This window comes from Microcoleus sp. D3_18a_C4 (assembly GCF_036702415.1).
GTDB lineage: Bacteria > Cyanobacteriota > Cyanobacteriia > Cyanobacteriales > Microcoleaceae > Microcoleus.
The window spans coordinates 13,961-68,249 of the sequence record NZ_JAUBTI010000032.1 but is presented as its reverse complement, the minus strand read 5'-3'; the positions used below and the strand labels follow the sequence as shown (position 1 = coordinate 68,249).

49 protein-coding genes and 2 pseudogenes are annotated in these 54,289 nt (G+C 45.2%); 22 read left to right on the top strand and 29 right to left on the bottom strand.

What is annotated here, in order from left to right:
* Window positions 1-100: 100 nt before the first annotated feature.
* Window positions 101-733 (bottom strand): hypothetical protein, encoded by a 633-nt coding sequence (locus QUB16_RS16370; RefSeq protein ID WP_333317619.1) that lies wholly within the window; start codon window positions 731-733, stop codon window positions 101-103.
* A 129-nt stretch (window positions 734-862) separates the two neighbouring features.
* On the opposite strand from QUB16_RS16370, the gene QUB16_RS16365 reads away from it, so the two are divergent.
* Together QUB16_RS16365 and QUB16_RS16360 are read left to right on the top strand one after the other, a co-directional pair.
* Window positions 863-1,888, top strand: coding sequence for a YihY/virulence factor BrkB family protein (locus QUB16_RS16365; RefSeq protein WP_333317617.1), 1,026 nt, complete (start codon window positions 863-865; stop codon window positions 1,886-1,888).
* 238 nt (window positions 1,889-2,126) lie between these two features.
* A complete protein-coding gene (locus QUB16_RS16360) occupies window positions 2,127-2,789 on the top strand; it encodes a hypothetical protein (RefSeq protein WP_333317615.1) in 663 nt (220 codons plus the stop codon).
* Window positions 2,790-2,996: 207 nt separating this feature from the next.
* Here QUB16_RS16360 and QUB16_RS16355 read toward each other — a convergent pair whose 3' ends face one another.
* Entirely contained in the window at window positions 2,997-8,312 is a 5,316-nt protein-coding gene (locus tag QUB16_RS16355) for an AAA family ATPase (RefSeq protein WP_333317612.1), read from the bottom strand.
* A gap of 172 nt (window positions 8,313-8,484) precedes the next feature.
* Window positions 8,485-8,646 (bottom strand): hypothetical protein, encoded by a 162-nt coding sequence (locus tag QUB16_RS16350; RefSeq protein ID WP_333317609.1) that lies wholly within the window; start codon window positions 8,644-8,646, stop codon window positions 8,485-8,487.
* 179 nt (window positions 8,647-8,825) lie between these two features.
* Between QUB16_RS16350 and QUB16_RS16345 the strand changes: the two genes are divergently transcribed.
* The gene (locus QUB16_RS16345) at window positions 8,826-9,119 is read left to right on the top strand and encodes a hypothetical protein (protein WP_333317607.1); all 294 of its coding nucleotides are present in this window, start codon (window positions 8,826-8,828) and stop codon (window positions 9,117-9,119) included.
* Between the two features lie 82 nt (window positions 9,120-9,201).
* Here the strand turns inward: QUB16_RS16345 and QUB16_RS16340 are convergent, their stop codons facing one another.
* Window positions 9,202-9,435 (bottom strand): hypothetical protein, encoded by a 234-nt coding sequence (locus QUB16_RS16340; protein ID WP_333317605.1) that lies wholly within the window; start codon window positions 9,433-9,435, stop codon window positions 9,202-9,204.
* A gap of 205 nt (window positions 9,436-9,640) precedes the next feature.
* On the opposite strand from QUB16_RS16340, the gene QUB16_RS16335 reads away from it, so the two are divergent.
* On the top strand, window positions 9,641-9,817 hold the full coding sequence (locus QUB16_RS16335) for a ribbon-helix-helix domain-containing protein (RefSeq protein ID WP_333029546.1): 177 nt from the start codon (window positions 9,641-9,643) through the stop codon (window positions 9,815-9,817).
* A 53-nt stretch (window positions 9,818-9,870) separates the two neighbouring features.
* The gene (locus QUB16_RS16330) at window positions 9,871-10,047 is read left to right on the top strand and encodes a ribbon-helix-helix domain-containing protein (protein WP_096829277.1); all 177 of its coding nucleotides are present in this window, start codon (window positions 9,871-9,873) and stop codon (window positions 10,045-10,047) included.
* A gap of 117 nt (window positions 10,048-10,164) precedes the next feature.
* Here QUB16_RS16330 and clpB read toward each other — a convergent pair whose 3' ends face one another.
* Window positions 10,165-12,780 (bottom strand): ATP-dependent chaperone ClpB, encoded by a 2,616-nt coding sequence (gene clpB, locus QUB16_RS16325; RefSeq protein WP_333317604.1) that lies wholly within the window; start codon window positions 12,778-12,780, stop codon window positions 10,165-10,167.
* Entirely contained in the window at window positions 12,767-13,027 is a 261-nt protein-coding gene (locus tag QUB16_RS16320; protein WP_333317602.1) for a hypothetical protein, read from the bottom strand. The genes clpB and QUB16_RS16320 overlap by 14 nt, the downstream gene beginning before the upstream one ends.
* Before the next feature lie 294 nt (window positions 13,028-13,321).
* Here QUB16_RS16320 and QUB16_RS16315 point away from each other — a divergent pair, with 294 nt between their 5' ends.
* Window positions 13,322-14,014 (top strand): DUF2259 domain-containing protein, encoded by a 693-nt coding sequence (locus QUB16_RS16315; RefSeq protein ID WP_333317600.1) that lies wholly within the window; start codon window positions 13,322-13,324, stop codon window positions 14,012-14,014.
* A 494-nt stretch (window positions 14,015-14,508) separates the two neighbouring features.
* Here the strand turns inward: QUB16_RS16315 and QUB16_RS16310 are convergent, their stop codons facing one another.
* From QUB16_RS16310 to polA, 5 genes are all read right to left on the bottom strand, one after another.
* Window positions 14,509-16,224 (bottom strand): ATP-binding protein, encoded by a 1,716-nt coding sequence (locus QUB16_RS16310; RefSeq protein ID WP_333317598.1) that lies wholly within the window; start codon window positions 16,222-16,224, stop codon window positions 14,509-14,511.
* A gap of 598 nt (window positions 16,225-16,822) precedes the next feature.
* Window positions 16,823-17,344: a hypothetical protein gene (locus QUB16_RS16305; RefSeq protein WP_333317596.1), complete on the bottom strand. Its 522-nt coding sequence runs from the start codon at window positions 17,342-17,344 to the stop codon at window positions 16,823-16,825.
* 188 nt (window positions 17,345-17,532) lie between these two features.
* Complete coding sequence (locus QUB16_RS16300) at window positions 17,533-18,531, bottom strand: hypothetical protein (RefSeq protein ID WP_333317594.1); 999 nt, start codon at window positions 18,529-18,531, stop codon at window positions 17,533-17,535.
* 46 nt (window positions 18,532-18,577) lie between these two features.
* Entirely contained in the window at window positions 18,578-19,150 is a 573-nt protein-coding gene (locus tag QUB16_RS16295) for a thermonuclease family protein (protein ID WP_333317591.1), read from the bottom strand.
* An 11-nt stretch (window positions 19,151-19,161) separates the two neighbouring features.
* Window positions 19,162-22,248 (bottom strand): DNA polymerase I, encoded by a 3,087-nt coding sequence (gene polA / locus QUB16_RS16290; protein WP_333317589.1) that lies wholly within the window; start codon window positions 22,246-22,248, stop codon window positions 19,162-19,164.
* A gap of 676 nt (window positions 22,249-22,924) precedes the next feature.
* Here polA and QUB16_RS16285 point away from each other — a divergent pair.
* A complete protein-coding gene (locus QUB16_RS16285; protein ID WP_333317587.1) occupies window positions 22,925-24,247 on the top strand; it encodes a J domain-containing protein in 1,323 nt (440 codons plus the stop codon).
* 138 nt (window positions 24,248-24,385) lie between these two features.
* Here QUB16_RS16285 and QUB16_RS16280 read toward each other — a convergent pair whose 3' ends face one another.
* From QUB16_RS16280 to QUB16_RS16270, 3 genes are all read right to left on the bottom strand, one after another.
* Window positions 24,386-26,071: an EAL domain-containing protein gene (locus QUB16_RS16280; protein ID WP_333317585.1), complete on the bottom strand. Its 1,686-nt coding sequence runs from the start codon at window positions 26,069-26,071 to the stop codon at window positions 24,386-24,388.
* Window positions 26,071-28,443, bottom strand: coding sequence for a PAS domain S-box protein (locus tag QUB16_RS16275; protein ID WP_333317583.1), 2,373 nt, complete (start codon window positions 28,441-28,443; stop codon window positions 26,071-26,073). The genes QUB16_RS16280 and QUB16_RS16275 overlap by 1 nt, the downstream gene beginning before the upstream one ends.
* Window positions 28,444-28,953: 510 nt before the next feature.
* Complete coding sequence (locus QUB16_RS16270) at window positions 28,954-30,144, bottom strand: WD40 repeat domain-containing protein (protein ID WP_333317581.1); 1,191 nt, start codon at window positions 30,142-30,144, stop codon at window positions 28,954-28,956.
* A 262-nt stretch (window positions 30,145-30,406) separates the two neighbouring features.
* On the opposite strand from QUB16_RS16270, the gene QUB16_RS16265 reads away from it, so the two are divergent.
* From QUB16_RS16265 to QUB16_RS16255, 3 genes are all read left to right on the top strand, one after another.
* Entirely contained in the window at window positions 30,407-30,781 is a 375-nt protein-coding gene (locus QUB16_RS16265) for a DUF1257 domain-containing protein (protein ID WP_333317579.1), read from the top strand.
* A gap of 46 nt (window positions 30,782-30,827) precedes the next feature.
* Entirely contained in the window at window positions 30,828-31,688 is an 861-nt protein-coding gene (locus QUB16_RS16260; protein WP_333317577.1) for a DUF6920 family protein, read from the top strand.
* A 112-nt stretch (window positions 31,689-31,800) separates the two neighbouring features.
* A complete protein-coding gene (locus QUB16_RS16255; RefSeq protein ID WP_333317576.1) occupies window positions 31,801-32,025 on the top strand; it encodes a hypothetical protein in 225 nt (74 codons plus the stop codon).
* A gap of 44 nt (window positions 32,026-32,069) precedes the next feature.
* Here the strand turns inward: QUB16_RS16255 and QUB16_RS16250 are convergent, their stop codons facing one another.
* The 3 genes from QUB16_RS16250 to QUB16_RS16240 all read right to left on the bottom strand — a co-directional run bounded on the left by QUB16_RS16250 (window position 32,070) and on the right by QUB16_RS16240 (window position 33,115).
* On the bottom strand, window positions 32,070-32,237 hold the full coding sequence (locus tag QUB16_RS16250; RefSeq protein WP_333317574.1) for a hypothetical protein: 168 nt from the start codon (window positions 32,235-32,237) through the stop codon (window positions 32,070-32,072).
* Between the two features lie 165 nt (window positions 32,238-32,402).
* Window positions 32,403-32,558 carry a type II toxin-antitoxin system HicB family antitoxin gene (locus tag QUB16_RS16245; protein WP_333391067.1) on the bottom strand — a complete coding sequence of 52 codons (156 nt, stop codon included), beginning with the start codon at window positions 32,556-32,558 and terminating at the stop codon, window positions 32,403-32,405.
* A gap of 53 nt (window positions 32,559-32,611) precedes the next feature.
* Window positions 32,612-33,115, bottom strand: coding sequence for a hypothetical protein (locus QUB16_RS16240; protein WP_333317572.1), 504 nt, complete (start codon window positions 33,113-33,115; stop codon window positions 32,612-32,614).
* Between the two features lie 278 nt (window positions 33,116-33,393).
* Between QUB16_RS16240 and QUB16_RS16235 the strand changes: the two genes are divergently transcribed.
* Entirely contained in the window at window positions 33,394-33,969 is a 576-nt protein-coding gene (locus QUB16_RS16235; RefSeq protein ID WP_333317571.1) for a hypothetical protein, read from the top strand.
* A gap of 152 nt (window positions 33,970-34,121) precedes the next feature.
* A pseudogene (locus QUB16_RS33605) lies at window positions 34,122-34,226 on the top strand (Rpn family recombination-promoting nuclease/putative transposase); the annotation flags it as partial.
* Window positions 34,227-34,233: 7 nt separating this feature from the next.
* On the opposite strand, the gene QUB16_RS16225 reads toward QUB16_RS33605, so the two are convergent.
* Together QUB16_RS16225 and QUB16_RS16220 are read right to left on the bottom strand one after the other, a co-directional pair.
* Window positions 34,234-34,842 (bottom strand): Uma2 family endonuclease, encoded by a 609-nt coding sequence (locus QUB16_RS16225; RefSeq protein WP_333247200.1) that lies wholly within the window; start codon window positions 34,840-34,842, stop codon window positions 34,234-34,236.
* 5 nt (window positions 34,843-34,847) lie between these two features.
* Complete coding sequence (locus tag QUB16_RS16220) at window positions 34,848-35,120, bottom strand: helix-turn-helix transcriptional regulator (protein ID WP_333243632.1); 273 nt, start codon at window positions 35,118-35,120, stop codon at window positions 34,848-34,850.
* Window positions 35,121-35,359: 239 nt separating this feature from the next.
* Here QUB16_RS16220 and QUB16_RS16215 point away from each other — a divergent pair, with 239 nt between their 5' ends.
* Window positions 35,360-36,241, top strand: coding sequence for an Rpn family recombination-promoting nuclease/putative transposase (locus QUB16_RS16215; protein ID WP_333317567.1), 882 nt, complete (start codon window positions 35,360-35,362; stop codon window positions 36,239-36,241).
* Window positions 36,242-36,354: 113 nt separating this feature from the next.
* Window positions 36,355-37,179: an Rpn family recombination-promoting nuclease/putative transposase gene (locus tag QUB16_RS16210; RefSeq protein WP_333317565.1), complete on the top strand. Its 825-nt coding sequence runs from the start codon at window positions 36,355-36,357 to the stop codon at window positions 37,177-37,179.
* A 102-nt stretch (window positions 37,180-37,281) separates the two neighbouring features.
* Here the strand turns inward: QUB16_RS16210 and ilvA are convergent, their stop codons facing one another.
* The gene (ilvA, locus tag QUB16_RS16205) at window positions 37,282-38,814 is read right to left on the bottom strand and encodes a threonine ammonia-lyase, biosynthetic (protein WP_333317622.1); all 1,533 of its coding nucleotides are present in this window, start codon (window positions 38,812-38,814) and stop codon (window positions 37,282-37,284) included.
* A gap of 366 nt (window positions 38,815-39,180) precedes the next feature.
* Between ilvA and QUB16_RS16200 the strand changes: the two genes are divergently transcribed.
* Complete coding sequence (locus QUB16_RS16200) at window positions 39,181-39,732, top strand: GNAT family N-acetyltransferase (protein WP_333317563.1); 552 nt, start codon at window positions 39,181-39,183, stop codon at window positions 39,730-39,732.
* Window positions 39,733-39,823: 91 nt separating this feature from the next.
* Here the strand turns inward: QUB16_RS16200 and QUB16_RS16195 are convergent, their stop codons facing one another.
* From QUB16_RS16195 to QUB16_RS16175, 5 genes are all read right to left on the bottom strand, one after another.
* Window positions 39,824-40,393, bottom strand: a complete 570-nt coding sequence (locus QUB16_RS16195; protein WP_333317561.1) for a hypothetical protein — start codon at window positions 40,391-40,393, stop codon at window positions 39,824-39,826.
* A 188-nt stretch (window positions 40,394-40,581) separates the two neighbouring features.
* Window positions 40,582-41,439, bottom strand: a complete 858-nt coding sequence (locus tag QUB16_RS16190; RefSeq protein WP_333317559.1) for a bifunctional class I SAM-dependent methyltransferase/HIT family protein — start codon at window positions 41,437-41,439, stop codon at window positions 40,582-40,584.
* Between the two features lie 109 nt (window positions 41,440-41,548).
* Window positions 41,549-43,147, bottom strand: coding sequence for an Hsp70 family protein (locus QUB16_RS16185; RefSeq protein ID WP_333317557.1), 1,599 nt, complete (start codon window positions 43,145-43,147; stop codon window positions 41,549-41,551).
* Window positions 43,148-43,160: 13 nt separating this feature from the next.
* The gene (locus tag QUB16_RS16180; protein WP_333317556.1) at window positions 43,161-43,943 is read right to left on the bottom strand and encodes an XRE family transcriptional regulator; all 783 of its coding nucleotides are present in this window, start codon (window positions 43,941-43,943) and stop codon (window positions 43,161-43,163) included.
* A gap of 11 nt (window positions 43,944-43,954) precedes the next feature.
* Window positions 43,955-44,167 (bottom strand): DUF2997 domain-containing protein, encoded by a 213-nt coding sequence (locus QUB16_RS16175; RefSeq protein ID WP_333317554.1) that lies wholly within the window; start codon window positions 44,165-44,167, stop codon window positions 43,955-43,957.
* An 82-nt stretch (window positions 44,168-44,249) separates the two neighbouring features.
* On the opposite strand from QUB16_RS16175, the gene QUB16_RS16170 reads away from it, so the two are divergent.
* Window positions 44,250-45,272 (top strand): low specificity L-threonine aldolase, encoded by a 1,023-nt coding sequence (locus QUB16_RS16170; protein ID WP_333317552.1) that lies wholly within the window; start codon window positions 44,250-44,252, stop codon window positions 45,270-45,272.
* A 304-nt stretch (window positions 45,273-45,576) separates the two neighbouring features.
* On the opposite strand, the gene QUB16_RS16165 is transcribed toward QUB16_RS16170, so the two are convergent.
* Together QUB16_RS16165 and QUB16_RS16160 are read right to left on the bottom strand one after the other, a co-directional pair.
* A complete protein-coding gene (locus QUB16_RS16165; protein WP_172187875.1) occupies window positions 45,577-45,975 on the bottom strand; it encodes a DUF4112 domain-containing protein in 399 nt (132 codons plus the stop codon).
* Window positions 45,976-46,046: 71 nt separating this feature from the next.
* Window positions 46,047-46,385: a winged helix-turn-helix transcriptional regulator gene (locus QUB16_RS16160; RefSeq protein WP_006633569.1), complete on the bottom strand. Its 339-nt coding sequence runs from the start codon at window positions 46,383-46,385 to the stop codon at window positions 46,047-46,049.
* A 116-nt stretch (window positions 46,386-46,501) separates the two neighbouring features.
* Here QUB16_RS16160 and QUB16_RS16155 point away from each other — a divergent pair, with 116 nt between their 5' ends.
* The gene (locus QUB16_RS16155) at window positions 46,502-47,200 is read left to right on the top strand and encodes a pirin family protein (protein ID WP_333317551.1); all 699 of its coding nucleotides are present in this window, start codon (window positions 46,502-46,504) and stop codon (window positions 47,198-47,200) included.
* A 239-nt stretch (window positions 47,201-47,439) separates the two neighbouring features.
* Here QUB16_RS16155 and QUB16_RS16150 read toward each other — a convergent pair whose 3' ends face one another.
* A complete protein-coding gene (locus QUB16_RS16150; protein ID WP_333317549.1) occupies window positions 47,440-47,787 on the bottom strand; it encodes a DUF2442 domain-containing protein in 348 nt (115 codons plus the stop codon).
* A gap of 189 nt (window positions 47,788-47,976) precedes the next feature.
* Here QUB16_RS16150 and QUB16_RS16145 point away from each other — a divergent pair, with 189 nt between their 5' ends.
* From QUB16_RS16145 to QUB16_RS16135, 3 genes are all read left to right on the top strand, one after another.
* Window positions 47,977-48,183 (top strand): hypothetical protein, encoded by a 207-nt coding sequence (locus QUB16_RS16145; protein ID WP_333317547.1) that lies wholly within the window; start codon window positions 47,977-47,979, stop codon window positions 48,181-48,183.
* A gap of 154 nt (window positions 48,184-48,337) precedes the next feature.
* Entirely contained in the window at window positions 48,338-49,981 is a 1,644-nt protein-coding gene (locus QUB16_RS16140) for a trypsin-like peptidase domain-containing protein (protein WP_333317546.1), read from the top strand.
* A 113-nt stretch (window positions 49,982-50,094) separates the two neighbouring features.
* Complete coding sequence (locus QUB16_RS16135; protein WP_333317544.1) at window positions 50,095-50,742, top strand: Uma2 family endonuclease; 648 nt, start codon at window positions 50,095-50,097, stop codon at window positions 50,740-50,742.
* Window positions 50,743-50,815: 73 nt separating this feature from the next.
* Here the strand turns inward: QUB16_RS16135 and QUB16_RS16130 are convergent, their stop codons facing one another.
* A complete protein-coding gene (locus QUB16_RS16130; protein WP_333317621.1) occupies window positions 50,816-51,007 on the bottom strand; it encodes a helix-turn-helix transcriptional regulator in 192 nt (63 codons plus the stop codon).
* 684 nt (window positions 51,008-51,691) lie between these two features.
* Between QUB16_RS16130 and QUB16_RS16125 the strand changes: the two genes are divergently transcribed.
* Both QUB16_RS16125 and QUB16_RS16120 read left to right on the top strand, forming a co-directional pair.
* Complete coding sequence (locus QUB16_RS16125; protein WP_332999805.1) at window positions 51,692-51,901, top strand: hypothetical protein; 210 nt, start codon at window positions 51,692-51,694, stop codon at window positions 51,899-51,901.
* Between the two features lie 440 nt (window positions 51,902-52,341).
* Window positions 52,342-53,418 (top strand): annotated as a pseudogene (locus QUB16_RS16120) (ABC transporter ATP-binding protein); the annotation flags it as partial.
* Window positions 53,419-54,289: the final 871 nt, after the last annotated feature.

Below are 54,289 nucleotides of genomic sequence, written 5' to 3'. Positions count from 1 at the left end.
GGCGGGACGCCCATCCCACAATAACAATTAAAATTGTAAGTTATTTAATTCGCGATCATAAGGGGACTCGCCATGCCGACAATTCCTGAATTTTTAACTCCTAATTCCCAAAGGGCGGTAGATCGAGTAACTGATTTTTAGAAGGTGGAAGCTGGGCGGGATTTTTGCCTGGGGCGGAAGTTTGGCGGATTTCCAGAGCAGTTTCGCCAGGATTTGCAGTGCGAGTAGGTACTATTTCTAAAGAATAGACTGTCTCCGTTTTTGCAGGGGCAGGATTTTGGGCTTTCGTGAGCAAGTCAACCGCATCTCCGAGGGCGCTAGTTAAATTTTTGCTAGTTTCGGCGTGACGGGCTTCTTCTTGTTTGAGGGCTTGAGTGAGTTGTTTCACTTGTTCGATCGCCCGATCGCGCTCTTGAAGAACTTCTGTTAACTTAGCTTTAAGTTCGCCTACAGTTTGCAGTTGTTCGACTTCCTGCTGGCGAGCAACCCCAGCATCGTCGCCTTCGGGCATAATGGGGGAAAAATTTTGTAATTGCTCTATTTGTGCTTCCAGAGAAGCGATGCTTTGCTGAGTTAATTTAGCATCATTCCGCCGCTGCTCGGCTTCAGTATTGTAGAGTTGGCGCCACTGAGCGGCACTTTCACCGGCGTCATCGCGATCGCGCGAAACTTCTGTTAACTGCTGTTGCAGCCGCTTGATTTCATCTAACCACTGTCTGACATCCTGAGCCATAATATTGATTTTAGATTTTAGATTTTAGATTTTAGATTGGGGAATTGGGAATTGGCAATTGCGAGTTGATAATGGCTTAATTAATTAACGACTTGTGTACCTCATCTTTCGCCCCGTTGCCTGTGCGCTATGAACATTTTTTACTGGTTGCGCTACCTGATTTTAGCTTTGTTTCAGGCATTTTTGAGGCTGCTTCGAGCTCTCAAACGGAAATTTGGGGGGTTTTGGCTGTTTTGTCGGTGTTTGACTTGGGGCACGCTCAAGGAAGTCGGCGCGAAGGCGGGAGAACAGCGCTTGCCGGGGCTGTCTGCGGAAATGGCCTACAATTCTATGCTGGCGCTGTTTCCGGGGCTGTTGGCTATCTTATCTGCGATCGCCCTCTTTGAACCTTTGCAGTCAACACTGTATCAAATCGCCCGTCTTTTGGGCGAAGTTATACCCGATGACGTGCGGAAGTTGATTGGTGGCTTAATCAAAGAAATTCTGTTAACTCGCAGTAAAGGGCTGTTTTCGGTGAGCTTTCTTGGGGCGATTTGGGCATTTTCTGGAGTAATGAGCGCGGCGATGGCTGCACTCGATCGCATCCATGACATCCCGATCGCTCGAACTCGACCATTTTGGAAAGCAAAACTTATTTCTCTGGCGCTGAGTATCGGCACAATTATACTATTAATTCTGGCATCGGGAGTAGTATTTGTCAGCGACTTAATTGTGCAAGCTATTGCCCGCCAGAGTTGCCTGCTGGAGTCCCTCGCCACTTGCGATTTAAAAGATGTTAAAAATTGCTTGCCGATCGCCGACAATTGCCCTTTGGAGTCGCAACTCTTAGGTGTTTGGCGGCTGTGGCGGTGGCCGATTTCTTTGGGAATTGTATCACTTGCCTTTGCCTTTGTTTACCGCTACGGGCCTAGCCGCCGTCAACCAGATATTCCTATTTTGTCGGGAGCTGTTTTTGCTGCTATTTTGTGGGCGCTATTTTCAGCTTTATTTCGGTTTTATGTTTTGCACTTGGGCAATTACAGTTGGACTTACGGCACGATCGGAACTTTTATTGTGTTGCTGCTGTGGCTCGATCTTTCTTCTTTGGTGATGCTGATCGGCGCTCAGTTAAATGTGACAGTGGGAAAGGCAATGAAACAATCACAATTAAAATAATTTGTTAAGTTTTAATTGTTAATTCTTATTTGTTATTTGCCGGATGCTGGCTTACCGACGGAGTAAAGTGCTGAGGATACCCGCAACAAAAGACAACAAAATCAGTATCCAGATCACACCACCGGGAATGAATGTCAATATCCCAACACCTCTCAGAATCCAAATTAGGAGGGTGAGGCCCAGGATAGTCAAAAAGATGCGGGTAGATAGTCGCATTTGAAATCTAGGAGAATTAGTCATGTTGAATGTTAAAGTTTTGTCTGGATCAATGATAGCTGTTTTGTTGGCGATCGGCAGTTACCTCACTTTAATTTCGGTTCCGGGTTCCGCTGTTGCGCCTGGGGGTGCAAATAAGCTGGGGGAAACGGCAAATGCTGCTCAAAAAACACCTTCTGCAAGTTTAACAATTTCCGATCGCACAATTGGAGCGGCGAAGGTGGGGATGACTTTCGGACAATTGAAAAAGGCTCTGGGCTCTACGGCGCAGTTTAAGGTAGAGTCTCCTTTTATGGTAGACTTTGATGCTGTGGCAGTTAGTCGATCGGGAAAAGTGCAATATCGGATTATCTACGCTGCGGGTACAAAGCTAAAAGATACCGATGTCATTGAACTTTTGATGACTGAGAATTCTAGTTATAAAACAGTTCAGGGCGTCGGGCCGGGAATGACTCTGAAACAAGCTGAGGCCATTTACGGCAAGGCTACTTTATCTTATAACGTGGATAATGAGATGAGAGAAGGGGTTGTATTTGCCAAGCAACCCACTAGAAACATTATGTTTGTTCCCAAGGCTGAAGGCAAACAATTTGCGGGAGTTTATGGCGCTGGTCAAGGGGGGTTTTATCAGACTAATAAGTATCAGCCGAATGCTGTAATTAAGTCTGTGATGGTGCGGAATTGAATTAGCAGGAGTTACGCAGGCACGCTATATGCAGCGTGCCTGCGTAACTGCCGTAGTAGCGGTTTAAACCGCCGACCTAGGGGTAATAAACCAGAATTTGCTGTAAATTCCCAGCAATAAATACAACTAACAGAAGTGGATATTGTCAGAATTTTTACCTATAGATATTCCTCGTAAAAACAGAAAATGAACTATTTTAAAAAAACCTCAGTTTTGTTTAATCACCACCAAAGTAATATCATCAAAAACCTTCTGAGCGCCAATATACTGCCGCACATCCTCAATCACAGCTTCCCGAATTTCTTGGGCAGACCGCTGACGATTTTCAACCACCACTTGCCACAACCTTTCTAATCCGTACAGCGCTTTATTAATATCTATAGCTTCCGGAATTCCATCAGTATAAAGCACCACCACATCCCCAGGATTTAACTGCACTTCTGTTTGAGCAATAAAGTCGCCAATCTCTTCTACTAAGCCAATGGGAAAGCCTAAATCTATTGTATCTATGCACTCCAATTTTCCATCAGCGCGCACCACAATCATTTCCTCATGTTGTCCGCTTAATTTCAGGACACCTCCGGCATAGTCTAAGATAGCTAGAGACATATTTTTAGAGGAGTCCATGCGCTGGAGATTGCCATACAGAGTCTGGTTGAGGACATCCAAAAACTTCACTGGATCTGTTTCGTTCATTTTCTGAAGCGTCCTGACCGCCGTTTGTGCCATAATCATCAACACGCCACTTTCTAAACCATGTCCCGTGACATCGCCAATGGTAATTTTTACTTGGCCATCTTGTTGCAATACGTCGTAGTAATCGCCGCCAACTTCGTCAGCAGCTTCCATGAAACCAGCTATTTCTAAGCCTTCAATTGCCTCTAATTCTGACGGTTTTGGCAACACCATTTGTTGCAGTTGTTTGACAATATCGAGTTCTGCACTCATGCGAACATTGTCTGCTTTTAATTTCTGATTGAGGGTGCTAATTTTTTGATTCGCTTCAGCTAGTTGAGCCGTGCGTTCTTGAACTTTATCTTCTAAAGTGCGATATAGCAGGGCATTTTCAATGGAAATCGCAGCTTGAGAAGAGAGGACTTTGAGAATTTCTAGGCGATCGCGCGTAAAAGCTCCCGTAGTCAGATTGTTTTCTAAATACAGAATGCCGATCAGTTTACCTTGATTAATAATAGGAGCGCATAAGACTGACTTAGGCTGATTTTTTATAATATAGGGTTCGCTAGTAAAGACACCCTCTTTCGTAGCTTCTGATAGCACTACATCTTCCTGAGTTCTCGCTACATATTTTATCATCCCCACAGGAAGATTATCGCTACCTTCCATCGAAATACTTTGCCCAACTTCTACTTGTTCTTTATCAACTTCACCTCTAGCTTCAATGGTTAACTGATCCTTATTTGATAAGATAATAAAGCCTTTTTGTGCTCCGCCATTTTCCAGTAAAAGTGTCATTAACTTCTCTAACAATTTGTTGCTCGCAATTTCACCAGCCAGAACTTGGGAAGCTTTGAGCACTGTGGACAAGTCTATATTTGAACTTCCTCCAGTTGTTGAAGAATCTATGCCAATAGCAGTAGTCTGCACATCAATTTGTTTCGGGGCAGATACCTTGGGGATTAACTGCGGATATTTCTGCTCCAAATCCTCTACTTTACGCTTAGCCCCCCAAAGTTGGTAGCCATAATGCGCTTTTTTCATATAAAGTTGGGCAATTTCCTCTTTGCCTTTCCCTAACCAGAATTGGGCTGCTAGTTCATTGCCTAAAGCTTCATTCTGAATATACTCATTTTCATGAGCTGAAGCTATGGCGCGATCGTACAAGTCCCATATTAATTCTATTTCTTTACCAGTAATGCGAGCAACTTCCGCTTCTACCAGTAGATATTTGTGCAGGAAGTTTTCAGGACAGTTATCTGCCCAATTTTTCATCTTCTGTTGATTGAGTTTTAAGATTTCCTCATATTCCTGCTGTTGCGAGTTGGTAGCAGTTGGGTAAAGAGCCGTTAAAATTAAAGAATAGTACATATAATGGTCGGCTTGACTGGGTATACCTGAAATAAAAACGAGAATTTCATCGCTTTTTTTGGCGGTTTTCAGAGCATTTTTGTAATCCCCATATAGGAAGAAAATTTGTGTTTTAAATAGGTTATACGGCACTATTCCCGTCATAAAATTTTTCTTCTCCCACATTTGCAGGCACTGATATTCATCAAAATCCTCATCGCTCAAAGAAAATTTGTCCCTGGTTAATCCCTGTAAATTTAAGATAAAATACTGATATAATTGCTGACTTCCAACCAAAGCAGAATTTTTGATTTGCTTGTTAAACTCAAGATATTTCTTAGACTCATCAAGAATACTGTCAAAGTTTTCCCCAGCTATAATTCTTTGGAGAACCAAATGGTAAGAAGTATAAGCCGCCCAAATATCTCCAATTTCTGCACCTATTTGGTAGCTATTTCTAAGAATAGGAATACCTTTTTTAAGATGGCTTCGCCAGGGATTAATATGACCACCGAACATCTCGAGAACTTTGCAAGATAAACTAGCATTATTAAACTGCTCGGCCAGCTTCATGCCTAATTGACCAAATTCATAACCAACCTCATAATCAACTAATCTTGGATCTCCCAAAACTCCCCAGTAAGTATATCCATGAGCCGAGTGCTCGGAGTTGCCGTGTGCAATAGAAAGATTGACCATTTTGAGTGCACCCAAAGCACACAAGTCTTGGTTAGTAAAATAAGTAGGTCCACTAAGATTTTCTAAAAGCTTCATACAGGCTATTATTTCTGAGTTAATCATCTTTGGTGCATCAATTAGCTCGGCTATCTTGATTCTTTCGAGACTAACTCTGTATAACTGTAACTCTAATTCAAATTCTGACCAAATTTCTGCTTTATTAGCGATGGGCAAACTGACTCCCAAAGTTTTTAAGGCGTCTGAACCTATTTGTATAGCTTCTAAATATTGGCCTGTATTATCATATAAAATGACGCGCATATTCTGAATTTCGGCTCGTTCTAAATTAGAGTGAGCCTGAGTTAATATCAAATCAAATAACTCTTCTGCATTGTCAAAATTACCGCAGAGATATTCACATTCAGACCGTTCTCGATATAAACTAAAAGTCAAATCATAATGCTCTTGCCAAGCATCTCCCGGCAACATCTCTATTCCCCTAGTAAAATATTGCTCTAAAGCAGCGGCATAAGCCGTTGAAGCTTTGGCTTTTCTCCCCGCTTCCAAGTTCAATCGTGCTAATTCCACCCGTTCCGATTCATCAGTTATCAATGGCCCAGCTAAGTTTAAATTATCGACTATTTCAAATATTTTTTCCGGTAGTTGCTCATCAGATACATTCGCTAGCAACAGCCGCCCAATTTGAAGATGAACCGCTTTTTTCTGATTGTCATCAATCAGAGCATAAGCCGCTTGTTGTACCCGGTCATGCAGAAATTTATAATCTTGAATTAATAGGTTTTCATCTAACTCTGATGTCGGCAAGATGAATCCGGTCTGAATGGCTACAAGTAGATCAGAAAAAATCACTTCAGGCGGTTTTTCACAAACAATCGACAGGATATTTAAGGAAAAAGATGCGCCGATACAAGATGCTAAACGTAAAACATGTTGGGTGAGAGGAGGCAGTTTTTGTAACTTGCCTACCATCAATTCTACCACATTATCTGTGATATTTTGTGCTTCAATTTGGGCAATATTCCACTGCCACTGATGAGATTCCAAATCAAACGTTATTAGCTTTTCCGCGTCCAGAGTTTTCAGAAATTGATTAACAAAAAACGGATTACCTCCTGTTTTCTTCATTACCAGTTCTGCCAAGGATTTTACCGTCTCCGTGTCGCTATATAATGTATCGCCAATCAGTTGGCTAATATTTTCTGGGGCTAAAGCTGATAAAGTAATATAATTGATAGTGGCTCCTTCTTTGCGTAATCCATCCAGCGTCATCATCAAGGGGTGCGTTGGGCTAACTTCGTTATCCCGATAAGCTCCAATCAAAAACAGATATTGCAGATGTCTATCGGTCATCATCAATTCAATTAACTTGAGTGTCGCGGAGTCAGCCCACTGCAAATCATCCAAAAATATGACTAAGGGATGCTCTTTTGTGCAAAAGGCTCGAATGAAGTTACTGAAGACAATATTAAACCGATTTTGCGAATCGCTTGCCCCTAATTCTGGCACGGGTGGCTGTGCGCCGACAATCAGTTCTACTTCGGGAATTACATCAATAATCACCTGACCATTAACACTAAAAGCATCTCTAAGTTTTTCTCGCCATTGTTCAAGCTGAATTTCACTTTCAGTTAATAGTTGCCGCACTAATCCCTTAAAGGCGCTAACTACAGCGGAGTAAGGAATACTCTTTTGAAATTGGTCAAATTTGCCTGCGGTGAAATAGCCGTGCAGTCGGGTATTTGGTTTGTGAATTTCGGCTACTAGGGATGATTTGCCAATGCCAGAATAACCCGCTACTAACATCATTTCTATTTGGGATTGGGAATTGTCCGCTACTCGCTCAAAAGCTGTCAGTAATGCTTCAAGTTCCGCCTCGCGCCCGTAGAGCTTTTGGGGAATTTGAAACTGGTCGGAAATGTCTTGAGCCCCTAAAGATAAATCAGATATATTTCCTTTTGTTTGTAACTGGTGCAAACATTCTGCTAAATCAATTGTGATGGCAAAAGCACTTTGGTATCGATCCTCAGCGGTTTTTGCCATCAGTTTCATCACGATATCTGACACGGCTTTGGGAATTTCTGGATTAATTATATCGGTTGCTACGGGTACTTTGGCGATATGACAATGCACTAATTCTAGGGCATCATTTGTGGGAAAAGGGAGTTGTCCCGTTAGTAACTCATAAAAAGTGACGCCGAGGGAGTAAAAGTCGGTGCGGTAATCTAGGGAACGATTCATTCTTCCCGTTTGCTCTGGTGAAATATAAGCTAAAGTACCTTCTAAAACCTTGGGATTTTTCAGGGTGGGGTTTTCGCGAGTTAAGGCTGTAGAAATACCAAAATCAATAATTTTGAGTTGCCCGGTTTCGGGGTTTAAAATAATATTCGTGGGGTTAATATCTTTATGGACAATATTTTGGGCATGAATACTGCCTAAAATCTCAGCCGTTTTAATAGCAATGCTAAGAAATTCCTGTAGGGGCAATGCCTGCGTGCCTGCTTCCCTACGCTCATTCATCAACTGTTTTAAAGATGACGCGCCAAAATCCTCAAGGATAATGACTAAAGTCCGCTGATAGGGTTTTAATTCATAAGCCTTAATCACCCCATCGAGATTCAAATTGCGAGTAATTTCATATTCTTGTTTATAGCGAACCAGTTCCGAAGGTGTAGGATAGTCTTCTTTGAGGAATTTGAGGATAACGGGTTGGTTATCGTGTTGTCGCACAGCCCGATAAACCGTGGAGTTGATACTGTCGTAAATTTGAGTGAGAATCTGGTAGCCGTCAATGTTAATCATTTTTGATTTCTTTTGAGTAAGGTGTAAGGGGAGTATTTCCAAACTGCTAAGATGGAAATACTCCCAAAACTCTTGCCTTAAAAACCTTAATGGGGAACTATCGCAGGCAAGATACGGCGCTATATCTGAATACTTTTCCCCTGCGGCATCAATTTTACTGTATCTTCTTTGCCTAATCTCCCTCCCCGATCGCGAAGTTAAGCGCTTGAGGTTTAGGCCAAGCATCATTCTCGCCAATAATTGCCTGGTTGCTGGCGATGATATTCCTGGCTGCACTGCTGTTGCAGAATTGCCCTAGCCTTGCATTCGGGCCATCGTAGTCGCTTCGATACACCCAGAATTGAAACTATTATCGATCGAATCGCCTGTTAGGTAGAGGTTATTGAACCCGCGAGGGCGATTATCCCACCTGGAGCCATCGGCGCGGAGACGAAACTGGTAACTTTGGGGAACCGACAATTCATAACGCCCTGATGCAGTCATGTTAATACGCCAATACTGAGAGTAAAAGCGTTGTTCTCCGTAACCTTTTTGGGGGCAGCCCGCGACAGGCGTGCGATCGACCTATTTACGCCATCCTACCAGTTGGCGATCGGCAATAAACCTAGTTTATGGGTAATCATTCTTACCGTTGACGGTGAACTTGCGGCAGTTTGGGTGTCGATTCGAGATGCTGATATGGAAACAGTCAGCCTCAGCTTGAATCCTAATTTTATCGCTATGTTACAAGAATCGAGGGCAAGACTGAAAACAGAAGGTGGAATTTCGCTCGAACAACTCAAACAAGAATTGTCAGAATTGCTATGACCAGAATTAGGAGCGATCGCACTTACTAAAAAAGAGCGATCGCCAATGTTTAGTTAACTGAAACCGCCGCAAAAATTACCATTTATAACGCGCTGGTGACGGCATTGGAAGGGCGGCCCAACGCGGATAAACGGTGACTGTCCCCACTGCGATCGAACACAACCTCAAACTTGACGTGGGGTATAGTTTGACGCAAAAACTGAAAATGCCCGTCTGCATCGGAACGACTGCGGAAGCGGGCAACAATTATCCATTGCCCAGAGGGTAACAAACGGGCGATCGCCCAACAACACAAGCGGTCTTTGTATGTCAACATAGAACTCGTCTCCATTGATATTTTTGGAGCCAGAGCCAGCCCGGAACCTTCCACAGTAAGGGGCTGGCTTCTGACGTTTTAAGGCCTGAGCCTTATATACACTAATAGCATAGTTTGATGTTAATAACATCAAATGACACAAAAATATATCTAATGACGTGAGAGTGTAAAATTGAAGACAATTGAAGTAAAACCATGCCAGCCCATGCCTTCACGAATGCGAGTCACAGTTACCCTGCCAGAAGACGTTCATCAAGCTTTGTCCGAATGGGCCGAAGAAGAAGATAGAACCCTTGCAAACCTGCTATCCCATGTGGCAGCTAAAGCAGTCAGAGAACGTCAAGAACAGAAAAAGGAAGAATCAGAAAGCGATCGCCCTTAAGCGATGGCCACGGCGTAAAATGGAGTTTGTTGAAAAGTTTTGCAGTACAACGAATGGCTTCACGGGGACGAGTTACCGCATACTTGCCAGAAGAGATTCAAAAAGCTCTCGAAGAATGGGCAGAAGAAGACAGCAGATCCGTTAGCAGTTTGGCAACGTACCTGCTGACGAAATCTGTTCGAGAACGCCAAGAACAGAAAAAAGATAAATCAGAAAGCGATCGCCCTTAAGAACGATCGCCCGCAATCCCATCCGCGTCCATCCGCGTCCATCCGCCTACATCTGCGGCCAAAAAAAGAACCATCGCCTCAAAAAAATAAGGTGGGCCGCAGCCCACCCTATTCAAATTATTTCGCAGTCACCAACTGTGCCGGCAGCCGCTTAAACGCCAACCTTTCATTCTCGATATCCACAAAAATGGTATCGCCATCGGCAAAATCTCCGCGCAAAATACCCTTCGCCATTTGCGTTTCCAACTCCCGCTGAATTCCCCGCTTCAAAGGCCGCGCACCGTAAACGGGATCGTAACCAATTTCTGCTAAAAAGTCGATCGCAGATTCCGACAATTTCAGAGACATTTTGCGATCGGCTAACCGTTTTTCCAAGCGCTTAACTTGCAACAGCACAATCTGCCGCAGTTCTGCCTTACTCAAACCGTGGAAGATAATCATCTCATCAATCCGGTTCAAGAATTCCGGGCGGAAAGTTCCCCGCATCGCTTCCATCACCCGACTCCGCATTTGTTCGTTATCTCCCGCCACATCTAAAATGTATTGAGAGCCGACATTCGATGTCATAATAATCACAGAATTCTTAAAGTCTACTGTGTGACCTTGAGCATCGGTAACACGGCCGTCATCCAGAATTTGCAGCATGATGTTGAATACATCCGGGTGCGCTTTCTCGATTTCATCGAATAGAATCACGGAGTAAGGACGGCGGCGCACAGCCTCAGTTAACTGTCCACCTTCATCGTAGCCAACGTATCCCGGAGGCGCACCAATTAACCGTGAAACCGCGTGTTTCTCCATGTATTCCGACATATCAATTCGCACGATCGCTTCTTCGGTGTCGAACAAATAAGACGCTAATGCTTTAGCTAACTCAGTTTTACCAACACCCGTGGGGCCGAGGAAGATAAAACTGGCAACCGGACGATTTGGATCTGCTAAACCTGCGCGCGATCGCTGAATTGCATCTGCAACAGCCGTCACCGCTTCATCTTGTCCAATTACCCGCTTGTGCAGTTCATCTTCCAAGTGCAGAAGTTTCTGCATTTCCGATTCAACCAACTTGCTGATGGGAATTCCCGTCCACTTAGAAATAATCTCGGCAATGTCAGCTTCCGTGACTTCTTCCCGCAGCAAAGTTTTACCTGTGGTTTGAGTTGCTGAAAGTTGAGCTTCAGCTTCTTGCAATTGTTTTTGCAATTCGGTTAACTTGCTATATTTCAACTCAGCAGCGCGGTTGAGGTCATATTTTAATTCAGCTTGCTGAATTTCAATATTCACCTTATCAATCTGTTCTTTAATCTTTTGAATGCTGCCGATGACACCTTTTTCCGATTGCCACTGGGCATTCAAAGCGCTTTGCTGTTCCTTGAGGTTGGCTAAGTCTTTTTCCAGTCTTTCCAAGCGTTCGACCGAAGCAGCGTTACTTTCTTTTTGCAGCGACAGTCTTTCCATTTCTAGCTGCAAAATCCTACGGTCAATTTCGTCTAGTTCTTCCGGCTTGGAGGTAATCTCCATTTTAAGTTTAGCGGCTGCTTCGTCAACTAAGTCAATGGCTTTGTCTGGAAGGAAGCGATCGCTAATATATCGAGTAGACAAAGTAGCCGCCGCCACTAGGGCGCTGTCAGAAATTTTAACGCCGTGGTGAACTTCGTACCGTTCTTTCAAGCCCCGCAAAATCGAGACAGTATCTTCAACTGTCGGTTGGTCAACATAAACTTGTTGAAAACGGCGTTCTAGTGCCGCATCTTTTTCGAGGTACTTGCGATATTCGTCGAGAGTTGTAGCGCCGATACAGCGCAATTCTCCCCTCGCTAACATGGGTTTAAGTAAGTTGCCCGCATCCATCGATCCTTGAGTTGCACCGGCACCGACAACGGTGTGAATTTCATCGATAAATAAGATGACTTTGCCGTTGCTGTCCATCACTTCTTTGAGCACCGCTTTCAAGCGTTCTTCAAATTCTCCCCGGAATTTTGCCCCGGCAATTAATGCGCCCATATCTAAGCTAATTAATTGTCTGTCTTTGAGAGATTGTGGCACATCTCCGGTGATAATTCGCTGGGCGAGTCCTTCGGCGATCGCAGTTTTGCCGACTCCCGGTTCCCCAATCAATACCGGATTATTTTTGGTGCGACGGCTCAAAATTTGAATCGTGCGACGGATTTCGTCATCCCGTCCGATTACCGGATCGAGTTTGCCTTGACGCGCTGCTTCTGTCAAATCTCGGCCGTATTTTTCCAGCGCTTCGTATTTGCCTTCTGGATTTTGATCGGTCACTTTGTTCTTCCCCCGGACTTGGGTAATGATATCTTTGAGCTTGGCTTCATCTAGTTTAAATTCTTGTAGTAAATTTTTGCCGAAGCGATCGTCCTTAACGTAACCTAGTATCAAATGCTCGATCGAAATAAATTCATCGCCGTACTCTTTGCGATAAGTTTCAGCGCGATCGAGTAAAGTGTCGAGAGAACGACCTAGATAAACGTTGCCACCGCTTCCAGAGATTTTCGGCTGGCGGCTGATAAACTCATCAGTGCGATCGCGCAATTTTGCTACAGAAACTCCCGCTTTGTTAAACAAGCTGCTAGCGAGTCCCGATTCTTGTTCCAGCAAAGCTTTCATCAAATGTTCGCTTTCTAGCTGCTGCTGCTGACCTGCTTTGACGATTTCGGGGGTGCGGGCGAGGGCTTCCCAGGCTTTTTCGGTAAATTGGTTTGGATTATTTGGTTGCATAAATTTTAATTCCCTGCATTAAAAATGATGATTGCTGTAGAGGCAATTGCTCGATCGCCCGTACAATTGTCATTGTAGGGAGTTGCGGAGAGGGGGCGGATCGGTGTTCCCCTATCTTGAGATAGGTATTTCCGTCCTGTGTAGCAGTCTCTCGCAGGGAAAAGGCAACTATCGCGCCTAAAAGTTGGACTCTTGGATAAGACTGAGATGTTGCACCATTGTCAATAAGCTTTTTATGAACAGGCAAGATGCCTGTTCCACAAGAATAAAATTCACTCTTTGTGGAACAGGCATCTTGCCTGTTCTTGAGAATAGTGCAAGATGTGAGATAAGACCCACTCTCACATTAAAAATGTTTTTAGTGCCACTTGAAAAAACGGCACATTCTTAAACAGTCTCCTGGTACGGAAAATGGAGAAACACTCATGTAAATAGGAGAGAGGACTTGAGAAGCGTCACAGTCCTATAGCGAAACCCAAAGCGTTATTGTTTTACTCATCAATAACAGCCGCTATAACTCTCACACCTGGAAAATATAGCTATGAAAATTTTACCTTTAATTTCGTTAGGTATTATAGCAAGTGCCGCGATCGCACTAGCCCCTGAAGCTTTGGCAAGTACCTGGCGTGCCGCACACCGGATGTCTGGTTTTTCCGCCGACAGCAATTACTACTTGTATCTAGAAAGTTCCAGAGATACAGGAGCGGGAATTCCCAAAGCAGAATTGCAAATTGTCCAAGTTGCTGCAAATTCCTGCATCAGAAATGGGTGTATCGAAACTAAATATGGCGAGCCCGACTCCAATAAAAGCACTAAAATGGCAGAAGATGACTTGCTTAAAAAAAGTTGGAATAGCAGGCAAACTTTGAAGTTAACTCCTCCTCGATCTGGAACTAAACTGAACATTATTTCTCGTACTCCCGGAGCCAATGGAAGCGAGACCGTCGCCGTCAAAGTCAATACAGCAAAGCCTTTACAAATTCGCCTAGAACAGCGGCAAAAAAATGCTTCGGCTGGCAGAGAAAGCGCGGCCATGCGTCTTGTAATTAATCATAACGGTCGGCAGCGTGTCCTCGGATCGCTGAACAATTTTCAAGATTGGGTGTTCTCTTATTCAATCCGAGAAGTTCGTTTGTCTCCGAACGGACGCAATGTAGTTGTCCTGCTGGACAAGACAGAACGCACTTTTGAAGGAGTCTTGAAAACTACTGTTGTACAAGGCTTTGTTCTTTAGGCTTGCTATATTCCCAGGTTTTGACCTGGGAATTATCAAAACTTACGCAGAACCGCTATATGTAAGGTGCACACGGCGCACCTACAGATAGAGTCTGTGCGTTAGTCCGGGTTGTTAATTATTCTTTATTGTGATAATTGATATATCAATACATTTTAAAATTTCCCTCTTCCTTCCTCCCTCTTTCTTTTTCCTTGAATATCTGCCTCCTGACTATTGATATCATGTCCGATCGATTGACCGCGATTAAATGCCGGGGCGGGTTTACAGATTTTCCCGTTTCTATTCAATATCTTGGCGAACCCGCCCCTACAGGAATCATGGTTAATTGACCGAACATTATATGACAAATGCTCAATAATTAATCCGTGTAGCCGTGTCAAAATCCATATCTTGCCTCACCGAAAGCATCCAGCATACAAGCCCCCGAATTTATCCGTGGGGTCAATGCTTCAATCTAAAATCTAAAATCTAAAATCTAAAATCGATTGACTTCATGCCTGCATAACTACCCGTTCCGGGAGACTGACAATAAAAGTTGAACCTTTACCGTCTTCGCTTTCAACGCTAATTTCGCCGCCGAGAATTTGACACAAACGCTGGCTAATTGTCAATCCCAAACCCGTCCCTCCGTATTTGCGGGTAGTCGAAGCATCAGCTTGGGTAAAAGGTTTAAAAATCTGCTCTAATTGCTCGTTTGTCATCCCGATGCCGGTGTCGCTGACTCGAAACATTACAACTTGAGAAGTGTAGTTTGAACCAGAGTGAATATCATTATTTTTATTTTGTTTGGTCGGTCTTGATTTTTCAATTTTAATTCTTTCCACGCCGATAGTAATGACGCCTTTTTCGGTAAATTTGGCAGCATTGCTGAGCAAATTAAGGAGAATTTGCCGCACTTTCGGTTGATCGGCGTACATTGTGCCGAGTTCGCCTTTGGTTTTTAGTGCTAAAGAATTGCCTTTTTTTTCTACTAGCGGTTGAGCAGTAGTCATCACTTCTTCAATCATCGTTGCCACGTCGAAGTTTTCCAAATAAAGGGTGACGTGACCGGCTTCTATTTTGGAAATGTCGAGGATGTCGCTGATCATATCCAGCAGGTGTTTGCCTGCGGTTTGAATTTTTTCTAAGTCCGGGAGAAAGTCTTCTGAACCGGAATCTTGAGCATCTTCTTGCAGCATTTCGCTGTAGTTAATGATGGCGTTGAGGGGGGTGCGTAGTTCGTGGCTCATGTTGGCGAGAAATGCACTTTTCGAGCGGTTGGCAGCTTCGGCTGCTACTTTTGCTTCGTGCAATTCTTCTGTGTATTCGGCTACTCTTTGGATTAGTTCGTTGAGGGAAATTGCTAGCCTTCCCACTTCGTCAGAAGTAGTGACGGGTACTTGCAAATCAAAGTTAGATTCTTCTGTCACTCGCTGAGCGATGAGGGTGGTGGCTTCTAAGGAGCGAGCGATCGCCCCGCTGGTGTATGCTGCTAGAATTGCTGCGATCGCACCTGATATCAAGAGAGAGCAAACGAGAATGAGAGTTCCGAGTTTTTCGGCATTTTCGTAGGTTCTCAATGCCTCGTCTGCTTTCTCGCGAAAGTTGACGGCCAGTTGGGCTGAATCCTCGGAAAACTGTTTGAGTTTCAAAGCAGTTTCGCCCGCCACAAAATTGTTCAAGTTCCGCCCCAAAGCCTGCTGCTGTTGCGGATTCAAAGCAGATAATTTGGCAGCAGCCAACAATTTTTGTACTTGTTGAAAGTATGATTCTACGGTTTTGCCGTTGGCTTGAGCGAACTGTTGAAGCTGTTGGTAGTCTTGGGCAGCCTCGGCATTCTTCGTCGGCGGTAGGGTTTGCAGTTGTTCGAGGATGCCGCTCATCTGAGCAACGCGAGTCAGGAATTCCGAGCGTTGGCGATCGAAAATTTGCGGTTGGGCAGTCAGACTGGCGAGCTCTTGCTGCTGAATTCTGACTTCCTGCACCGTGTTGTTGAGGTTTGTCAGGATTTCCGCTTTATCTCGATCGAGCGCTAGTTTTTCTCTAACTTGCTGTTTGTGATAGGATTCTACTCCCCGTCCCGCCACAGCACCCAAAACGGCAATACTAATGACCAAGGCGTATCCGCAGCCGATTTTCTGCCTGATACCTAAGCGGCCCAACAGACTTTTCAACCCTATTTGAGGACGGTTCTGCAGTTGATTTTTCAAAGCTAAGGTTAAAGACATGGGCAATGTACTCGTCACCTTTGAGAGGCACCATCTATATTCTAATTGATGCCTGCCCGAGGGTAAATAAAGTTCTGGCTTCAAGCCAGCTTTCGGCAATTATTGGGTCTTTGCAGGGTTCCACAGCTCGATCGGCTTGAGAGTTTGGAGGAGTTATGCGTCACAAATTATAGCATAAGGAATAACGCTCTTCGGCTGCCTTCGGCTCTTTTCCCTTCGGCAATGCGATCGGGCAAGTCGCGGTTCCTGAGCGAAGTCGAAGGGCAGGGCAAGCCACTCCGAGTAAAAAAAAGCAAGAAAGAAGCACCACTCAAAGGCATGGTTTCAGATAATTCAAGGGCAGCATCTCAGTTTTGCATTTACAGTGCGAGCGTCCCCGCTCGCGTATTGTACAATACGCGAGCGGGGACGCTCGCACTACAATAAAAAAAATGCTTTTTACAAAACTGAGATGCTCCCTAATTCAAGTCATTAATAACCTACTCACCGTCGGGCGTGGTTGCGATATAAGTCGCGAGTTATAAGTTGCAAGTTATGAGTTAGATTTCTGATTGAAAACTCTACTCTACTCGCAACCCACAACTCGATCGCTGTTCCTCTATTGGCAAAGTCGAAATTGTGCTATCTCCGCAGGAATTCTTGAAGCATTAGGTACGCTAGCACTTGCCGGAACGAAGATTCCCAGGCCGTAACTGCAACCCTCCGCCGTCTTGCATTCCCCAGGCTTAGCACTGATTTGATATTCGCCTTGGGATGGGGGAGTAAAAGAGATTGACGCCAGTTCGCCTGTTTTTTGACTCACAGCGATTTCCTGACCGCTGGCATCCTTGAGAGATAAGTTTAAATCCTGGCAATTTCCGTCGCAAGTGGCAACAAAAACATACTCCACATTAGGATGCAGCGTCGCTCTAAAAGGAGATGAAACTTGCTTGCGAACTTGGCCCAGCAACGGCACAAATACTAATTTTTGACCGTTGCCTTTCCGCTGGTCAACTTCTGTTTTCAAGCGACAAACAACCGTTTTTTGGTCGTTGGTCAGTTCTTGAGCAATAGCATTTCCTACGATTGCAGTACCGAGGAGCAGAGCCATGCCGGAAATAACCAGATGTTTGAAATTCATTGATGTCCCTTAAGGTTAATTTTTTGCTAATTGATTGGATTTGCACAAAGAATCTATCGGTAGGGTACGTCTCGGCGCGCCTTACTGCGACAGGTAGTGTCTAATTTAGCAGGCCTGATGCAGCACTGTCTATTTACAAAGGCAATTGATTAATTGTCCCTATATACAATCGAGATTCGGCTAGTAGACTACCAATTGCCATCTCTGACTCCATCGGGATCGACTTTGAGCTTTTTAATTTGTGCTTGAGGAATGTCAACAGATGTATCGTCTTGTTGCGGTGCAAATCCCTGATTTTCGTCCATCTCTTTGACAGACTTGACTTGAGAAAGGATAGTTGAGGGTGCGACAGATCCTTTTTCTTCGTCGTAAAGCTCGAACCAAGGAAGATTGTATTCACTGTAAGTTTTGGCAGAAACGGGCGTGTTTGGCGGTTCTTTACCAGTGATTTCCCGATACATCATGCTATTAACAATGTGGACGTATACTCTGCCAAAATTTGTCTCGTCCCAGGTGTTGATACCGTAACTATCGGGATAAATTTCTTGTTTCATTTTACCACCTGCTGCTAATCCCATTTCCGCCCCACCAAATGCGATACAATCGATAGGTGCAAAATCACTAAAGCCTCTACCTCTCAGTAATTGTGAGGGCGGCGGTTCTTCTGGAAATAACCCTGGTTTCGGATCGAATACAATGATTTGAATGCCACCAAATTCTTCTTTACCAGTTACTTGTCCTTCGACAGTGTAACCCATACCGAGAGGCATAGCAACAAATTGGCGGATGTAACCTTCACCAGAATTGATACCATCTAACCAGGGTTGATCGGGACAAATGACATAATCTTGGTCATTAGCTTGCAGTTTTTGCTGCCAAGGTTTGCCCGAAACGGCATTGATTTTACCAACAGCAATTTTAACAGCATTGGGCCGCCAATCAACGCCTCTAAAATAAATCCACAAAGCTTCCCGTTGATACATGGGAATAAACACGCCCCCGTGTTCTTTCCAAGTTTCAGGTACTGTAGAAATGTAGTCATCAACTTTGCAGACTGGAAACTCGCCTAAGCCCGGCGGTAAGGGATAGGTTTTACCGTCGTCGGGTATCCGCAAAGTGCGTTCAAAATTCAGGGAGAAGTGTTTACCGAAACAGATAGCGTTGTTTTTTACGGTGATTTCTAACATGGGGATTCTTAGATAAAGAACAATTACCAGAAAATCAAAATTTCGCTCATTTGCCGTTCTGTCTAAATTGCCAAGCTGGCACAAATTTAGAATCTCCCCAAACGCCGCGGCGATTTTTCTTAGCTTCGGCTTCCGCTTGTTCCAGAATACTTGCACTCGGACAGTTTTTTAAGTAAGGACGGTAAACCATTGCTAATCCTTCGCGGGTCAAAACTTCTTGGGCAAATGTACCGTTTGGCAAGCGAACTTCGCTAACTTGGCGGCCGTAGCGGTCAGTATCGGTGACGGTCAAAACAACGCGACCGCCCCCTTGATTGACAAGCTGCTGCATTCTTTGGTGCGCTAGATTTCCCCACTTAAATTGATTTTTCTTTGCTGCTGCTTTGCTATTTTTCTCAGCATTGGTGTGCGCGACTTCCGGTGCATCTATGCAGGCAAAACGGACTTTGATATCTTTCCCGGCGGCATCGCTGGCGACAAGGGTGTCGCCGTCGCTGACTCGCTTGACAGCATAGTTGTTGGGCGCTAACTTTTGTGGACACCCGAATAGTAACAATAGCAGAGCAACTGCACTTAGGGTTTTTATTTGGGGGAAAATGGCGATTTTAGTTTGGTTCATATTTCTCTTTTTTATTTAGTTTCCATCCAATTTTGCCCAGCGTGGATGTCAACTATCAGGGGTACGGTAAGTGGCAGAGCATTTTCCATCGCAGTTCTAATTTTCGGCTGCAATTCTTCCCATTCATGGGGAGGGACTTCAAAGATTAATTCATCGTGAACTTGCAGCAGCAGCCGCGCCTGATAGTTTTGCAAAATTTTGTGTACTTCAATCATGGCAAGTTTAATGATATCAGCACTAGAGCCTTGAATGGGAGCGTTGGCTGCCGCCCGCAAAGATTGGGCGTCATCTCTGCTGAGAGATTTAAGTCGATCGGAGTGAATGTCTTGGGGATTGCGGCCTTTTAAGTCGCGGAGGCTTTCGCTCTCGAAGTTTAAGTAACGGCGGCGGCCGAGTATTGTGGTAACGTATCCGAGGGCGATCGCCTCTTTTTTTACTTTCTCCAAATATTCAAAAACTTTACTGTAACGCTCGTTAAATCGCTTAATAAACTCTTTGCCGTCTGCTGAAGTTTTGCCCATCGATCGCCCAAACTTGATCGCTCCCATACCGTAAACTACCCCAAAATTAATCGTTTTGCCAAACCTGCGCTCGTCGGGAGTTATTTCTTCCTTTTCAAACAACAGTTGAGCCGTCACGGTATGCACATCTCGGTTATTTTGATAAGCTTCAATTAACACAGGTTCTTGACTCAAGTGAGCCAAAATTCGCAGTTCAATTTGAGAATAGTCAGCCGACACCATCAGCCAACCTTCTTCCGGTAAAAAAGCTTTGCGAATTTGCCGCGAAAACTCGGTGCGGATGGGAATATTTTGTAAATTTGGATTGGAAGAAGAAAGCCTACCCGTACCAGTTGCAGCTTGGTTGAAATCTGTATGCACTCGCCCGGTATCCGCACGCACTAACTGCGGCAAAGCATCGACATAAGTTGATTTCAACTTGGATAATGTTCGGTGTTCTAATAAATCGTCTACAATCGGGTGGTCTCCTTGCAATTTATCCAAAACAGCCGCGTCTGTAGAGTATCCCGTCTTAGTTTTGCGAGACTTTTTCTGAAACTCATCGGGGATTTTTTCTAACAAGATTTCGCTGAGTTGTTTTGGGGAACCTAAATTAAACTTTCTCCCCGCTGCTTGATAAGTTTTTTCTTCTATTTCTTTTAAGCTCTTTTCTAGCTGTTGCGATAGTTCTTGCAGATATGCTGAATCAATGCGAATTCCGCAATATTCCATTTCTGCTAAAACTGGTTCTAGGGGCTGTTCTACTTCCAGCAGCAACCGATGCAGAGACTTTCCGGGAAAGTTAGCTTCATCCGCTTTATCTAATTCTGCTCTAAGTCTACCTACTAACTGAAATGTAGTGTAAACATCCATGCCACAGTAGTCTGCTACTTCTCGAATGCTGATGTCAGCAATTGTTTTGTTTTTCGGCACTAATTCATTGTAAGTTTTGGCGACAATGCCTAAGTATTTCTTTGACAATTCGCTGAGACTGTGGCTAGTTTCTGGGTTGAGTACGTAACTGGCTAGCATGGTGTCGAAGACGACTCCGGCTAGTTTGATTCCTTGACAACGCAGGATCGATCGATCGAACTTAGCATTTTGCAGCGCCTTGGGATAATTATCGCTTTCCAAAATCGGACGCAAAGCATTCAAAACTGTGGCTTTGTCCAAGTTTGTGCCCGTTTTGTGTCCGGTTGGGATATAAGCTACATCTTGTTCACCGGTTCCCCAACAGCAGCCAATTCCGACTAATTCGGCGTCTCGCGGTTCGATGGCAGTAGTTTCGGTATCCCACGCCACGGGCGAGGCTTTGTCGGTGAAGGTTTGTAGCAGTTGAACTAATTCGTTTAACTGTTCGGTTGTTTGAATTATTCGGGGTTTAATGGGCAGTTTGTTTTCCTGCTGGGCGGCTTTGGTATCATCATGACTCCAAAAGGATAAGGCGTTTTCTTCTGAACTTTCAGAAGTTGGAGGTGACTTATCTATTGTGGGGTGGGCATCTTGCCCGCCCTGTTCCAAGGGCTTTTCTACACCCTCCAATGGCTGCTCTAGGGTGTTTTCCGACGAGGCAGAGCCTCTGGATATGCGTTCCCGGGCAGAGCCGGGGAACGAGGATTCTTCTTCTTGTTTTTCCTTCTCTTCAACGCCACCAAAACGCTTTTGAATTTGTTTAACTTTGCTTAAAAATGTTTTAAATTCCAACTTTTCCAGCATGGGAATTAAGGCTGATTCGTCAAAACCTATAAGCTGGCAATCTTCTAAGTTGATTTCTAATGGCACGTCTTGGACAATTGTCGCCATGCGTTGAGAATGATAAGCAGCTTCTTTGCCTTCTTCTAGCTTTTTCTTAGTTGCTCCTTTAATCTCATCGATGGCTGCATAAATTCCATCAAGGGACTTGTAAGCTTCCAGCAATTGCAGTGCGGTTTTGTCGCCGATGCCTTTGACTCCGGGGATGTTGTCGGATTTGTCGCCGCACAAAGCTTTGTAATCTATTACTTGTTGGGGCAAAATGCCGAGTTTTTCTTTGACTGCTTCCGGGCCGTATTCTTGGGATTTGCCTTTGCCCGATCGCCTGAGTTCATCGGTACTCAAATATAATACGCTGATTTGTTTTTCGGTTTCTACTAATTGAAACAAATCTCGATCGCCCGTGAGGATTTTGACCTGATAACCCGCCGCGCTCGCTTTGTTTGCCAAAGTTCCCAAAACATCGTCCGCCTCGTAGCCCGGAGCAGTTATTGCAGGTAAATTCAAATAGGTGAGCAATTCTTGCAGGTTTTTGATATCCGGCTTAAAATCTTCGGGTGTTTCGGCTCGACCGGCTTTGTAGGTGTCGTCTGCTTCGTGGCGAAATGTGGGCGTGGCGAGGTCAAAGGCGATCGCCATGTACTGGGGATCGTGGGCGGCCATAACTTCCAGCAGCGACTTGAGAAAGCCAAAACAGACGCTGGTGGGAATGCCTGTTGTCGTTCGCAAGCCTCCGTCTCGACTTTTGGCAAAGGCGAAGTAGGAGCGAAAGGCCAGAGAGTGGCCGTCAACTAAGATGAAGATGGGAGCTTGATTTGCCGACACAGACACAAATACCGATCGCACGAAAGGATTTTCTCATTGTACTCAGTTGTCCGCCTGCATTGATCGACCCTAGGGATGGCCCGCAGACTTGAGGACGCTTGACACTCGATCGGATCTCGGCTTAGTGTGCAGCTTGGCTGAGAATAGTACAAGATGGTGAAATACCTAACACTAACCTTGCGGTGAGCGTGTAGGCTTCGTGTCTCATTTGCCGTTGCTCTGTTGGGGATATCCATTGCTGAATATTCGTCACTCAAGACGATCCAAGTCTTACACAGCATAAGAAGGCTTTGCAGCCTTTATCCCGACCTAGGGAACCCACGCAGAAACCCTGTTTCCCAAGGCAAAAAACTATTCCGTATGACAAACTTGGATTGTATTTCAAATTAGGACGTATCCCAATAACCAGCGGTCTGTCTTTTCCCCCTTTCTCTCGCAGTTATCCTTGGTAAGCATACTACTGCTACTGTGACCTGTTGTTTGCAGCCGAGTGGGTGGGTCGCAACCACTTATATCTTACCATCTTTTTGTGAGAAAGCAGGAAATTTTTGATTATTTCATAGACCTTGCGAAAGCTTATATCCCAACGCCCAATTGAGTACAATTACAGCGTGGGACTTACGCCAATTGAGTTAAGTACGATTCCCTACGGGATAGCCTCGCTTCACGCGAATTTACCAACACCTGCCCGAAGCCTATGGCTGACATTAATCGATGCTACGAAATCCTCGAAATTGAGCCAGGAAGTTCCCTAGAAGAAATTAAGCGCGCTTACAGGGATTTAGCGTTTGTGTGGCATCCCGATCGGTTTGCCCACAACGATCGCCTGCAACAAAAAGCTCAACAACGATTAACAGAAATTAATGAAGCTTACCAGGAGTTGGTGTTGTTTCTGAGTCAGCCTGAATCAAAGTCGATCGAACAACAGTTTCAGCAGCCACCGCCCCCTGCGCCGGAAAAGCCGCTGCGAAGGCGTTCTGCAAAATCAGCCGCCAAGCCTGGTTCCCAGCGCCGTCAAACCCGCCCAAAAGCCGCCTCCAAAAAATTTCTAACTCAAAAAAACTCTTCAAGCAAGAAACGATTTACCACTCACAATAGCCCAGCGTGGCGGGGCACAAAGCAACCAGGGCGAATCGTTGCGAGGAAAGCAGGGCCATCTCAAAACTATCGAAAGCTTACTTCGAGAAGGAAAACAGAATTTTCAACTCAATACTCAAAACCACGAATCCCGCCGAGGGAAGTGCGGCCATCTCAACACTATTCAAGCTTCCCCTGGTGGCCGCTGGCAATCGCTGTGGCGAGTTACGCTTTGACCGGTTGGATTTTGACGAAATCAGCCGCCCCGCTGTGGATGTGGGCTTTAATCTGCGGTGCAGATTGGCTGTGGGCTGCGATTTTGCTGGCGGAGGGTTCGGCAATGCCTAGAGTGTGGCTGGCGGCGTTAGTTTTGGCTGGGGCGGTGGGGGGGTCGATCGCTGGTTTTCAGGCGGGAGGAATGGTCACTGGGGCTGCTTGGGCAGCAGTTGGGGCTGGTTTGGGGGCGATCGCCAGTTCTGAGGCCCAGTATCGGGCTGTGGCTGTTGTGTTGGCTGTAGGGGGAGTGGTGGCAGTGGTGGGATTGATGGCGGGAACGGTTTCTGGGAATTGGGTTAAGGCGTTGGTGACGGCCGTGTGTTGGGCGCTTGTCGGCTTGATGTGCGGGCTGGCGACGGAAGTAGGCGTCAATTCTGGCGGCCCCGTCGGGCTCCGAGGTGCGATCGGGCTGGGGATTGGGGCGTGGGCGGGGGTTTTTGCTGGGGCGGGTTCGGGGGATCTCGTCCAAGCTTTGGCTGTCGCCGGGTCTAAGACTGTTTATGGGGCTTGGGCTGCGATCGGCATTATTGCTGGAGTTGTGGCGCGGATGGTAGCTGCAGAAAGGTTGATCCACACCTGCAGCGGGCTTTATACGTTTATCCTGTTGGTGGCTACTTCCGGTTTTGGGCTGTGGCTGGGAAGTTGGTTGGGCGATCGTATCTTTTGAATAAGTCATCAGTCATCAGTCATTAGTCATCAGTCATTAGTCAACAGTCATCAGTCATCAGTCATTAGTCAACAGTCATCAGTCATCAGTCAACAGTCATCAGTCAACAGTCATCAGTCAACAGTCAACAGTCAACAATCATGAGGATTCCAACCGGAATCGATCTAAATCCCAGCACTTATCGCTTTTCAGCAGCGCTTCAAACTCCGCCCTTGGCAAAGCTGGGCTGAAAAGATGGCCTTGAATTTCGTCACATTCGTACTCGCACAAAAAATCCAGTTCTTGCTCATTTTCTACCCCCTCAGCCACCACCGTCATGTTCATGCAGTGTGCCATTTGAATAATCGCTATTGTTATCGCTGCATTTTGGCGATCGTCTGCAATGTTGCGAATAAAACTCTTGTCTATTTTAATCGCATCAAACGGAAAGCGTTTCGGATAACTCAAAGAAGAATATCCCGTCCCAAAATCATCAATTGCTATCCTAATCCCCTGATCTTTCCACACCCTAAAAGCTTTAGCGGCTGCAATTTCGTCTTGCAAAACAAGACTTTCCGTCAGTTCTAATTCCAAACACTTGGGATCGAGATCGGTTTCTGTTAATATCTCCCTGACTCTTTCCGTGAAATTTTTGCGCTCGAATTGACGGGCTGACACGTTAACGGCCACTCGCAGGGGCGGCAAACCTGCTCTTTGCCATGTTTTAGTTTGCCTGCAAGCAGTCTCTAATACCCATTCACCCAAGGGTGCAATCAAGCCCATTTCTTCAGCCATTGGAATAAATTCCCCAGGGGAAACTCGCCCCCGTTCTGGATGATTCCAGCGGACTAAAGCTTCAGCACCAATAATTTTACCTGTTTTAATTGCTATTTGCGCCTGATAGTATATTTCAAACTCTGAGCTTTTTAAAGCATGGCGCAAGCAAGTTTCTTGAAGAAGTGTATTAATAAAAAAATTAGCATTTTTTGCGGTATAAAAATGATAAGTATTGCCGCCTTTCTGCTGAGATTGATACATTGCTATATAAGCATTTTTCAGCATTTCATCACCGTCAGTGCCGTCTCCGGGATACAAGCATATCCCCATACTAGCAGTGACATAGACTTCGCAATCTTTGACAATCATAGCTTGGGATACAGTATCTAAAATGTTTTGAGCAATCTTAGCCACATCCTGTTTTTCTGCCACTTGTTTGAGAATCAGCGCGAATTCGGCTGCTTCCAAACGAGCAACAATATTAATATTTTCCATGCAGTTAGTTAGCCGCTGGGCGATGGTGCAAAGCACTGAGTCGCCGATATCGTGTCCCCAGGTACTGTTAATGCGGTTGATTTTATCTAAGCTAAGTGTGACAACTGGAACGACTCCTGACAATTCTTTTTGATCGTCTAATACTCGACTTAATTTTTCTCGCAAAAATGAACGATTCGGCAGGTTTGTCAAGCTGTCATACTGATGTCGGTAGAGTGCCAGTTGAATAGTTGTGTGCAAGTTTTTTTCTTCAAATGGCTTGACAATATAGCCGAACGGTTTTGTACTATTGACTCGTCGCAAAGTAGTTTCATCGGCATAAGCTGTCAGATAAACTACCGGAATTTGAAAGCGCAAGCGAATTTCTTCGGCGGCTGTAATGCCGTCGATTTCTCCTTGCAGATTAACATCCATTAAAACTAAATCCGGGCGCAATTTTGCTGCCGATTCTATCGCTTCTTCTCCCGAATAGACCATCCCAGTTATTCTATATCCTAGAGATATCAAACTGTCGGAAATGTCTTCCGCAATGATGCTCTCGTCTTCAACTATCAGAATTTTTTTGTTGGACACTAATTTTTCTCCTCAGAGTGCAATTTGGGTTGACAAAAGGTTATTCTAAAAGTCGTGCCAGCAGTTTCTAACAGTTCTATTTCCCCGCGGATTTGCTTGACTAAAGACCCGACAAGTCGCAAACCCAAGGTTCGGGCTGTGCGATAATCTAAGTCTTGAGGAAAACCAATTCCGCTGTCGCTCACGGTTAGCACGCAAACTCTGTTATTATCTAAAGTGAAATCTATGTTAATTTTACCTTTAACTTGTCCTTTAAAGGCATATTTGAGGGCATTTGTCACAAGCTCGTTGATAATTAACCCGCAGGGAACGGCCGTATCAATATTGAGAGAACACGGCGCAATATTTGTTTGCAAGTTGACGCCTTCTGCATGATTTTCATAAGCTTGGAATAAATTGTGGGCGAGATTTTGGATGTATTCAGCAAAGTCAATGTTTGACAAGTCTTTGGATTGATACAATTGTTCGTGAACCAGGGCCATCGATCTGACTCGGTTTTGACTTTCTTTTAACATTTCACTAACGCGGCTGTCTTGAATGTAGCGAGACTGAAGTTTCAGCAGGCTAGAAATAACTTGGAGGTTGTTTTTGACGCGGTGGTGAATTTCTTGGAGAAGGACTTCTTTTTCGGCGAGGGAGGCTTTGATTTGATCCTCATCCCGTTTGCGGTCTGTAATGTCGCGTACTACCGCTTGGAGAAATTTTTGTCCGTTAATTTCCATTGCGTTTAACAGAACTTCTGCAGAAAATTCTGAACCGTCGAGTCGTTGGTGTACCCAGTCAAATCGACAGCTACCTATGAGCATTGCTATGTTCATTTTCTGTGCAGCTAAACTGGCTGAATCTTGTCCGTTAGGCTGAAATGGCGGGGAAAATTCCCTCGGATGCTTGCCGTAAAATTCTTGTTTGTTGCTACAGCCAAATATTTTTAAGGTGGCGGGGTTGCAGTCAAAAAACTCATGTTCGTCAAGCAACATTACTGCGTCGCTGGTGGCTTCATAAAGGCTGCGAAATTTGTGTTCTGATTCTTGCAGCGAGCAAATCAATTGGTTTTTGAGAGCTTCTGCACGCTTGCGGTCGCTAATGTCTATTCCTACAGAAACGGCTGCGGTTCCCTGATGATATTTCTGAGCTACTATCAAATAGTTGCGGACGAAACCGTGAATTTCTATTTCTATTTCTTGGCAGGTTTGCTGAGATGAACTGTTAAAAAAAATTCGGATAAGTTCTCCGAAAGTCGAGCCTTTGTCGAGAAAGTTGATTTCTTGACCGACAAAGCTTTCAGGAGACAGGTTGAATGAGGTTGCTAAGTGCTGGTTGACTCCAATATACCGCAAATCTGAACTGATCCAAGAAATCAGTCCGGGTACGGCATCCAAGACGGCGCGAAGTTGGTCTGTAGCTTCTTGGAGTGCTTGTTCCGATCGCTTGCGATCGCTAATATCTGTGGCCGTTCCGCACAAGCCTAAAATAGCGCCGTTTTCAGCTTGGTTGACGATGCTGTTGACGCGCAGGTGGACGGGAGTACCGTCTTTGCGAATGTGTACTGTTTCGTAAGGAGAATTAGCGGTTTGTGGCTGAATTTTGGTTTTTGCTAAAAGTTGGGCAAATATTTCTCTTGGTCTATTTTCTTGATCGGGAACTAAAAAATCGGTGAAGCGCCTTCCGATCATTTCTGGCGGTTCGTAACCGTAGATGCGTTTGGCGGCGGAATTGACAAAAGTCAAGAGGCCTTCAATATCGATCGACCAAATCAATTCTTGGGAGGTTTCTACGAGGTTGCGGTACTTTTTTTCGCTTTCGGCAAGTGCTGCATTGAAGACTGCCGTCTGCTGCTGCAGTCTGTCTTCTAATTCTTGATTGGCCGTTTCCAGAGTGGCAATGGACTGCTCGCGCTCGGTAATTTCAGTAGAAACACCGACGGCGCCGACAACTTCGCCGTTTCCATCTCGCAGGGCTGCCGATCGAATTTCGTGAATACAATGCCCCTGTCGGGCATTCCAAGTGCGATCGTTTCCTGCTATTACCTCGGCAATATTTTCTAAGATATCTGGCTGGCTGCTGTAAACTTCACCAATCGACAGCCCGACAGTTGCACCGGGTTTGAGTCCCAAATTTTCTAATCCTTTCCCTGCTGCAAGGGTTAACTTGCCTTCTCTGTCTGTTGCCCACAGGAAAACGGGGGCACAACTGACGGCGGCGTGAAGGGTTTCGTTGGCTTGTTTGATCCGCTCGATTTCTGCGTGAAGCAGATCCTGGGTGGTGTTTAATTCTACCCTTAGTCGATCGGCTTTTTGCTGCCAACTGGCAGCAGTAGCGCACATTTCTGCGAGATTGCGGGAACGACAGATGGATTGGTTGCAGTGTGACATGGTTACTCTAGGGCGCACTGTATATTTAACCTCAGCCTATCTTTTAAGCATAAACTTTTTAAGTCAAATATTACAATTAGCAGGAATACTCCTCCGACCAAGATGCGATATATTAAAGCTACTTTAAAGGATTCAGAAATTGACGCTCGCTCAGGCTTTCCGGCGACAGTTCACAAATTGATAATAAGCTGAATAATGCCTGCCAGTCAGTATTTTTACGGTAACTCTTTGTAGTAGTGCAAAAAGAAGTTCCGCAATCCTCGGCTTGCACAAGAACTGGGATTGTAAATTTATTATATTTGTTTGCGTAGATTCACGCACCGAGGCATCTGGAATCTGGAATTTGTAAATATAGCCAGCGCGCCCGACAGTTAGGACGCGCTTAATTGCACTTGTCCCATGCGTATCGCCTCTGCCTTCTTCCTTCTTCTTTCTGCCTTCTTCCTTTTTCCCTCTTCCCTCTTTCTTCCATCCGCTACATCTTGTACAGTGCTCGTTGCCGAACTTTCTTCAATTAACTCCCCAAATTTTGACAGTTTTGTCTAAGCTGCCACTGATAATAGTTTCACGATCGCTGCTAAAAGTAAGACAAGTAACAGAGCTTTGATGTCCGCTGAGAGTGTGAATATTTTCGCCCGTACTGGCGTTCCAAAATTTGATATTACCATCGGCACTAGCACTGACAACAGTGAGTCCGTCGGCACTAAAGGCGATCGCATTTATCGAGTTAAAATGCCCTGCCAAAGTGATTGAACTATCTGGACTGGATAACTGCCGCAGTTGAATATTTCTGTCCCAGCCGCCAGTAGCCAAAGTCTGCCCGTCTGGACTGAAAGCCAGACAATTCGCATAACCCTTAATTGTTTGGGAGCATTCTCGGCTGCGGAGGTTCCACAGTTTAATTGTACCGTCAGAACTGCTGCTAGCGAGAGTTTGTGCGATCGGGCTAAAAGCAAGACTAACAATTCCTGCTTTATGAGCTCCCCAAGTTAAAAGACTGCCAAAAGTACAGATTAACTTTCCCGTCTCTAAATTCCAAATTTTGATTGTAGTATCTGCCGAACCTGTGGCGATAACTTGACTGTCGGGACTGAGGACAATTGCGCTAATTTCCTCTTCATGTCCGAGGGAAGTATGCCGCAATTCTCCTCCCTGCCAAATTTCGATCGCACGGTGTTTCGGAGTATTTCTGCTTCTCACAAAAAGTTCGCTTTCTTGGCAAAGGACAAAAGTTTCTTGAGCGCGGGGATACTTGTCAACAGTATAGAGTATTTCTCCTGTCTCTACATCGCAAATTCTAATTATTTTCCCGTGCAAACTCGCCGTGCGATCACCTCCGGGACTAAGCGCCAGATTTGTGCCAGTTTTGACAGTGCGGATGCAGTCAAAAAGCTTGTAAGGCACGAATTCTTTTAAAGCTTGGCGCACTAGAGGTTCTGTCCTCGATCGCAAAATTAAATAAGCAACTCGCTGCACTTCTGGTGCGGGGTCAAGCAGCGCCTCAATTGCTAAATTCAAACCAGCGCCTCCGTATTTAGGAGCGTCTTTAACAGCGGCCATCCGAGCCTCGATACTAGGACTGTTGAAGCGCTGCTTGACTCCGGCGATGCCTCCCAAAACAGCGCCGGCGATCGGGATTTGACTTTGGCCGCCGAGGACGGCATCATATTCTCTGGGTTGGTTAGAATTGTCGGGCATCATACGATTTTAGATTTTAGATTTTAGATTTTAGATTGAAGAATTGGAGGATTGAAAAAAGGGAACTCACGCACGGATAAATCGGGGCAATTGTTATCGGATACTATGTTTTTAATTTCTGCACAGATGAATCCGGGGGCTTGTAACCGGGCTGCTTTCGGGGGCGCTAAAACCGGGTTTAATATCACAAGTTCTAACTTCTTGACTGTTGCTGTTTATGCTATTATAATCAAATTAGCGTTTCACACAAAAATCCGAAAGTGATATGTCACACTTCACAACGATCAAGGTTCAGATCAAGAACGGCGAACTGCTACATCAAGTGTTGGAAGAGTTGGGTTATCAAGTAGAGTCCAATGTGCAGGTACGGGGTTATCGGGGTGACAAAACTAATGCGGAGTACGTGATTCGGCAATCCAACGGTTACGATTTGGGTTTTCGCCGCAGCGGAGAGGATTACGAATTGGTGGCGGATTTTTGGGGCGCTCGAATTAATCAGCAGGAATTTGTCAATTTAATTAGTCAACAATACGCGCGCAAAAGTTTGATGGCGGCGGTGCAGTCAGAGGGTTTTCATGTTGAAGAAGAGGAAACTTTGGCAGATGGAACGCTGAGAGTTGTAGTGGGTAGATGGGTTTAAGACTCGCTCTGGATTAACTCGTTTTTAGGTATCAAGAGGAATCACCATGTGGCGATCGGCGATCGTACTAATCATCCTGGCGCTTGTAGTTGGCATTGTTGGCGCGATCGCCCTTGGAACATACCGCTGGCATCTCGGTACCACGGAACTGCGAGCCAATCTGGAAGCTGCGCGATCGCCGATTAAACCTCTCACATTTGATGCGCGGGAAATCGCCGATTTACCCCAGCCAGTGCAGCGCTACTTTCGCGCGGTGCTCAAGGATGGACAACCGCTAATTGCAGCAGCGCGGGTTTCCCACGAAGGCACATTTAACATGAGCGAAACCGCAGAAAAATGGAGCGCCTTCACCTCAACTCAACTCGTAATTACTCAGCGCCCTGGCTTTGACTGGGAGGGGCGAATTGCCATGATCCCCGGTATCAATGCGTTTGTTCATGATGCCTACATTTCTGGCGAAGGCATCCTCCATGCAGCGCTGCTGGGCCTAGTGACTCTGGCGGATATCCGCGGCACTCCAGAAGCTGCCCAAGGGGAACTGATGCGCTTTTTCGCGGAGGCGGCTTGGTATCCGACGAGACTGCTTCCGAGTCAGGGTGTTCGCTGGGAGGCTCTTGACAATTCTTCGGCCAGAGCAACGCTACAGGATGGCGACACCGCTGTTTCCCTGGATTTCCGCTTTGATGAAGCAGGGCTAATCGCCAGTATCCGCGCCGAGGCCCGCGCCCGTACAGTTAACGGGGGGCTGGTGTTTGCGCCCTGGCAGGGCCGTTTCTGGGACTACGAATTGCGAGACGGTATGCGGATTCCGCTCTGCGGTGAGGTGGCGTGGCAACTGCCTGATGGCTCGCTATTTCCCTACTGGCGCGGCCGCATCACGAATATTGCCTATGAGTTTGCACGATGATTCTAGTTTGTGTTGTCGGTTGCGTCTGAGATTTTCTCCCCTATTTCATGGGAACAATTTGAGCGTTGGAGTACACAGGTAAACGGCTATTAGCAAAAAAAGTTAATTACCCATGAACATTACAGAACTCAAGACAGCAGTAAGGGAACTTCCAGAAAATGAACTCGCAGAGTTTCTCGAATGGCTTGATGAGTTTCAAGCAGCTCTCGCCGATCGCCAGTGGATCGATGGTGTACGAGTTAAGATAGATGCTGCTGTTGCCATGTCCGAACATACTCCACCGATTGATGGCGAAACTTTTATTGCAGGGATTTGCGATAAACGTTTCCCAAAATAGCTTGGAGGCTGGGTTATTACTTTCATCGCAAGATGGAGGCAATTTTATTCTTCTTCTTCATCGAAGAAATCAGATTCATTCGCCGCCTTATTGTCACTATTTGACTCTTCAACTGTGCTGGTATTTTGATGGATATTTTCCAATAAATCCGCCTGTTTTAACAAGTGTCTGAGTAATCGAACTTTTAAAGATTTATTACCGTGAATTGGCACAGAGATTCGGATTGAGCTTCCTGCTTTCCCCTAGATGTGGTGACTGCCTTGAACTCTTAATAATATCCACTCATTACGTTGTAGCAGCTTTGCTAACTCTTTGCCAGACATGGAGTTCATATCGCTATCTCCATAATTTTGTCTCGCTCATTTGTCTCGATGGATTCAATATCTACACGCTTGGCAACCTTCGATTGCTTCATAGAGGTTTTGCAGCAGTTCCTCGAAGGTTTCTCCCTCTGTTGCACAGCCAGGAATAGCAGGAACTTCGGCCCAGTATCCGCCTTCTTCTGCTTCGTGAATGATAATTTTGATTTTCAATTGATTCTCCTAATTTATTCTCAAAACTTACCTCTTCATTACTGTACCAGACTTTACTCCTCCAAGTCCACCTGTTTAACCTGCTCTAAAGGTATATTTAGCGCTTCTGCAATTTGTTCGTCGCTCAAGCCAAACTGCCGTAATTTATCAATTGTTTCAATCTTAGTTTGATTTTTGCTTTTCTGCTGCTGCAAGTCGGGATTTTCCGGCTGACTTTTATCTGGCGTAGGAGTAGAGGGTTCAGGGCAATTATTTATGCAGCCAATACCAATAATATTTTTATTAATATTGTTTTCATTGCCAAAAGTTATATTCAGATTTATATGCCTTTCTAACACGGATTCAAGATTACTTTTTTTCACTTGTTCGCCAAACACTTCAGATAACATTTGCAAAAGCTCGTGACTAGCCTTTTTAACGTGCTGGGAGCTATAATCATAAGTTTCGGCAACGTCAGCATATCTTTGACGATTCAGTATTCCCGAAATAATTTTTCGCTGCAAGTTATTTAGACGTTTACCTGTGTTGGTATAGACAGCTTCATCGACAAATTGCAATATCTGAGGACTGTCCATAGGTGGGATGGTGAGATAATTTTAGTTACTATAGCAAACTTTTTCCAACTTTTTCCAACTTTTTGCACCTTGGATCTCAATTGTTGGAAGTTCCCACTTTTTCCAACTTTTTTGGCTTTACAGGGTTGGTGAGAGAACTCTACTATATGGAATATCTGCGCTTAGGAAAATCGTGATATTGATCTTCTGTTATTGTCTCAGAGTTCGGTTTATGCAGAGCCAAGTATTCAATAGTAAGAGTAACTTCACAATCAACTATTATGTCTAAAAGAAGAAAAGCACTAATTGCCGCAGGTATAGCCTTTTTTACAATACCAGGATTACATCGATTATATCTTGGAGATACTATAGTAGGCAGATTACTGATAATTCCCTTTTTCTGTCTCTTTGGGTTCTGGTGGTCTGAGCAGACGAGAAATTTTGTACTGATTCCAACAGTTTGTTTGTATTGGATAGCATTAATTGTAACAGCGATCGATTTTATCCGCTTTTGGCGGATGTCTGACCGAGAGTTCGATACTACATATACTACTATAACTTTTCATAGAAACCCAGTATATAGAGACCCAGTATACTGGTTACAAGGATTTAGTAGTCTGGCAGTCATGATAGGCGGAGCTGGTCTATTCTTCAAGGATCGAGTGTTGTGTTTTCCAGAAGTTCTTGTAAGACCGTGTATCCTGGTAACAGAGGGTGATAGTATCTTTAATTCAAAAGGAATAGAAATCAGCAGGGAACTTGCTTCGGCTATTCAAAATTTTTCTCCGTACCTATTGGGTTTTGGTGGTATTTTTTTGCTGGGTTCAATATTGAAATATGGCATCCGTACTCCTTGATTTTACCTCTTTAGTGTCAAATTACTAAAAGTTATTATAGCAATTTTATGTTTTAAGCGATCGCCCTAACCAGACAAAAGTGCGATCGCCCGCAACTACCAAATAGTTTCAACATTAGGAATATCATACCGCCGCCCGATCGCAACTAAGATGCGATCGCGCGGCAATTGCTCGATCGCCTGGATGATGCAACGATCGGTCAAACAACGGGACTCAGTATTCAGGATGTGCGGAATTTGCGATCTGCTCAAAATTAGAGTCCAGTTATCCACCTGCTTTCAGCCACCCAAAAACCTGCTCCACTGTCAAATCTAATGTTAAAAAACTTGGCACGGGCAACCGATCTTGTCCCGTTAACTCAACTGGTTCTCGTCCGGGAATAAATGCTAAAATAAACCGTTCCTCTGGATCGATTAACCATCCGAGCTGAGTCCCGTATTTCAAACAGTGTAAAATATTACTAATCACCTTAGTTGCTTTCTGGTCTGGGGATAAAATTTCTACTGTCCAGTCGGGATGAATTTCAAAGGAATTCGGAACTTCGCCATCCGCTTCAAAAGTGATTCTATCCCAAGCAAATACTGTAGCATCAGGTACAATAGAACGCCCGCCAAAAGTACAGCGCAATTCGGGAAAAGCAAGAGCAATTCGTTCTGTTTCCGCAACTAGATTAACAGCGTTGCAAAACTTGAGTTGCAAACGAGAATGTTTGCCTTGAGGCATAATCTTTTGGTGAATGCGTCCGTTAATAAATTCACTCGCAGGTTGAGTTTCCGGTAGTTTGAGGAAAGCTTCGAGAGTGAGAGAAATGGGAAGTGCTGCTGTCATCGCTTTGAATTCGGTGTCATTGCCACTCTGCCATAATTTTATCATTAACTCTATTCTGTGTTTGTAGATCGATCGACCTCACCCTCACCCTCATCCTCCAAAATCTCACCCAAATAGCGCTGCACAAACTCCCGCGCTGCATCTATATCGAGCAACTTTAATGCCACAACCATCTTCACAAGCGTGTCTCCAGTTGGATCTATCAACTCATTAAACCAACGATAGACAACAGAACTTCGCACGCCCATTGCGATCGCCAATTTGTTTTGGCTAATGCCATAGGTGTTCAGCACATCTCTCAGAACTTGACCAGCTTTTCCCATGCACCCCATGATGCCAAGGGATGCCCCAACCGTAAATAACTACACATATGTAGTGATTGGGATATGATTTGGATGGTTGCAGAAGAATTGAGGCAACTGACGAGTAGGGCGATCGCATTTCATAAACCTGATGTTTGGGAATCGTGCGATCGCCCGTCAAGTTCGTAGGCCGGGGCCGGGGCGTAGCCATCGACCTTCCGATACAATCGAGATAGCGATCCCCATTCCCGATTCCCACCATGACATTCATCAACCCCAAAACCGATTACGCCTTCACAAAAATATTTGGTTCCTCAGAAAGCAAAGACATTCTGATCAGCTTTCTCAACGCCATAATTTACGAGGGCAATCCTACCATTGAAGACTTAGAAATTATCGACCCCAACCTCCCGCCCAAAGTCGAAGGTTTAAAAGACTCCTCTTTAGATGTCAAAGCCCAACTAGCCGACGGTACTTTAGTCATCATTGAAATGCAGGTATTAAACGTCGAATCTTTCGGACAAAGAATCTTGTACAACGCCGCCAAAACCTACGCATCTCAATTGCAAAAGGGACAAGGATATCGAATGCTCAGACCAGTAATTGCCTTAACAATAACTGATTTCGAGATGTTTAAAAACAGCAACAACTTAATTTCGAGATTTGTCTACAAAGAAGAGATTTCTAACTTACCCTATCCCGATAACGATCTAAAGTTAGTATTTGTAGAATTACCAAAATTTACCAAAACAGTAGACCGACTAGAGACTCTAGCAGATAAATGGCTCTATTTCATGAAATACGCGGTAACGATAACGGAAATCCCGCCAGTAATGGATAGCGTACCCGAAATCCATCAAGCTTTTGACATCGCAGATCGAGTGAATTTAAGCCCGGAGGAAATAGCAAATATCGAACGGCAAGAAATGTTTATTTACGACCAGCAAGGAGCGATAATTAAAGCTGTTAAAGATGCTGTTCAAGAAAGCAGACAAGAAAGCAGACAAGAAGGCCGACAAGAAGGCCGACAAGAAGAAAAGCTGACGATCGCACGGCAGTTACTCGATCGCCTAGATGACGCAACAATCGCTCAAATAACCGGACTTAGCGTTGAGTACGTGCAGAATTTGCGATCGGAATGAGATTTATTTCAAAAAGGGATCTCGCACCCGTCAAGTTCGTCGGCCGGGGCCGGGGCGTAGCCATCGCCCTATTGATACAATCGAAATAGCAGTCGTGATTCCCGATTCCAACCATGACATTCATCAACCCCAAAACCGATTACGCCTTCAAAAGAATATTTGGCTCCTCAGAAAGCAAAGACATTCTGATCAGTTTTCTCAACGCCATGATTTACGATGGCAATCCTACCATTGCAGACTTAGAAATTATCGACCCTAACTTACCGCCCAAAGTCGAAGGCTTGAAAGATACTTATTTAGATGTCAAAGCCAAACTAATTGATGGTAGGCTAGTCATTATTGAAATGCAGGTATTAAACGTAGAGTCTTTCGGCAAGAGAGTTTTGTACAACGCAGCCAAAACTTACGCCTTTCAATTGCAAAAAGGAGAAGGCTACCGAATGCTCAAACCCGTGATTGCCTTAACACTGACTGATTTCGAGATGTTTCCAAATAGCGAACAGCTAATTTCGAGATTTGTCTACAAAGAAGTAACGAGCAATCTCCCATATACCGATAATAACATCGAGTTGGTATTTGTAGAACTTCCTAAATTCACCAAAGAAGTAGACCAGCTAGAAACCCTTGCGGATAAATGGATATATTTCATGAAATATGCGAGGACGATAACGGATGTCCCGGCAGTAATGGATAGCGTTCCAGAGATTCATCAAGCCTTTGACATCGCCAATCAAGTGAATTTAACCCTTGATGAATTGGCAGATATCGAACGCAGAGAAATGTTTATTTACGACCAACAAGGAGCTATAATCCAAGCCGTTCAAGCAGAAAAGCTGGCGATCGCACGGCAATTGCTCGATCGCCTAGATGACGCAACCATAGCCCAAATAACCGGACTTAGCGTTCAGGATGTGCGGAATTTGCGATCGGAAGTTTGATGCGTCGAAAACCAGACATGACATTGTTCGGGTCCATTTTCTTAGTCTGGGGAGGCAGACTTCGTTTGACAAGAAGCGGTTTAAGCCGCCAAGTCATAAAACCTACCTCAAAAACAACTTATAAGCCGGATTCTGACTCTCATCCCCATACTGATAGCCCAGCGTATCCAAAAAAGCCTGCCACTCCTTCATCTCATCCGGCGGCACCTGAATTCCCACCACAATTCGCCCGTAATCAGCGCCGTTATTTCGATAGTGAAAAACGCTGATATTCCAGTTAGGACTCATCGAACCGACAAACTTCATCAACGCACCCGGACGTTCGGGAAATTCAAAGCGATAAAACAATTCATGATCGGCCAGCATCGAACGCCCGCCCACCATATGCCGCACGTGCAATTTCGTTAATTCATCATCAGTTAAATCCAAAGTCTTGAAGCCACAATCTTCAAAACTTGCGGCTATCTTCACAGCATCGGCACGGTTTTCAATTTGTACACCGATAAAAATATGTGCTTCTTTTTCATCCGCAATTCGATAGCTAAATTCAGTTAAATTGCGCTTTCCCAGACATTCGCAAAACCTGCGGAGACTGCCAGCTTGTTCGGGAATTGTGACTGCAAAAATGGCTTCGCGACGTTCACCAAACTCGGCTCTTTCTGCTACAAAACGCAGCCGATCGAAATTCATGTTCGCGCCGCAAGCAACAGCAATTAATGTTTCTCCTGCGATTTGTTCCCGTTCCACGTAAGCTTTCGCACCTGCGATCGCCAAAGCGCCTGCAGGTTCTAAGATCGATCGCGTATCTTCAAAAACATCCTTAATCGCCGCGCAAACATCATCCGTATGCACCAAAATAATCTCATCCACATACTCCTGACACAACCGAAAAGTTTCCTCCCCAACTTCCCGCACAGCAACGCCATCAGCAAATAAACCCACCTGCGACAAACGCACCCGTTTACCCGCTTTCAGCGATTGATTCATGGCATCGGAATCCACTGGTTCGACGCCAATAATCTTAATTTCCGGCCGCAACCGCTTGACATAAGCCGCAATTCCAGAAATCAATCCACCGCCACCAATTGCCACAAAAATCGCGTGAATTGGTTTTTGATGTTGCCGCAGAATTTCCATGCCGATCGTACCCTGTCCCGCAATCACGTAGGGGTCATCAAAAGGGTGAATAAAAGTCATACCTTTTTGGGCCTCTAATTGACGCGCAAAGGCGTAGGCATCGTCGTAGGTATCCCCATGCAAGACTACCTCTCCACCACGGGCTATCACCGCATTTACCTTCACCTGCGGCGTCGTTACGGGCATGACGATAATTGCGCGAGTTCCCAGGTGGCGGGCGGCGAGGGCGACTCCTTGGGCGTGGTTGCCGGCGGAAGCTGCAATGACACCTTGTGCTAGCAAATCCGGCGACAGTTGCGCCATTTTGTTGTACGCACCCCGCAGCTTGAAGGAAAACACCGACTGCATATCCTCTCGCTTCAGCAAAAGTTTATTGTTGAGCCGTGCTGATAGATTCGGGGCGCATTCTAGGGCTGTTTCTTGAGCAACATCGTAGACGCGGGCGGTGAGGATTTGTACCAGGTAATCGCAAAGCATGGGGTTAGCAGGTTGGTTGATGCCGGATGGTGGGATAATTGTACGGCACTTGTGTTAGTATTTTGCGGGGAATTGGCGAGCGGGCGATTCCCTGCGGGATAGCTTCGCTTCACGCAACTTTCCAATAATAACTTTTCCCTTTGGGAACATAATGAGCGTGAAGACTATTAATAATATTTAGGAATGAGAATTAAATAACTTCCACTCTTGAAAGTGGGATGGGCGTCCCGCCCGTCCTTTTTGGACGGGCGAGACGCCCATCCCACAATAACAATTAAAATTGTAAGTTATTTAATTCGCGATCCTTAGTTTTTGCCGTTTACCCCGGTTATAAAATCCAGTTTGTGAGCGTATTAGTCCGTAATCCTTGATTGAGTATGTAAATTCATGAACGTACAAATTACAGATTTGCGTGCGGGCGACGAGCCAAAAATTCAACAGGTAGCTAGATTAATAGTTGAAGGTTTTAAAGAGCATTGGCCCGATGCTTGGCCAGATATAAATTCTGCTTTGCAAGAAGTGCAAGAATCTTTGGGAGCCGATCGCATCAGTCGAATTGCTGTGGCCGACAGCAATCAAGTTTTGGGATGGATTGGCGGGATTAAACAGTATGACGGTAATGTTTGGGAACTGCACCCGCTGGTAGTGGGAACAGAATTTCGCGGACAAGGAATTGGTCGATCGCTCGTAGCTGATTTAGCAACAGAAGCTAAAAACCGGGGAGGGCTCGTGCTGTGGGTGGGCACCGACGAAGACAATCAAACCACTCTTTCAGGCATCAATCTTTATCCTAACGTTTGGGAACACATCGCCAAAATTAGAAATTTGCGCGGTCATCCCTACGAATTTTATCAAAAAATGGGTTTTGCGATCGTGGGAGTGATGCCTGACGCGAACGGAATTGGCAAGCCAGATATTTTCATGGCAAAGCGGTTGTAAAGTTTAATGTATGTTCTAAATTTACTGACTGGTGGCTTGCCAATCCAACACTTAGCAAAATTAGTTGTTGAAAGTTTCCATGAAAATCGGTCTAGTCTGGACGTGCGAACCCCGTTCGAGGGTCGCTGATAAACAAACCCAGAACTAACGAATCCATCACCGTATCCCAGACAGGAGTCAAACGTTCAGCATCGTCAACCCAGTAATCAAAAGTAATCAAACACTGAACATTAGAACCCAATCCAATACAGATTCGCGAATAAGCTTCCCGCTGTTCTGGAGGGTCGATAAACTTAAATTCCGTCCAAACAACGCGGGCAGTTTGCCGCTTCAATTGGATAATTTCCCCAGGAGCGATCGGATTTCGCGTATCATCTTCAACCACCTTCTGTAATAGCGGCACCAGCGGAAAATCTGCCCAGTTATTAGGTGGTAGCAAATTAAACGAAACCTCCAAACGACAATCATCATCCGGCGGCTTTTTATCCGTAAATCGGAACGAGTTAGTATCCGGTTCAAAATGCCAATCTTCCGGGACATCAAAGCGGACAGCACCTCTCCCTGCTACAAAAATTCGAGTTCCAGGCTTTGACTTCCAATTGTGGTTTTCTTTGAGCTCTAGGGTTTCCTTGAGCCATTCTTGCTTTTTGCGCTTAGACATAAACAGAACACCAAATTGCGGCTAATGTGTAGTTTGAGACTTGGCAAACACATTTTAACTCTATTTTGCTCGCCGTTTGCTCAAATCTAACAATCCTTACAAAAATTATAAATTCCTCTCTTCTCTATTCCTCTGTGTTCTCTGCGCCTCTGCGGTAAAAAAGAATTCCTTTCACAATTGGCTAACTTTTATTTTTCACTCTTGGGAATCACATACCTAATTCCGCCTTTATTCCCAGCCGCATCGCCCTTATAACGCGGGATCACATGAATAGCCGCGTGAGTGCGACTTTGACCAGCCTGTTTATTAATATTTATTCCCACATTAAACCCGTCAGGCTGAAACTCTTTACTTAACATCTCTTGTACCTTATTAGCCATAAACCAGCAAGCCGATTGCTCTCGAAACGGTAGTTCAAAATAATTGGCTACGTGACGCTTGGGGATGATTAAAACATGACCTTTGCTGGCGGGATAACCGTCAAACATCGCATAAGCTGTTGCTGATTCAGTGAGCAAAATTAGGTTTTTATACGGATTGCAGAATATGCAGTTATTAGTTGAATTCCTTTGATGGTTGTAATGCACGTATTTGTAAATTTCGCAAGACTCATCTAGGTGAAGTGGCTTAAATGGAAGTTTGACAATGCACTGATATGTAGGTTTTTTGTGGACATAATGTTCTCGAAAGCCTTCTTTTTTGATATCCCTTCTCACCGCAAAATACGCATTCCCTCCCGGTTTCAACAGGTGCGACACTTCCATCAGGACATTAGCTTGTTCTTCAGGAAACAAAACATTCAAAACATAAAAGCAAATGATTGTGTCGAATTTATATTCCGGGAATTCCGGGAAATAATAAGGGTCATAACCCGTAATATCGAAGCCTTTTTGCTGCAACAATCTAACATCGCTGCCCAAGCCGCACCCAAAATCTAAAACTTTGCCTTGCAGCAAGTTTTTATCCAATAAAAATCTTGCCGGAAATGACAGATAAATTCTTTCGATGGCCGTCAGGTGGCTGAATTTATTTTGTTGCTTTTTCATGGCGGCCTAAATTTGATTTAAATAAATATTCTTCCGTCCGCGCACCATTCGGACGAGAGTTTGTGTAGTACCGATTTCAAGATCCGAATGTTATCTAAAAATTTTACCATTATTGCAGTTTGGCGATCGCCCCTTTTTCCACCAACACCTTACCAGTCACCAAATCCCGCACCGTCGCCAACAAAACCCGCCTCTCATCCACCTCAAAACTCACCGAAACCCTGTCAATTCCCAATACCCCGGGCGGATTCAAATGCGCTACGCAAACCTGCTGGTGATGGCTTTCCAGAGAGCGAAAATCCGTTTTTTTGTTGAGCAAGCTGCTCGTCATTTGCCCTTTTTCGTTAAAAATAACCTCCGCTTGCGATACCTCCGCAACTTCCCCAATATCTAACCGAATTTCCCTTTGCCCTTCAATTGCCACTTGCAGCGTCAACTCTTCGGAACTTTGACAGGGATACTTCATTTCCTTGCTAAATATCGGCGAATAAGCATAAGCTTTAGCATAAGGTTCCCAGAGGCGAATTGCATAGGTGTGGCGCAAATAATCGTCAACACTCGCTAATTGTGTCAACGCTAAAGCACCGTGTGCCACTGCTTCAAAAGGCTTGTCTCTTTGGACTTTTTGCCGCCCAAAATACGAAACCACTAAATTAGATACAGCCGGGATTAAAGAAGTTCCTCCTACCAGCAAAACCTGTTCGATATCTGCTTTGCCGATACCTTTTCCCAGTGCAATAGTCAGCACTTCATCTAAACTTTCCCGCAACTGTTCTAACAACTGCCTAGATTCCAGAATTTCCTCAAGCTTGTCTCGGTTTAGCTGCAAGTCGTAAGACATAAAATTTTCATCGTCAAACCAGCTTTCCTTCGCCTCATTAACTTGAGAAAGTTGAATTTTTAATTTTTCCGCTATTTCTAATAAATTTTGCCAGCCAACTGGGCCGACTTCTGCCCGCGACGAACCAATTTGCCGCAAATAATCTTCGACAATCCAGATGTCAATATCTTCGCCGCCTACATAAGCATCGGATTTTGCCAACACTTCGGCACACATTAAATTTGGACTTTTAGATTGGCTATTTTTGACTGAGGAAGGAGGGGCTGTGCGAACCAAACTTAAATCTAAAGTTCCGCCGCCAAAATCAACTACTAAAACTAGAGAACCGGGGCGTTTTACTGCATATCCCAGGGCGGCGGCTGTGGATTCATCTATTACCTGAACTTCCGCAACTCCCAAACTTTCTCCTAAGTCGCGAAACCAATCTAGATATCGCTCAAATGCTCCGACGGGTACTGTAAAAATTACTTTGTCTGGCTGTATATTTTGTAAATATAATTGTTTCCAAATAGTCTTAATAAACTGTTCTGCTACTGATTCGGATGTGTAGGTGTCGCCGTCGATATTGCGGGGCGGCGGCTGAAAGTCGGCAGCTAAATTGCGTTTAAAAGCTTTGAAAAAGCGGTCGGGCTGGGATTGCCCCAAACGCTGCGATCGCACTTTTTCTCCCAACACCAACTCTCCGGCATTTTTCACAAACACTAAAGTCGGCACGACAGATACTTCTCGCACATCTCCGCTCGAATTATTTGTTTTAAAAATGCGGGACATCTCGCCCAATCTCAAAGTTTCTGGTGTTTGGGTATCCGGGTTAAGAATGCAGACAACCGTATTGCTGGTGCCGAAGTCAATGGCAACTGTAGTCATGTTGATTTAAAATTTAATTTTTCATTCCCGCTGGCAGGGTGCGACTAACTTTAGCAGGAGCAAGAATTCGCTCTCCCTCCCGATAGCCGACAAACCGAATATAAACTAATTCTCCTTCGGTTATATCCTCAACATCCGGCTGGTGCAACTGCGGATTGTAAGGAGTTTGTTCCCACGCAGAACCGATTGTTTGAAAATCCCAGCTTGATAACAGGTTTTCTAAGGGAGTAAACAAAGCTGAGAGATTTTTGGCGGGCATATCCGGCTTGGCTTCAGCCATTTTGCGGGCGGCGGGATAGTTGGTTAACAAAGTTTGCAACTGTTCAAAGGTAGCGCGGCGAAAATCGGCAGTTAGTTGAGCTTTTTGCTGCTGCAATTCCGATCGCAGCCGGAAACACTGCTGCCTTAATTCTTCAATTTCGGTGGGATTAGTTGTGATTGTAGCCGATATTGGCAGCGCGCTCAAAGTGCGATCGAACTCTTGAAAATTCAAATTCAGCACTGTTGCCAGCCGCCTCAGTTGGTTTACCGTGAGTTTTCCCACGTCTCCCTGCCGCACTAAACGTACCCCGTAGCGACTTAAGCCTGCTTTTTCGCCTAAGTCTTGCCAATCGAGAATGTCTAGCTGATTCATGCGTTCCCGCAGAATTGTATCGTACTTAAACTCGATCGCATCTCCCGCCTCAGATGCAGCATAAAGGTAGACTAAAATTAGAAAAATGCCCCCGATAGCTAGCGCGAAGCTGAAGGCAGGCAGTGTTGTTACATCAACTGTTGCACCGAGGAGATAGAACATCTTTAACTCTTCTAAACTTGTTTTAAAGTCTGCGTTTGTTCAACGGTCAAATTTTCTTCGCCTTGGTAATATTCGGGCCGCAAGTCTTGAGATTCTACTTTTCCGAGAGCTTTTTCAATTCCGGCGGTGGTTTCCGTGCAACTCGAACCGGTGGCGTTGAGGACGGTTTCGGTAATTTTGCCGTCTTTGCCGATGCGGTATTCTATTTGGCGGTATTCTGCCATAATTCTGCCTCTTGGTTTAATGCTTGAGTGTTGACTGCTGAGTGTTGAGTTATATTATAGATTCTATTTACCAATTATTCTAATGAATTTTTGTAGCGACAATGCAACCGGGGTTTCGCCGGAGATTATGGCGGCGATTGCAGCGGCTAATTGCGGTGCTGTGATGTCTTACGGAGATGATGAATATACACAGCGTTTGCAAGTTAAATTTTCGGATTTGTTCGAGACATCGGTGACTGTTTTTCCGGTAGCAACTGGTTCTGCTGCTAATGCTCTGGCCCTGGCGGTTGTTACTCCTCCTTACGGCGCTGTTTACTGTCACGGGGAATCTCATATTAATCTGGATGAATGCGGCGCGCCGGAGTTTTTTACAGGCGGTGCAAAGTTAGTGACAGTAACAGGAAATCATGGTAAAATAGAGCCAGAGACTTTAGGAAAAATACTCGATCGCGCTGGTGCAGGTGTCGTCCATCACGTACAGCCTGCAGCCGTCAGCATCACTCAAGCAACGGAAACCGGCACAGTCTACAATCCAGCGGAAATTTCCCACATTTCGGAAGTGGTTCGCCCTCACAATTTGCACCTACACATGGATGGAGCCCGCTTTGCCAATGCTGTTGTCAGTTTGGGCTGTTCTCCGGCGGATGTCACTTGGCGCGCCGGTGTGGATATTCTATCGTTTGGAGCGACAAAAAACGGCGCGATGGGTGCAGAAGCTGTGGTATTTTTTAATCGAGAATTAGCAAAGACTTTCCCTTTTTATCGCAAGCGCAGCGGGCATCTCTTCTCAAAAATGCGGTTTTTGTCGGCGCAGTTGGAAGCGTATATAACGGATGATTTGTGGCTGAAGAATGCGGATCATGCAAATAAGATGGCCGCCAAATTAGCCCAAGGTTTGGCGGGAGTTGAGGGAGCGAAGTTTTGCCATCGGGTTGAAGCCAACGAGATTTTTATTCAACTTCCCGAATCGGTAATTACAGCGGTTTTAGCTGAGGGTTTTCTGTTTTATCGGTGGGATGAATGTACTATTAGACTGGTAACGGCTTTTAATACTTTGGAAGCGGATGTTATTGCTTTCGTGGAAGCGGTTAAACGACATCAATGATTAAAATGTAGGGGCGGGTTTTACAAATAATACCGGCCAGCTATGAACAATCTAAGAAACGCGCCCCCACCTAACAAATAATCCACATCAACCTTGATTTATATATTAAATGCCAAAAATAGGCGCGGGAATTTCTCGTTGGGTGGGGGCGGGTTTGAGAGATTGTTGGTTATTTACAATTATTGTTGGTGAAACCCGCCCCTACATTTTAAATGCGAAAAATAGGCGCGGAAATTTTTCGTTTGATGGGGGCGGGCTTGAGAGATTGCTGGTTATTTACAATTATTGTTTGTGAAACCCGTACCTACAATTTAATAGATTGAGGAACAGGTTCGGCAACTGCGGCTAGTTCGGGTTCAACTTCTTCGAGATGTGCTTCTAAAAGCGCGAGATTTCTCATGTTTGATTTATAAAAAGCATCGAAGATATCTCCGACTAAAGGTACTGAGCCAACAACGGCTTCTAGACCGATGTTGTAAACCATTTTCCCTAGAGTTTTTTGGGGAATGTTGAATCGAGTTGCTAAATAAATTAGGTAGGCGGAAAACGCGGTATCTACGATATCCCCAGCACCCGGAACTAAACCGATAATCGGGTCTAAACCAATGCGAAATTTAGTACCGGGGATGCCAATGGCGGTATCCATCAGGCGGCTGAGTTTGCGGATGCGGTTGAGGGTGGCGAGACGCTCTATGTTGTTCATATTATTATTCTTGAACTAGGTGGAAAATTTGAAATCTGTCGGAAGACGGAAAAAAAACATCTAGAAACCGCTCATTTTCCATCTTCGCTAATATGCTGAATTCCCCATTCGTGCATGGCATTAATAATCGGTTTGAGACTTTCGCCCAAAGGCGTTAGCGAATATTCAACTTTTGGCGGCACTTGCAGGTAAATTTCCCGGTGCACGATCGCGTCTGACTCCATTTCGCGCAGTTGCTGCGTCAGCATCTTCTGAGTAATGCCGTTGACAGCTCGTTGCAGCTCGTTAAAACGCTTCACTCCTTGAAACAACTCCCGCAGAATCAAGACTTTCCAGCGCCCGCCTATCACCTCTAGAGTGCGTTCTACAGGGCAATTTGCGCGATCGACTTTTACTTCTTGGACTTGCATAGTATCTTTTTGGTAAGTACCGCACTTTTAAGTGCGTACTATCCATAATAGCTTGACTCGGTTTAAAATAAAAACATCAAAGAAACACCCGATAAATTTCACTGAGGATTGAGAAAATGATTACCGTCAGAAAAAGTGAAGCAAGAGGACACGCTAATCATGGTTGGCTGGACAGTTACCACACATTTTCTTTTGCCGGCTATTACGATCCCAATTATATGAATTTTCGCTCTTTACGGGTAATTAATGAGGATTTCGTTAGCCCCGGCAAAGGTTTCGGCACTCACGGGCACAGCGACATGGAAATTATTACTTATGTATTAGAAGGAGCATTAGAACACAAGGATAGTTTGGGTACTGGTGCAGTGATTAAACCCGGTGAAGTGCAGCGGATGAGTGCAGGTACGGGTATCCAGCACAGCGAGTTCAATAACTCGCAAACAGACCCGGTTCATTTGCTGCAAATCTGGCTGTTACCCGATACAAAAGGCTTGCAGCCGAGTTACGAGCAGCGGGAGTTTCCCCTAGCAGAAAGGCGCGGAAAACTGCGCTTAGTGGCGGCGCGAGATGCGAGAGATGGTGCTGTAAAAGTGCATCAAGATGTTGATTTGTATGCGGCTGTTTTGGATAAAGATTCGCGGGTTTCTCATGCTTTGCAGCCGAATCGCCACGCTTGGGTGCAAGTGGCTCGCGGCTCGGTTTTGCTGAACGGTTTGACTTTAGAAAATGGCGACGCTGCGGCGGTTAGCGGGGAGGCTGAGGTGGTGATTGAAGCTACGGAAGATGCTGAATTTTTGCTGTTTGATTTGGCATAGAATTGAATGCGAAATCCCCGATTTATTGGAAAAGTCGGGGATTGGAAATTACTCGGCGGTTGAAACTCACATCTTGCACCATTCTCAAGAACAGGCTTTTCGACCTGTTCCACAAGAAAATTCACTTTTTATGAACAGGCCGGAAAGCCTGTTCATAAAAAGCTTATTGAGAATGGTGTAACATCTCAGTTGAAACCGCTACTACACAAACAAAGTCCGAGTATAGGGGGACTAAAAAATTAATCAGCCCTCCAAGATTTTGTCCCAAAAATACCTGCTAAAAGTTCGGGAATGCCAAAATCAACATCTAAGCTTTCCCAGTGCACGCTGCTACCGGAAGGCGGTAGCCAAACATCAGCAAGTTGTTCTGATGAAGCACCTTCTAAGCCTTGTGCCAGCTTTGGAGGAAAACAGAAAATAGCACCGTTTTTCAGTTCGATAACTATTAAATCTTCAGACTGATTGTAATACACGGATTCGGCGCGGGGTTCTGTAGCCTCAGCGTTTTTCCATGCTTGCTTGGCTTTGGTTATTTGCTCTCGGAGATTTTCCTCAGTTAACTCTTTGTTCCAGTTTCTAAATACCATATATTTCTTGCCATCGCTTTTGTTAAGTTTGGATAGTTGATTATTGCTGCATGGGATTCTGTTAAGCGGACTGTGAAGGACATGATACTTAATAATGGGTTACTACTTAGGAAATAAGTACATAGGAGGAAGAAACTAACTTTTATGTGTGCTATTTCTGGTAAGGGTAAATGTTTAGGATAAATTTTTATGGAACAACAGCCGATCGCCCGAAAGCATCTTGTTTGGAGCCTCATCACTGGTTTAGCAGTCGGCGCGATCGCAGGCGCACCCATCGGCTGGATGGCTAATGGGGAATATTCCCAGCAGCGTTTTGCTAAACTTATCATTTGCCAACAACAAAATAGAGATCAGCCAGTTGCAATTGTTGAGGCTAGGTGCGGTTCCCGATTCTAAATTTTTCTGCTAGCCAGAGGGCTGTGTCAAATATTTTTAGGCTTGTGCGAATGTCGAAAGTTCGATCGCGCAGGCATTTTCGCGTCGTAAATATGCCACAAACCGGAAAAGTTATGCGTCTGTTGATATGTGGGTATGTTAAATTGACAAAATAATGAATTACAGCAGAACAATTCCGGCTATTTTGAGTGCTACGATCGCCCTGAGTTCGATCGCCCTCATCCCACTCACATCACCTCAAATCGCCCTCGCATTAACCGCCGACAAAGTTAAAACCGTTGCCCAACAAATTACTGTTCGCATCCAGGGGGCAAAAGGCGGTTCGGGAGTAATTTTAGAGAAACAAGGCAGCACATACTATATTCTCACAAACTGGCACGTTGTCGATAAAGCCGGCGATTACGAGGTCGTAACTCCCGACGGCAAAGCTCACTCTGTATACTATAGCCTCGTGCGGCGAATGCCCGGTGCGGATTTGGCGATCGTGCCCTTCAGCAGCACTCAAAGCTACCCCCTGGCTCAATTAGCCAATTCCGCAGCAACTAAGGGAAACAAGGCTTATGTGGCGGGCTGGCCGATATCCGGCGGTTCTCTGAGACAGCCGATTTTCCTCGCCACGGAAGGTCAGCTTACCGGCCGCCAAACTCCCTGGAACGGCTATACTTTGGTATACAACAACTTAGTGAGAGCGGGCATGAGCGGGGGCCCGGTGCTCGACGATGCGGGGCGAGTTGTCGCAATTAACGGCATTGTCAGGTTAGAGGAAAACTCCGATAAAATCGTGGCGGCGGGAATAGAAATTAATACTTTCATGAAATGGCGATCGACTATTTCCCTGCCAGTAGTTCCCCAATCTCCTACTGCCGGAAACCCTAAAACTCCAGCGAATAATGCGCCCCGCACGCCCGCAAGTGCGATCGCCTTTGCTGCCACAAATACCCTCAAAGGGCCTTCGGAAGTTGTCAGTTCCCTTGCCCTAGCTTCAGCTTATTTTACCACAGGAAATAGCAACGGCACTATCTCAGTTTGGAATTTTCCCAGCGGGCAATTAAAAACTACCCTGCAAGGACACACGGAAGCCGTAAACGCACTGGCCGCGAGTGCGGATGGCAGGGTGTTAGCTAGCGGCAGCGACGACAAAACTGTGAAAATTTGGAATTTAGAAACGGGCGCGGTTGTACGGACTTTGAGCGGGCATTCCAATGCAGTTTCGAGCGTTGCCGTTAGTCCTGATGGTCAATTTGTAGCCAGCGGTAGTTGGGACAAAACGATTAAGATTTGGAACCCGAAAACGGGGGAATTGCTGCGGACTTTGACCGGGCATTCTGGGTTGGTGAATGCTGTGGCAATTAGTCCCGACAACAAAACTTTAGCTAGCGGCAGCAAAGACGGTTCAATTAGGTTGTGGAATTTAGCTACAGGTCAAGCAATTCGCACGATTGGCGGCAAAAACTTGGCTGTTTTGTCGCTAGCTTTTACTCCCGACGGCAAGAGTGTAGCGGCGGGAAACAGCAATGGCACTGTTGGGTTGTGGAATGCCGGAAACGGGCAGTTAATTCGGCGTTTAAGCGGGCATACTGACGGAGTTTGGTCGGTGGCATTCAGTCGGGATGGCACTACGCTGGTTACTGGGAGTTGGGATAAGAGTGTGAGGCTTTGGGATGTGCGATCGGGGGATTTGAGAGGTAATTTGAGCGGGCATTCTGGCTATGTTAGTGCTGTGGCGATTAGCAGCGATGGGAAGACTATTGTTAGTGCGGGTTGGTTGGGGGAAATTAAGATTTGGAAAAGGAGTTGAGATTTTTTTGATTTAACCGCAGAGGGCGCAGAGGGCGCAGAGGAAGAGTAGAGAGAACAGGGTTTGCATTTGATTGAGTGGTGTTATACGATCGAGATATTTGGGATAAAAAAATGAGTGGACTAAAGACTAAATTGCCAACTGATATCTGGGTGGTAGCGACATGGGAAGAATTCATCGCGATGGCAGATGACCCAGCTTACAATAAAGCAAAATGCTACTACCGCAACGGACAAATGAGGATTGAAACTATGTCAGTAGGGCCAGATCATGCTAGAGACAATGGAAGTATTTTTTTAGGCGTGAGTCTGTTCTGTATTGCGAAAGCTATCCCTTTAAATGGTTTGGATAACTGTAGCTACCGTAAAACAGGAGTCCGAGAGTCTCAGCCCGACGTATCTTACTACATTGGAGAAAGAGCGCAATTAGCACCTAAAGGAACTTCGATCGCAAGTCTTGACGTTACCCCACCGCCAGATTTAGTCATAGAAGTTGCTGACTCTACTTTGGCTGATGATATCGGTGAAAAACGGTTGCTTTACGAAGAGTTAAAAGTCGCTGAATATTGGGTAGTAGACGTGCAGAAATCTCAAATTATTGCCTTTGCTATTATTGCTGATAATGGCAGTCGGCGGCTTGTTCAATCGGAAGTTTTGCCGGGATTAACTATTGCTGTGTTGGAAGAGGCTTTGCAGCGGAGTCGCACTGAAGATCAGGCACAGGTAGGGGCTTGGTTGTTGGCTCAATTTCAGCAGCAGTAATCGAAATAGAAAGCGATAGCCCTCTCTGCAAAAAAGCGCGATCGTCCAACCTACTTGATCTTAACTCCCCAAGCTACACTACTAAATCTTCGATCGTGAACTTCAATAAGTCGCACAGGGCTTTCATCTGTGCTGGGTATAGCTTGGGGACGTGTCTGTCGGTTTCCCAGTTGATGACTGTCGATTCCACCACATTACACGCTCTTGCCACTTGTATTCGGGTTAGATTTAAACTTTGGGGTCGTATTCTTAGTTTTTGCCCCAGCGTTATTATCTATGCCTCATTCAGTTGACTATATGTATTCAGTTGACTATATGTATTTAACTGAATATATACAGTCAATTGACTATATTTAGTTGATTATTTTAGACAATTTTTATAAACAACTATTGACTAGAATTCAAAGTTTTGGTAAAAATAATAGTTATAAATAACCTAATTTCTCTAGCCTTCTATGGAATTAGGAAATTTGTGTGCAAAGCCTGAAACAAATCAAAAGCCAGTCCGCGCCCTCGACAAGCATTGAACTGGCTTTGGCTGCTACACAAAACTTGGCTAAACTTATTTAAGTCTCACCATTCAATCAGGATTGCTCCTGAAGGGTCTGCTTCCTGTTTCACCCAAGGGAGTCGGCTCGCAACTTGTCCACAGGCGTTAATTCGGGTGTAGCCCACCCTAATTGAGTTAATTTTAGTTGAAGCTTTTAGCCATGAGTCATCCACTATTTTCAACCAATTTAACGAAACGCGGACTCCCGTTCGACCTTTTTACAGGCTGGTCAGTTTTGACAAAACTGTGGTTTACAAACCAGATAATTAAGCCTTTTTTAGGCATTGGTGTAATCATACCGCCCACAATGTTAATCAGTCAAGTTAAGTATTACTAAGTTTAGTAATTTTTTTGCCTATGCAAGTCCAACTCCAACACTGAATGGAGACAAACTTAATTATGCCCTACAAACAGCGCCTTAACAGGTGGTTGGTTGTTCGCCTGCTTCCCAATATGCAGCGAATCACTGTGGCCCACTTTTTCAGGCATTCCGATGCTGACGGCTATCTGCGGATCGTCCGGCAGTTAATCCCCAAGGCTCAATTTGTGATTGTTTTTAATGCCGATATCAACCTAGAAACAGCGCCTAACAACATCGAAGGCAGCTAGTTGAGGGTTCGGGTAGGCACAGAACCTACTGGTAGGGTGCGTCGGTTGGTAGCGATTCGATGTACAGGGGCTACTCATTTCCGGGCTTCGCACCCTACTACCTAGCATTTTGCTTCAAAGTCCGATCGACACTTATGATAGATTTGGTTCTTGCCAGACTACACTGGAAGACAAAATCAAATTAAAAATTTCGCCATAAATTCGATGGGAGCATCTCAGTTTTGTAAAAAGCATTTTTTTTATTGTAGTGCGAGCGTCCCCGCTCGCGTATTGTACACGCGAGCGGGGACGCTCGCACTGTAAATGCAAAACTGAGATGCTCCCAATTCGATCGACCCGCCGATCGGGCGGGACTCTCCCCTTCGTGGAACAGGCGTCCCGCCTGTGGTTGGCAAAGTAAATCTAAAATCTCAAACCTAAAATCGCGTCACTTCTGACAAATGATTGAAGTAGAACACTTAAGCAAAACTTACGGTTCGACCGCAGCGATCGCGGACGTGTCTTTTTCGGTCGAATCAGGAGAAATTCTGGGGTTTTTGGGGCCAAACGGCGCTGGCAAAACCACAACCATGCGAATTTTGTCGGGATATTTGCCGGCATCCAGCGGTACGGCCCGCATCGCCGGCCTTGACGTTCACGAAAACTCGATGGGAGTCAGACAGCGCATCGGTTATCTGCCGGAAAACCCGCCACTGTATCCAGAAATGAGTGTGGAAGGGTTTCTGTTTTTTGTCGCCAGAATTAAGCAAGTGCCTGCGGGCGATCGCGCGCGACGAGTTACCTCCGCGATCGAACGCTGCGGCCTGGTTGATAAACGCAAAGTTTTAATCCGCAAGCTTTCTAAAGGATTTCGGCAGCGCGTCGGTATCGCGCAGGCGATCGTCCATGACCCGCCGGTCATTATCTTAGACGAACCAACCGTCGGCCTCGACCCGCGACAAATCATCGAAGTCCGCAATTTAATCAAAAGTCTTGGCGGCCAGCACACAATCATCCTTTCCACGCACATTCTGCCGGAAGTCAGCATGACTTGCAACCGCGTCACCATCATCAATCGCGGAAAAATCGTCGCTGCGGGTACTCCCGAAAATTTGATGGGAGAGTTGGCTGTCGGAGAGGGTTACGAACTCGAAGTTGAAGGCGAGGCGGATTTGGTAAACAGTCTGCTGTTGCCTTCTTTGGAAAATGTGCCGGGAGTTCGATCGATCGAATTGATTCCAAGCCAGCAATTTTTAGTGAATCGCTACCGCCTGCGGGCCTTGTGCGAACAGGAAAGAGAACCCGGACGAGAAATTGCTACAGCTATCATCGCCTCTGGATTTGGACTGTGCGAAATGCGCCGCTCTCGCGCTACTCTCGAAGATGTGTTTTTAAGGCTGACAGCGGCTGAAAAGAAACCGGAAGAAAATCTGGTTCACAGCGAACCGGAGGTCGATCGAAATCTGCAAGAAGCAGCAGAAACTCAAGAGTCGATCGCGGATGCTCATCAATCGGAATCGCAACCGATTGTGGAAAATCTGCTAGTTTCAGATAGGCAAGAGTCGATCGAGCATCATCAACCAGATTCCGAACCAGTTGTCGAAACAGTAGAGTCGATCGAGCATTCTCAACCAGAATCCGAACCAGTTGTCGAAACAGTAGAGTCGATCGAGCATCATCAACCAGAACCGATTGTCGAAAATCTGCCCGTTGTTTCAGAAACCGTAGAGTCGCTCAACTATTCTCAACCAGAACCGATTGTCGAGAATCGAGAAGTTTCAGAAACAGTAGAGTCGCTCCACTATTCTCAACCAGAACCGATTGTCGAAAATCTGCCCGTTGTTTCAGAAACCGTAGAGTCGATCGAGCATCATGAACCAGAACCAATTGTCCAAAATCTAGAAGTTTCAGAAACCTTAGAGTCGATCGACTATTCTCAACCCGAATCCGAACCAGTTGTCGCAAGGCAAGAGTCGATCGAGCATCATGAACCAGAAGCAATTGTCGAAAATCTGCCCGTTGTTTCAGAAACAGTAGAGCCGATCGAGCATCCTCAACCAGAACCGATTATCGAAAATCTGCTGGTTGTAGAAACGCAAGAGTCGATCGACTATTCTCAACCCGAATCCGAACCTGTTGTAGAAAGGCAAGAGTCGATCGACTATTCTCAACCAGAATCCGAACCAATTACAGAAACACCGGAGGAAATAAGCGATTTAGAACCCGAAATGCAACCAGTGGCAGAGTTTCTGGAAAGTGTAGAAAGACAAGAGTCGATCGAGCATTCTCAACCAGAACCGATTGTCGAAAATCTAGAAGTTTCAGAAACAATAGAGTCGATCGAGCATTCTCAACCAGAACCGATTGTCGAAAATCTAGAAGTTTCAGAAACAATAGAGTCGATCGAGC

Excerpts from the sequence above, each read along its gene's own strand:
- QUB16_RS16370 (WP_333317619.1), bottom strand. The coding sequence starts at position 733 with ATGGCTCAGGATGTCAGACAGTGGTTAGATGAAATCAAGCGGCTGCAA.
- QUB16_RS16365 (WP_333317617.1), top strand. The coding sequence starts at position 863 with ATGAACATTTTTTACTGGTTGCGCTACCTGATTTTAGCTTTGTTTCAG.
- QUB16_RS16360 (WP_333317615.1), top strand. The coding sequence starts at position 2,127 with ATGTTGAATGTTAAAGTTTTGTCTGGATCAATGATAGCTGTTTTGTTG.
- QUB16_RS16355 (WP_333317612.1), bottom strand. The coding sequence starts at position 8,312 with ATGATTAACATTGACGGCTACCAGATTCTCACTCAAATTTACGACAGT.
- QUB16_RS16340 (WP_333317605.1), bottom strand. The coding sequence starts at position 9,435 with ATGTTGACATACAAAGACCGCTTGTGTTGTTGGGCGATCGCCCGTTTG.
- QUB16_RS16335 (WP_333029546.1), top strand. The coding sequence starts at position 9,641 with ATGCCTTCACGAATGCGAGTCACAGTTACCCTGCCAGAAGACGTTCAT.
- QUB16_RS16330 (WP_096829277.1), top strand. The coding sequence starts at position 9,871 with ATGGCTTCACGGGGACGAGTTACCGCATACTTGCCAGAAGAGATTCAA.
- clpB (WP_333317604.1), bottom strand. The coding sequence starts at position 12,780 with ATGCAACCAAATAATCCAAACCAATTTACCGAAAAAGCCTGGGAAGCC.
- QUB16_RS16315 (WP_333317600.1), top strand. The coding sequence starts at position 13,322 with ATGAAAATTTTACCTTTAATTTCGTTAGGTATTATAGCAAGTGCCGCG.
- QUB16_RS16310 (WP_333317598.1), bottom strand. The coding sequence starts at position 16,224 with ATGTCTTTAACCTTAGCTTTGAAAAATCAACTGCAGAACCGTCCTCAA.
- QUB16_RS16305 (WP_333317596.1), bottom strand. The coding sequence starts at position 17,344 with ATGAATTTCAAACATCTGGTTATTTCCGGCATGGCTCTGCTCCTCGGT.
- QUB16_RS16300 (WP_333317594.1), bottom strand. The coding sequence starts at position 18,531 with ATGTTAGAAATCACCGTAAAAAACAACGCTATCTGTTTCGGTAAACAC.
- QUB16_RS16295 (WP_333317591.1), bottom strand. The coding sequence starts at position 19,150 with ATGAACCAAACTAAAATCGCCATTTTCCCCCAAATAAAAACCCTAAGT.
- QUB16_RS16285 (WP_333317587.1), top strand. The coding sequence starts at position 22,925 with ATGGCTGACATTAATCGATGCTACGAAATCCTCGAAATTGAGCCAGGA.
- QUB16_RS16275 (WP_333317583.1), bottom strand. The coding sequence starts at position 28,443 with ATGTCACACTGCAACCAATCCATCTGTCGTTCCCGCAATCTCGCAGAA.
- QUB16_RS16270 (WP_333317581.1), bottom strand. The coding sequence starts at position 30,144 with ATGATGCCCGACAATTCTAACCAACCCAGAGAATATGATGCCGTCCTC.
- QUB16_RS16265 (WP_333317579.1), top strand. The coding sequence starts at position 30,407 with ATGTCACACTTCACAACGATCAAGGTTCAGATCAAGAACGGCGAACTG.
- QUB16_RS16260 (WP_333317577.1), top strand. The coding sequence starts at position 30,828 with ATGTGGCGATCGGCGATCGTACTAATCATCCTGGCGCTTGTAGTTGGC.
- QUB16_RS16255 (WP_333317576.1), top strand. The coding sequence starts at position 31,801 with ATGAACATTACAGAACTCAAGACAGCAGTAAGGGAACTTCCAGAAAAT.
- QUB16_RS16235 (WP_333317571.1), top strand. The coding sequence starts at position 33,394 with ATGTCTAAAAGAAGAAAAGCACTAATTGCCGCAGGTATAGCCTTTTTT.
- QUB16_RS16225 (WP_333247200.1), bottom strand. The coding sequence starts at position 34,842 with ATGATAAAATTATGGCAGAGTGGCAATGACACCGAATTCAAAGCGATG.
- QUB16_RS16220 (WP_333243632.1), bottom strand. The coding sequence starts at position 35,120 with ATGGGAAAAGCTGGTCAAGTTCTGAGAGATGTGCTGAACACCTATGGC.
- QUB16_RS16215 (WP_333317567.1), top strand. The coding sequence starts at position 35,360 with ATGACATTCATCAACCCCAAAACCGATTACGCCTTCACAAAAATATTT.
- QUB16_RS16210 (WP_333317565.1), top strand. The coding sequence starts at position 36,355 with ATGACATTCATCAACCCCAAAACCGATTACGCCTTCAAAAGAATATTT.
- QUB16_RS16200 (WP_333317563.1), top strand. The coding sequence starts at position 39,181 with ATGAACGTACAAATTACAGATTTGCGTGCGGGCGACGAGCCAAAAATT.
- QUB16_RS16195 (WP_333317561.1), bottom strand. The coding sequence starts at position 40,393 with ATGTCTAAGCGCAAAAAGCAAGAATGGCTCAAGGAAACCCTAGAGCTC.
- QUB16_RS16190 (WP_333317559.1), bottom strand. The coding sequence starts at position 41,439 with ATGAAAAAGCAACAAAATAAATTCAGCCACCTGACGGCCATCGAAAGA.
- QUB16_RS16185 (WP_333317557.1), bottom strand. The coding sequence starts at position 43,147 with ATGACTACAGTTGCCATTGACTTCGGCACCAGCAATACGGTTGTCTGC.
- QUB16_RS16180 (WP_333317556.1), bottom strand. The coding sequence starts at position 43,943 with ATGTTCTATCTCCTCGGTGCAACAGTTGATGTAACAACACTGCCTGCC.
- QUB16_RS16175 (WP_333317554.1), bottom strand. The coding sequence starts at position 44,167 with ATGGCAGAATACCGCCAAATAGAATACCGCATCGGCAAAGACGGCAAA.
- QUB16_RS16170 (WP_333317552.1), top strand. The coding sequence starts at position 44,250 with ATGAATTTTTGTAGCGACAATGCAACCGGGGTTTCGCCGGAGATTATG.
- QUB16_RS16165 (WP_172187875.1), bottom strand. The coding sequence starts at position 45,975 with ATGAACAACATAGAGCGTCTCGCCACCCTCAACCGCATCCGCAAACTC.
- QUB16_RS16160 (WP_006633569.1), bottom strand. The coding sequence starts at position 46,385 with ATGCAAGTCCAAGAAGTAAAAGTCGATCGCGCAAATTGCCCTGTAGAA.
- QUB16_RS16155 (WP_333317551.1), top strand. The coding sequence starts at position 46,502 with ATGATTACCGTCAGAAAAAGTGAAGCAAGAGGACACGCTAATCATGGT.
- QUB16_RS16150 (WP_333317549.1), bottom strand. The coding sequence starts at position 47,787 with ATGGTATTTAGAAACTGGAACAAAGAGTTAACTGAGGAAAATCTCCGA.
- QUB16_RS16145 (WP_333317547.1), top strand. The coding sequence starts at position 47,977 with ATGGAACAACAGCCGATCGCCCGAAAGCATCTTGTTTGGAGCCTCATC.
- QUB16_RS16140 (WP_333317546.1), top strand. The coding sequence starts at position 48,338 with ATGAATTACAGCAGAACAATTCCGGCTATTTTGAGTGCTACGATCGCC.
- QUB16_RS16135 (WP_333317544.1), top strand. The coding sequence starts at position 50,095 with ATGAGTGGACTAAAGACTAAATTGCCAACTGATATCTGGGTGGTAGCG.
- QUB16_RS16125 (WP_332999805.1), top strand. The coding sequence starts at position 51,692 with ATGCCCTACAAACAGCGCCTTAACAGGTGGTTGGTTGTTCGCCTGCTT.